The 57,671-nt window shown below is 44.0% G+C and carries 19 protein-coding genes (1 of these 19 running past the window's edge); 8 read left to right on the top strand and 11 right to left on the bottom strand.

The genetic code is table 11. The annotated features are described in order from the left end of the window. Window positions 1-5,034, top strand: the 3' portion of a protein-coding gene (locus WCM76_06235; GenBank protein MEI6765222.1) for an alpha-2-macroglobulin family protein. 1,173 nt of this gene lie to the left of the window's left edge; the window shows 5,034 of its 6,207 coding nt (coding positions 1,174-6,207); its start codon lies off the left edge, out of view; its stop codon occupies window positions 5,032-5,034. Window positions 5,035-5,737: 703 nt separating this feature from the next. On the opposite strand, the gene WCM76_06230 is transcribed toward WCM76_06235, so the two are convergent. Then, window positions 5,738-9,010: a PAS domain S-box protein gene (locus tag WCM76_06230; GenBank protein MEI6765221.1), complete on the bottom strand. Its 3,273-nt coding sequence runs from the start codon at window positions 9,008-9,010 to the stop codon at window positions 5,738-5,740. Window positions 9,011-9,272: 262 nt separating this feature from the next. On the opposite strand from WCM76_06230, the gene WCM76_06225 reads away from it, so the two are divergent. Further along, window positions 9,273-11,498, top strand: a complete 2,226-nt coding sequence (locus tag WCM76_06225; protein MEI6765220.1) for a tetratricopeptide repeat protein — start codon at window positions 9,273-9,275, stop codon at window positions 11,496-11,498. An 80-nt stretch (window positions 11,499-11,578) separates the two neighbouring features. Here the strand turns inward: WCM76_06225 and WCM76_06220 are convergent, their stop codons facing one another. Next, window positions 11,579-12,133 carry a DUF6580 family putative transport protein gene (locus tag WCM76_06220; GenBank protein ID MEI6765219.1) on the bottom strand — a complete coding sequence of 185 codons (555 nt, stop codon included), beginning with the start codon at window positions 12,131-12,133 and terminating at the stop codon, window positions 11,579-11,581. A 338-nt stretch (window positions 12,134-12,471) separates the two neighbouring features. Here WCM76_06220 and lepB point away from each other — a divergent pair, with 338 nt between their 5' ends. The 3 genes from lepB (at window position 12,472) to WCM76_06205 (ending at window position 15,640) form a co-directional block, all read left to right on the top strand. Next, window positions 12,472-13,986, top strand: coding sequence for a signal peptidase I (lepB, locus tag WCM76_06215; protein MEI6765218.1), 1,515 nt, complete (start codon window positions 12,472-12,474; stop codon window positions 13,984-13,986). A gap of 148 nt (window positions 13,987-14,134) precedes the next feature. Further along, window positions 14,135-15,124, top strand: coding sequence for an ATP-grasp domain-containing protein (locus tag WCM76_06210; protein ID MEI6765217.1), 990 nt, complete (start codon window positions 14,135-14,137; stop codon window positions 15,122-15,124). Window positions 15,125-15,151: 27 nt separating this feature from the next. After that, window positions 15,152-15,640 (top strand): GNAT family N-acetyltransferase, encoded by a 489-nt coding sequence (locus WCM76_06205; protein ID MEI6765216.1) that lies wholly within the window; start codon window positions 15,152-15,154, stop codon window positions 15,638-15,640. A gap of 29 nt (window positions 15,641-15,669) precedes the next feature. On the opposite strand, the gene WCM76_06200 is transcribed toward WCM76_06205, so the two are convergent. Next, window positions 15,670-16,395 carry an SAM-dependent methyltransferase gene (locus tag WCM76_06200; protein ID MEI6765215.1) on the bottom strand — a complete coding sequence of 242 codons (726 nt, stop codon included), beginning with the start codon at window positions 16,393-16,395 and terminating at the stop codon, window positions 15,670-15,672. A gap of 609 nt (window positions 16,396-17,004) precedes the next feature. Here WCM76_06200 and WCM76_06195 point away from each other — a divergent pair. Both WCM76_06195 and WCM76_06190 read left to right on the top strand, forming a co-directional pair. Then, on the top strand, window positions 17,005-19,545 hold the full coding sequence (locus WCM76_06195) for a cohesin domain-containing protein (GenBank protein MEI6765214.1): 2,541 nt from the start codon (window positions 17,005-17,007) through the stop codon (window positions 19,543-19,545). A gap of 154 nt (window positions 19,546-19,699) precedes the next feature. Further along, the gene (locus tag WCM76_06190) at window positions 19,700-21,280 is read left to right on the top strand and encodes a hypothetical protein (protein MEI6765213.1); all 1,581 of its coding nucleotides are present in this window, start codon (window positions 19,700-19,702) and stop codon (window positions 21,278-21,280) included. A gap of 63 nt (window positions 21,281-21,343) precedes the next feature. Here WCM76_06190 and WCM76_06185 read toward each other — a convergent pair whose 3' ends face one another. Further along, the gene (locus tag WCM76_06185; GenBank protein ID MEI6765212.1) at window positions 21,344-23,890 is read right to left on the bottom strand and encodes a M4 family metallopeptidase; all 2,547 of its coding nucleotides are present in this window, start codon (window positions 23,888-23,890) and stop codon (window positions 21,344-21,346) included. Between the two features lie 300 nt (window positions 23,891-24,190). On the opposite strand from WCM76_06185, the gene WCM76_06180 reads away from it, so the two are divergent. After that, window positions 24,191-24,631, top strand: a complete 441-nt coding sequence (locus WCM76_06180; protein ID MEI6765211.1) for a nucleoside deaminase — start codon at window positions 24,191-24,193, stop codon at window positions 24,629-24,631. Window positions 24,632-24,750: 119 nt separating this feature from the next. On the opposite strand, the gene WCM76_06175 is transcribed toward WCM76_06180, so the two are convergent. The 7 genes from WCM76_06175 to WCM76_06145 all read right to left on the bottom strand — a co-directional run bounded on the left by WCM76_06175 (window position 24,751) and on the right by WCM76_06145 (window position 57,318). After that, the gene (locus tag WCM76_06175; GenBank protein MEI6765210.1) at window positions 24,751-24,954 is read right to left on the bottom strand and encodes a hypothetical protein; all 204 of its coding nucleotides are present in this window, start codon (window positions 24,952-24,954) and stop codon (window positions 24,751-24,753) included. A gap of 290 nt (window positions 24,955-25,244) precedes the next feature. After that, window positions 25,245-27,866 carry a T9SS type A sorting domain-containing protein gene (locus WCM76_06170; protein ID MEI6765209.1) on the bottom strand — a complete coding sequence of 874 codons (2,622 nt, stop codon included), beginning with the start codon at window positions 27,864-27,866 and terminating at the stop codon, window positions 25,245-25,247. A 199-nt stretch (window positions 27,867-28,065) separates the two neighbouring features. Further along, window positions 28,066-43,188, bottom strand: coding sequence for a T9SS type A sorting domain-containing protein (locus WCM76_06165; GenBank protein ID MEI6765208.1), 15,123 nt, complete (start codon window positions 43,186-43,188; stop codon window positions 28,066-28,068). Window positions 43,189-43,572: 384 nt separating this feature from the next. After that, entirely contained in the window at window positions 43,573-46,611 is a 3,039-nt protein-coding gene (locus tag WCM76_06160) for a glycine-rich protein (GenBank protein MEI6765207.1), read from the bottom strand. A gap of 274 nt (window positions 46,612-46,885) precedes the next feature. Continuing rightward, window positions 46,886-51,232 carry a T9SS type A sorting domain-containing protein gene (locus WCM76_06155; protein MEI6765206.1) on the bottom strand — a complete coding sequence of 1,449 codons (4,347 nt, stop codon included), beginning with the start codon at window positions 51,230-51,232 and terminating at the stop codon, window positions 46,886-46,888. A gap of 717 nt (window positions 51,233-51,949) precedes the next feature. After that, window positions 51,950-56,836, bottom strand: a complete 4,887-nt coding sequence (locus WCM76_06150; protein ID MEI6765205.1) for a T9SS type A sorting domain-containing protein — start codon at window positions 56,834-56,836, stop codon at window positions 51,950-51,952. Next, on the bottom strand, window positions 56,833-57,318 hold the full coding sequence (locus WCM76_06145) for a hypothetical protein (protein ID MEI6765204.1): 486 nt from the start codon (window positions 57,316-57,318) through the stop codon (window positions 56,833-56,835). Before WCM76_06145 ends, WCM76_06150 begins: the two co-directional genes overlap by 4 nt. Window positions 57,319-57,671: the final 353 nt, after the last annotated feature.

The following is a 57,671-nucleotide window of genomic DNA, read 5'->3' as shown; positions in this document are numbered from 1 at the left end:
GCCCTGGCTGAACAAACCAATGTGCCCAATAAACCGTTCAGGGCATTGGTGACCTATAAAAATACGAATCAGGTTAGCATGCGTGTGTGCAAAACAAATCCTGAATGGTTTAAGAAAATAACACGAAAATACTACGGACAGGAGCTGATGGATCAACTTGCAAAGCTACGTGTACAAAAACAATGGGTCGTAAATGTGCCTGACGATGGCGATCACCACCCGCATTCGGCGGAGTTCAGAATGCCTGAACTTGAACCGGGTTTCTATACGCTTTTGCTTTCGCCCGACGGGAATTTTGATTGTGTAAAAGGTACAGTCTCTTACTTTAACGTTTGGATTTCTAATCTGGCATACACGAACCGTACGCTCAGCGATGGCGAAATTGAATTTGTGGTATTTAACCGCGTTACAGGTGAGCCTTTGAAAAACGTCGGTGCCCAGGTGTATCGCGAACATTATAGTTACGTAACACGCGATTATGAATACCGTCGGGGCGCTTATTACAATTCGGATGCTGACGGGCGTTTTATAGTTCCCGCTATAGAAGACAACTACGACAATTTCTTCATTGAACTGGAGAAGGGAAACGATGTGCTTCATACAGATTATTATTACCAGTACAAGCCGTATCAGGTTCCCATAGAATACAAGAACAAAACAATTTTCTTTACTGATCGTGCCATCTACAGACCCGGTCAAACTATTTATTTTAAAGGCATTTTCATGGAAACCGACGGCGAAAATTCAAGAATTAAGCCGGGGGCAAAAACAACAGTTACACTCTATGATGTGAATTCTCAAATAGTATCCAGTCTTGAGCTTACTGCTAATGAATACGGTACATTCGACGGTTCGTTTGTAGCTCCGTCGGGTGTGCTTAACGGACAAATGAGCATACGAAACGACTACGGAAATGTGTATTTCTCTGTGGAGGAATATAAACGCCCGAAATTCGAAGTGAAAATTGATCCGGTAAAAGGTAGCTACCGTTTGAACGATAACATTACGATTAAAGGCAATGCAATATCTTATGCCGGTTCCAACATTGACAATGCGAATGTGAAATACCGCATTGTGCGCACAGCTTCATTCGAGTACTGGTGGTGGCGCTGGTACGGCTACTACCCGAACTCACCTCAAATGGAAATTGCAAATGGTTCAACAACCACCAGCGAAACGGGAGAATTCACCATCAACTTCAAGGCACTTCCTGACCTCGCTGTAACGAAAGCTTCTGACCCAACCTTTACATATAATATATACGCCGACGTTACCGACCTTAATGGTGAAACCCGCTCGGGTAGTATCAGCTTCAGCGCAGGTTATAAAGCGCTCATGGTAAATGTGAACCTTCCCTCAGAAATTGAAAAAAGCAATAAAGACAAATTTGTTATCAATACCACCAACCGCAGTGGCATATATGAATATGCCTCGGGCAATATTTCTGTATATAGGATTAAAGAACCTTCACGCTTGCTGAGAAAACGTGCCTGGTCTAAACCCGATCAGTATGTTATAAATCGTCAAGATTACATGAAGGATTTTCCGCTTGACGTGTATGAAAATGAAGATAACATGGCGAAGCGCGAAAAGGCAGAAAGAGTTCTTGACCTGAATTTTGATACGAAAAAGGATTCGCTGCTGTCGCTTGAAAATATTGCTGACTGGGCAGAAGGTCAATATGTACTTGAAGTAAAATCTAAAGATAAATACGGTGCAGCTGTAGAATGGTTCACGTATTTCACGGTGTTTTCAAAAGATTCCAAAAACATTCCGGTGAATGAATTTGACTGGTTTACGGTGCTGAAAGCAAAAGGTGAACCGGGCGAAACTGCGTCTTTCCTGATAGGAACAAAAGATACGGCTGTAAAAGTGCTTTATGAAATTGAACATAAAGACAAGATTACCGAACGCAAATGGATTACGCTGAAAAATGAAATGAAGAAAATTGACATTCCCATTACCGAAGATATGCGCGGCAATTTTGCGGTACATTTCACTTTTATCAGACAAAATCGTGTGTATAACCATGATGTGCTGATTGAAGTACCTTATACAAACAAACAATTGGATATAGTATTTGAAACTTTCCGTAACAAGTTATTGCCGGGGCAGAAGGAAGAATGGAAATTGAAAATCAACGGCAGCAAAGGGGAGAAGGTAATGGCAGAAATGCTTGCCTCTATGTACGATGCTTCCCTCGATGCATTCAAAACTTCGGCGTGGCCATTTGATTTGTGGAAGCATTATTATATGTCTCGCTCATGGGAAGCATATCACGCTTTTTCTACCTCGCAGTCAACCTATAATTATTGCTATTACGATTACAACTATTTATTGTACCATTATTACGATGCGCTTAACTGGTTTGGCTTTGAAAATTACGGCTACCGGTATGATTACTACAGTTACAACGGTTACCTCGACGACAGCAAAGATCTTGATAATTATGTAATAGATGGTGAAGTCGCTGTGGCGCAAACAGTGGTTCGTGGTGCCCGTGCTACCGCCAAGGCTGAGGAAAAGGAGGGGCAGAAGAAAGAACGAAATTTTGAAGATCTTCCTATGGGCGGTGCAAGCGGCGGTAAACCCGATGAGACTCCCGGTAATATTGACCGCAGAGAAGCCGGTACAAATTCCCGTACCGGCGAAGGTTCCGGTGGCGGAGCCGGCGAAGGTGTGAAAACAAGAACAAATTTCAACGAAACGGCTTTTTTCTATCCGCATCTGGAAACCGATGCCAACGGCGAGATTATTATTTCATTTACAATTCCTGATGCACTTACGCGCTGGAAATTCAGAGGAATTGCGCATACAAAGGATTTGCAAACCGGTTATATCGAAAAAGAAATCATCACACAGAAAAACCTGATGGTAGTACCCAATCCGCCGCGCTTCTTCCGCGAAGGCGACAAAATTACGTTTGCTTCAAAAGTCACAAATTTATCTGAAGAAGTTATTTGCGGTGAAGCTCAATTGATGCTGTTTGATGCGCTCACAATGAAACCGCTCGATGTGCAGATGGGCAACCTGAAGCCAACGGTACAGTTCGACATTCCCCGAGGTCAGAGTAAAGCCGTTGAGTGGGATATTGTTATCCCCGAAGGACTCGAAGCTGTTATTTATAAAGTGGTGGCTAAGGCTGGAAATCACAGCGATGGTGAAGAAATGGCCATACCGGTGGTTACCAATCGTATGCTCGTTACCGAAACATTTCCGCTTCCTGTTCGCGGTAAGCAAATCAAAGAATTTATTTTTTCAAAACTCGCGAATTCGGGCGGTAGCAGCACATTGAAAAATCATAAACTAACATTCGAGTTTACCTCGAATCCTGCATGGTATGCCGTTCAGGCGCTTCCATACCTTATTGAATATCCTTACGAATGCGCCGAGCAGCTCTACAGCCGGTTCTATGCAAACGCCATTGCATCTTACATTGCAAACTCACACCCGCGCATTAAGTCCGTTTTCGAAAGCTGGAAAAATACAACCCCTGATGCGCTGTTATCAAATCTGGAAAAAAATCAGGAGTTGAAGTCCGCGCTGTTGCAGGAAACTCCATGGGTGCTCGATGCCAAAGACGAGTCGCAGAATAAGAGAAACGTGGGTATATTGTTCGATATGAACCGCATGTCGAATGAGCTGGAAACGGCGCTTTCAAAACTTGAAAAAATGCAGGTCTCAAATGGCGGATGGCCATGGTTTCCGGGAATGCCCGACGACAGGTACATCACACAATATATTATTACGGGTATGGGGCATCTTGATAAATTGGGCGTCAGGGATGTGAAGGACAATCAAAAAGTCTGGAAAATGTGCCGCCGTGGTGTGCTTTATCTCGACGATCGCATCCGCGAAGATTATGAATATCTGCTTAAATATTATCCGGATGAAATGGAACTGAATCACCTGTATGCTCTGCAAATTCAGTACTTGTATGCACGTTCCTATTTTATTGGCAGTATTAATGTTGAGAATAAAAACCAGAAAGCATTCAATTATTATAAAGGTCAGGCACACAAATATTGGTTACAGAATAATCATTACCTGCAGGGTATGATTGCACTCGCGCTGAACCGGCTTGATGATAAAGCTGCAGCTTCCGATATTACCAAATCACTGAAAGAAAATGCCATTTATTCTGAAGAAATGGGCATGTACTGGAAAGATATGGATGAAGGCTGGTACTGGTATCAGGCACCGATAGAAACTCAGGCATTGCTTATCGAGTGTTTTGATGAAGTTGCCAACGATCAGAAAACCGTAGAAGAACTCAAAGTATGGTTGCTTAAACAAAAGCAAACCCAAAACTGGAAAACCACCAAAGCTACTGCCGAAGCTTGCTATGCGCTGCTTCTGCGTGGTACCGACTGGCTCGCTAAAGAACCTGATGTGGAGATTATGATTGGTAACATGATTGTTGATCCGAAAAAAATGCCCGATGTAAAAGTGGAAGCCGGAACCGGATATTTTAAAACAGCCTGGTGGGGCGCTGACATCACTCCGCTGATGGGTAATATCAAGATTTCGAAGAAAGATGATGGTGTGTGCTGGGGTGCCCTGTACTGGCAGTACTTTGAGCAGCTCGATAAAATTACCCCTTCTGCTACTCCGCTTAACCTCGAGAAGAAATTATTTGTGGAACGGCCTTCGGCATACGGTCCGGTAATTGAACCAATAACCGAACAAATCAAACTCAAACTGGGCGATAAAATTAAAGTGCGGATCGAAATTCGCGTTGACCGCGACATGGAATACGTCCATATGAAGGATATGCGTGCATCGGGTTTTGAACCGGTCAACGTGATTTCTCGCTATAAATATCAGGGCGGATTGGGCTATTACGAATCAACCGGCGACCTCGCAACGAACTTCTTTATTTCGTGGCTTCCTAAAGGAACTTATGTGTTTGAATATCCGTTGCGCGTTGCACAAAAGGGCGATTTCTCTAATGGTATTACCAGCATTCAGTGCATGTACGCTCCCGAATATTCATCTCATACCGAAGGAATAAGGGTCAGGGTTACCGGATGATAGTGAACAGTGAACAGTGAAAATGCCTGTCCGCCTTTGGCGGAAAAAGTGAACAATGACAAGTCGAAAATATGTTGGAGCGAGTCGTTCTGTTCGTGTCATGAGCAGAAAATATGTTGCTAATCGGAGTAATTTTCCCGTTGCGAGGTGAAAAATTGACAAATCAGATAAAACTCATGCGAAGACGCAAAGATTTTTTGTTGACTCTTGACTCACGACTCACGACTGTTTCCGCCAAAGGCGGACAGGTACTCTTAGTTTTTAATACGTTACTTTTTTAAAGAGCGTTGGCCCGGCAAAACTGCGGGGCAGGCGCGGGCATGAATGTGATATTTCGTAGAATTCCGACAATGAAGTTTACTCGCATTGTCAGGAATTCAGAAATATCGCAGAGCGGGCGGAAGCATAGTTTTGCCATGTCCTTTTGGGTACTTTTGTGACTAGACAAAAGTACCAAAGAAAAAACAAGCGCCGTAATTGCAACCCTTGATGAGCAAAAAAAACCGGAAGAATAAATTCATTGCATTGCACCGCAAATTATAATTGTTCTCCGAATAACTTCACTGCTTGCGCCGCCGGGTTTGTGTGTTATCTCTGTTTCTAGAAATATCATTTCCCTGACGGGATAAGTTCAATTATCAATCATCAACTAAACTTGGTAAAATCGGTCAACGCTATTCAGGGATGGTCAACTATTCACTATTCACTGAATATACTGTGAAATCATGGCACGCAAGGCGTCTTTCTTGATAGGTTTGGCAAGGTAGTTATTGCAACCGGCATCAATGCACTTACCCTTATCTTCTTCAAAAGCATTGGCTGTTTGTGCGATGATGGGCAAATCAGGAAGCACTTTCCGTAATTGCCGGGCAACTTCATATCCATTAAAAATCGGAAGCTGAATGTCGAGCAAAAGCAGGTCTACCTGTGAGTTCTTATGCATAATATCCATGACTTCCTTGCCGTCGCGCGCATGCAAAATTGTAATGTTCGTCTTTTTTAAAAGTATGCTCAGGAACAGGAAGCTCGCGTCAACATCTTCAGCAATAAGTATAGTTTTTCCCGTCCAGTCAAATGCATCCGGTGTACTGGAAGGCCCTTTTTCAAGTGTTTTTTCTTGTCCGCTGGTTTGCAGATGAATCGTAAAATAAAAAGCAGATCCTTTGCTCGGTGAAGAATTAAACCATATGGTGCCGCCCATCAGCTCAACCAGTTCGCGGGTGATGGCAAGTCCTAATCCCGTGCCTCCGTATTTGCGGCCAATGCCTTCGTCTCCCTGTCTGAACCGTTCAAAAATAACATCAATTTGTTCGGCCGCAATTCCCAGTCCTGTATCTGTTACAAAAAACTCAAGCATATGGTCATCACGTACCTTATAGCCAAACTCTACGGTTCCGGTATTGGTGAATTTAATGGCATTGCCTATCAGATTGGTCAGGACCTGACGCAGCCGGTATTCATCTGAAATAATAAAACTTTTTGTATCGGGCAAACCGGCGTGCAGCTTTAGTTCCAGCTTGTTTTTTTTATTCGTGTCAATATAGCTTTCAAAGAAATTGTAAAGTTCGGCAAGCAGATAATTAAGCGGAAATTCTTTGTCCACAATCTGCAATTGTCCGGCTTCAATTTTTGAAATATCGATGATATCATTGATGAGTTTAAGTAACTGGTTTCCGCTTTCATCAATAATATCAAGATACGACCTGTTTTTGTCAGTAATCGTCTGATCCATTTTCAGGATAGAAGTGAATCCTAAAATACCGTTAAGCGGCGTACGAATTTCATGACTCATATTCGCCAGAAATGCCGATTTCAGTTTGTCGGCCTGCTCCGCTTTATCCCGTGCGGCAATAAGTTCTTTTTCAAAAAGTTTTCGCTCTGTAATATCGCGGAAAACGCTGAATGTGCCTATATATTCATTGTCTTTATTAAAACGGGGCGTGGCGGTTACAATCAGGGTGCGCGCACTGCCGTCCTTGCGCATTATTTCATGCTCATAGCTGCTGCTGATACCCATTTTGCGAATGGCTGTCTGCCCAAGCACAACTTCAAAAGCGCCCTTATTTGTATATTCCGATAAGGATTTGCCAAGGAGTTCGCGGGGCTTCACGCCGAAAATATTTTCGGCCGCGCTGTTTGCAAAAAAGATACATTCCTTATCATCCACAATACTCACACCTTCGCCTGTGTTTTCAACTACGGTGCGGTAACGTTCTTCACTTTCTTTAAGGGCTTCTTCTGTAACTTTACGTTCTGTAATATCATGGAATACTACCGCAAAGCGGTTTTTGCCTGCGTTATAAGCGCGGACATCAAAATATTTTTTAAGACTTGCCGTGTAACTCTCAAACTGAATATGTTCTCCGGCAATGGCCACTTTCGAATAATTCTCAAGCCAGAACGGTTCTAGGTCTGGCATTACTGTTTTTGCTCTTTTACCAATGATGTCGGCACTTTTCAATCCCGTGAGCTGCTCAAATGCAGGGTTCACTTCTAGAAAAATATAATCAACCGGGTCGCCGTCTGAATTAAAAACAATCTCGTGCAAGGCAAAAGCGCTCATCATTTCCGTGAAAAGTGAACGGTATTTTTCTTCACTTAAACGCAAGGTGTGCTCAACTTTTTTCTTTGCGGTGACATCACGCATTATAGTCACAATTCGAATCACCTTACCCGCTTCATCCAGCACAGGCCATTTATAGGTTTCGGTGGCAATTTCATTACCGGCAATGTTGGTAGTTTCCGATGTAATGATCAATTTTCCGGTTTCCAGAACCTGCCTGTAGCCATTCATAACTTCATCAGAAAGAAATGTGAAAACCTCTCTGATGTTTCTGCCTTCAATGTCCTGAGCCAGATTCAATTTCTTTGAAAAATCGCGCAACGCCTTATTCATGTAAAGGAATTCCAGCTTCATGTCAACAATATGAATCCAGTCGGTAATGGAGTTAATCGTAGAATTGAACAACACCTCCGATTGTGCCATCAAACTTTCCTGTTCCTGCATTTTCATAATCCGCCACAGCTCATTCATGAGCAAGGTCAGTTGCCGGATATCCGTTTCATCATAATCACCGGGTTTGTTGCCGACGCCAATAAGCATCACGATATGATTTCCGTCAAATATCGGGATGTTCATGTGATTCACCACCGGCACATGACCTTCCGGATATCCCTTTTTTAAAGGACTCGGCGCGGCGTAATTATTGGTGATAATCGGTTTTCGCTGTCTGACAGCTTCGCCCCACAATCCTGTTGCGTTTACAGGGTAAATAATAGGTTTGTCGCTGATGCGGCATTCTTCCATGGCCGTTTTTGACCATGAATACATCGTTAAAAAAGTTTCCTCTTCATTGGTAAATGCCAGATACCCGATGGTGCTGCCCGTTACTTCTACTGCTTTTTCGAGGACATAATCAGTGACTTTGTTCAGAGGTGCATCCTTGATTCGCGAGAGCTCCAGCATGGCCTCAAGGCGCAGCTCGTTCAGGTGTAATTTATGGTCGGCTTTTTTGTGAGCGGTCAGGTCGAGAACCATTCCCCACATTCGCTCTCCATCAATGAATGATGAAAAAGAAGCGTTTAAAATACAGCCATCGCGCCGCACCAAATCAACATCAAAATTTTTAATGCTGCCGGCTTCCTGTATCGTTTCAATCATGGCTTTCCGGGCCTCCGGATTATGATACATGGTGGAAGCCGTCAACGATTGCAATTCCTCAGGATGCTCATACCCCAGCATTTTTACCAGAGCGTTATTTGCAAATAATATCTTACCGGGTAAATCAGTAATATAAACCCCAATAAGGCTTTCGTCAACAATACGCTTATAAATAGGGTTGTCAATCTGAAAATCGTTCGGCAAGTCACCAGCCAGCTTAGCTGTCAATTCTCTATTTGTGTCCTCAAGTTGGGCAATGCGTTGTTTGAGTTCAGCTACAGATTCAGAAGGTGCTTTATCGGATTTATTCTCCATCTAAGAATATGATTTTCATAACAAATATAACATCAATTACAGTGTCAAATGCAAAATAAACGATATTAATTTAGTGAAATCGGATTTTTCCAAAATGGCATCGCTGTTTAATGACATTTTGACAGGGTTTGACCCAAAATATCAAATATTTCAAGTATTTAAGTAGTATTTGGTGCTTCAAAATCGAAATTCTCAGCCATTTTATTTCATGCACTATTTTTGATAGTTCAAATCCGATAGTTATATAATTTCTTATTCAGCCATGATAACACGAAATGAAATAGTTTCCGCACACAAACGCATTTGCACACTGGCAACGTCTAAAAATCTGAAAGAAGCCCTCGAATTGCTTGAAACGCTGGTTCGGCAGGCCTCTTTAGGAGAATACCGCGACCGGCTCACCGAATTCAATGAAACTTACAAAAATATTTTACTGTACACGGTTCGTGGAATTAATGATCCGCAAAGGGCACGCGTTTATCAGCATTTGCTTAAATCAGTACTTATGCTTACCGACGAAGTGAAGGAAACACTGCTGGAGCAGTCGGGAATTCAGATTTACCGTTTCAAAAAAAATGTAATCCGCCTCCCCGAACGTCTGCAAAAGCTGATTCCTGAATTACTTGACCATCACCAGTCAAATGCTGAAGTAAGTGATTTGCTCGGCGATATTCCTGTTGCAACCGACGATCCTGATGTGCATGAAAGTCTGGTGTTGGAAGAACTTTTCAGAAACCTTTGGCTGAAAGATAAATTTACCGGTCCCGATTGCAGCAGCATTATGGCGCTGATAAACGAACCGGAGTGTCCGTGGTACAATAAATCTGTTGTGGTGAGCGGTATTACCATGGGGCTGATGCATTGTTTTGATGAAGCCAAACTGCAGCTTTTACTAGATATTTATGATACGGAAATTATGCAGGTGAGTGAACGCGCCTTGCTGGGCGCCATCGTTTCAATGTATCTCTATGATAACCGGCTTTCATTGTATCCGGCCGTTGCCGCGCGATTGAAAACATACAGCGACAACAGTCTGATGGCCGAAGACTTTTTAACGGTTACAAAGCAATTGACACGCGCCAGAGATACCGAGAAAATATCAAAACGTCTGCGCGAAGAAATTATGCCTGACATTCTCAAACTGCAATCTAAACTCGAAGATAAACTCGATCTCAACAACATTATTTCCGATCAGGAAGCAACCGATAAAAATCCCGACTGGCAATCGTTTCTGGAAGATTCGCCCGAGTTGATGGGTAAACTGGAAGAGCTCTCGCGACTCCAGCTTGAAGGTACCGATGTTTTCATGACAACCTTTGCCATGCTGAAGCATTTCCCGTTTTTCAACGAGATTCACAACTGGTTTTTGCCATTCTTCGGAAACCATCCCGAAGTCGCCCGTGCACTGCGAGCCGAAGATGAAAAGTTCAGCAGCGTTTTTACTGAAGCACTTGCCTCATCTACGTATATCTGCAATTCCGACAAGTACTCATTTTGTCTGAACGTTGAAGCGCTTCCCGAAAATCAAAAAGAAATGCTGCTGACCATGTTCAATGCAGAACTCGAAAGCATGAATGAAGTCGGCAGCGAAGACGAAATTCTGAATAAGTCTTTGAAACATTATAGCGTTTTTACTCAGTATATTCAGGATATGTACCGCTTTTTTAAACTGCATCCGCTGCATTCCGAATTTGATGACCTCTTTGATAATATGTTTGATTTCCATAATAAATGGTTCTTCAAACAACTGGTGAATCCTGATGATATGCTGCAAAAATCCGGGAACTTCTATTTCGAGAATAATCATTTTGATGAAGCTCTTGAAGTATTTACCTTGCTTGCCGCCGATGGAAGAGCCGATGCAGAACTGTTTCAGAAAACAGGCTATTGCCACCAAAAAAATGACGATTACACCAAAGCACTGGAATTCTATCTGAAATCGGAGCTTTTCGAATCAGGACGTACCTGGCTCACGAAAAAAATTGCTTACTGCTACACGCGTACCGGAAATTTCAAAAAAGCGCTCGAGTACTATCGTGAAGCCGAAATGGCTGAACCTTCCAACATAAATCTGCAAATCAGTATCGCCAATTGCTTTCTGCATATGAAAGATTTCAAATCGGCCCTTAACTATTATTATAAAGTCGAATTGCAATCGCCCGGCAACAGCAAAGTACTCCGACCGATTGCTTGGTGTCTGTTTGTGAATGGAAAATTCGCCGAAGCAGAAAGCTACTACAATCGCCTGGCCGAAAACGAAACACCCAATCGCTATGATTTTATGAATATCGGCCATCTGAAATGGTGCAGCGGCAGTAAGGAAGAGGCCATCAACATGTATGTGAACAGCATCCGGGAAACGGATAACAGCCGTGAATCATTCCTGAAAGCCTTTGAAGATGATACCGAATACCTGCTGCGCAATGGCATCGACCCCGATGATATTCCCATCATGCTCGATTATCTGAAATACGCCTTGCACGAATAATCAATTACTGCAAAAAGCTGGAGTGTAAACAAAAAAAGCTGTCTCTTTACGAGACAGCTTTTTTTCGTAAGAATATGTTATTATGCTTTCGCCAGAACAGGAAACCTGAGTTTCGCAAGGTAGAAAACACCAAAGAACACAGTGTTGTAGAACAAATCGCCCACCAGACTGTTCACAAAGAATGAAATGCCCTGAGCGCCGTCGTTGAAAAATGCCAGACCTGCAACATACGATTGCATCAGACCGGTAAAATCTTTAGCGTACATCGGGTCGCTGAGCCATGAACCAAAATTGGTAATGAGGAAAAATATAACAGTTGACGCAAATGATGCAGCAACAATATTCAGCGCTTTAGGCTTCCGGGCAATCAACAGTCCTAACGATACGGTAATAGCAAAACCAATATAAACGGCAATCATTGTTGAGTGAAAGCCAAGGAATAAATCGCTTAACAGCATGGCTGCTATCGGAATAATAAAAGCAAGATGTTTACGTGTCATATAGGCGCCGCCAAATAAAGCAATAGCAGCAATAGGAGTGAAATTAGGCCAGTGGGGCACAAGGCGCATTGCTGCACCGGTTGCAATAATTGTGAGTACTAACCAAAAGCGTGAGGTGAAAACTTTCTTATTCATGTTTTTCTTTTTTATGTTCAAGCATTGCAAAAATATAAACATTTGGAAAAACAGCGGCATTTTTTTTACTAATTGTTATCATGTCAGCATTTCATGCTATCCCTCAAATGGTAATGAATCGCCTGAAATGCCGACGACAGCAGTTTTAAATGCAATATTGTAATTTTTGATGTCGCTTTCCGGCAATTTGTCCGGTTCGTGTCCTGGCCAAACTCGAATTTTTGACCACGGAAGCCTGAAATCTGTCTGTTTTTTACTACGTTTGCAATTATTTCCAAAAACGAACGTTTTATGTTCGGTTAAAATGCAGGCAATTCTATATTATTAAAGTAACCACTATGAGCGCATACGCAATTATCACACTAATTTTCACGGCACTGTTTATTGCCGGTTTATGGAAAGTATTTGAGAAATCCGGTCAGAAGGGCTGGTATGTACTCATTCCATTTTTCAATTTTTATATCTGGCTTCGCATTATCAAAAAACCAATGTGGTGGTTTATTTTCATCATCATTCCCTTTATCAATGTGTTCACGATTCTGCTCATGATTGTGGAAGTTGTGAAATGCTTCAATAAATTCGGATTGGGCGCTCATGCACTTGCCGTGATGTTTCCATTCTTCTATCTGCCATGGCTCGGCTTCATTGACAAAATGCCTTATCTCGATCCCGTTAAAAGAAAACCAATAAAAAAATCGGCTGTACGCGAATGGGCCGATGCCATTATTTTCGCGGTAATTGCCGCCACCATAATCCGTACTTTTTTTATCGAAGCTTACACCATTCCTACATCTTCAATGGAAAAAACACTGCTTGTGGGCGATTACCTGTTCGTGAGTAAAGTAAATTACGGTCCCCGCGTTCCCATGACCCCGCTGTCATTCCCGTTTGCACACCATACTATGCCGCTTACCAAAGATACACGCTCTTATCTCGAATGGATCAAACTGCCTTATTACCGCTTCCCTGGATTTCAGAATGTCAAAAATAACGACGTGGTGGTATTCAATTATCCCGACGGCGATACTGTGGCTCTCAACGTTCAGAATCGTAGCTATTATGCGCTGGTCCGCGAAAACGGACATAGCGAAGTATGGCGCAACAAGCGTGTTTATGGCGATATTATTGCGCGTCCCGTTGATAAAAGAGAAAACTATATCAAAAGATGTATCGGAATTCCGGGCGACAGCCTTCAAATCAAAAATCAGATTGTATATATCAATGGGAAAGAGTTGCCCAATGTCGGGAAAAAGGAATACAAGTATATTGTTACAACCAAAGACAGCAGCCGCATTTCTGCACGTTTTATCCAAACGTATGATATCACCGAAGAAATTTATCAGGTGGATGCAAACAAGTTTCTGGTTACCCTCACCGATGCTGCCGCTGCTCTTATCGGTCAGCAAATGAACGTTGCCAAAGTCGAAAAATTTGTAAGCCCGAAAGGGCAGTGGGCACCTTATATTTTCCCCTTCGACTCTGTGTATCCCTGGAATGAAGATAACTTCGGACCCATCTATTTGCCCGAAAAAGGCGTTACTATCTCCCTTAACAAAAAGAATATTTTACTCTACGACCGCATCATACGCATTTATGAAGGCAATGACCTGAAAGTGGAAGGCGACAAAATTATTATTAACGGAAGACCTACCGATAAATATACGTTTAAAATGGGCTATTACTGGATGATGGGCGATAACAGACACAACAGTGCCGACTCGCGTTTTTGGGGATTTGTACCCGAAGATCATATCGTGGGCAAAGCTGTTTTTGTATGGCTGAGTTTAGACCAGAATAAAGAACTCTTCAACGGCAAAATCAGGTGGGGCAATATGTTCAGGTTTATCAGGTAATTAGCTGATTCGATTAATGGTCGATGTGTCTGTTTCTTTAGGTTTTACAACATTTCGCAATTGGCTTTACACAATAGTGCAACCCTTCATTTTAATTTTTAGTTCTTAGTTATCATTATATGCCTTCATTTTTTCAACCCTCGTTGTAATGAATAATAAGGTAATCATTTTTCACAGCGAAATCCCGCCCGACGCTCCGGCCGATGAGCTGGACGTGCTCGACGAAGCCGAATTTTTCAGGAAAGAACTCGTGTTGTTGGGTTATTATCCCGTCGTAATGCCATTCACATTCAATATGAATGATAGCATTTCGCTGGTGAAAGAAATGCAGCCTGATTTCGTAGTGAATCTCGTTGAAACAGCCGGTGGTACAGGTCGCCTGGTGCATCTTGCACCCGACATTTTTGACGTCCTCAGGGTGAATTATACCGGCAGCCCGGCCGAAGCGATTTATCTTACTTCCAATAAAATTGTCTCAAAAAAGCTGATGGCATTTGCCGGTATTCCTACACCACGCTTTATTGCTCCCGGTCAAATACACAACCTGCCGAAAAACGATGGTACACGCTATATCATCAAATCCCTTTGGGAACATGCCTCTGTGGGTCTTGATGAGCATACCATGAAATTACTCACCTCCGTCGATGAAATAGCAGCGGAATTATTGCTTCGCAAAAACCGCGGCGAACTGTGCTTTGCAGAAGAATTTATTGACGGTCGCGAATTTAATATTTCTATGCTGGGCAGAAAAGATGGTTTTAACGTACTTCCGCAGGCAGAAATCCGCTTCGACGGATATACGGACGAAATGCTGAAGATTGTAGGATACCGCTCCAAATGGGACGAGTCATCATACGAATATCATCATTCCAACAGAAGTTTTGATTTTACACCGGCCGACGAACCCCTGCTGGCCGAATTGAGAAAAATCTGCGGCGACTGCTGGAATGCTTTTAATCTGAAAGGCTACGTGCGTGTCGACTTTAGAATTGATGCCGCCGGAAAACCCTATGTGCTTGAAATCAATGCCAACCCATGCATTTCGCCCGACAGTGGTTTTGTTGCCGCGGCAAGCCGGGCAGGTCTGTCCGGCGCTGAGGTCATAAGCCGCATTATCGACGATATGAATGTTTTCTAAATTATGTTGAAATAAATTTTGACTGCCATGACTGAACTTGATATTACCTTTCGTGATACTGTGCTGCCAGCCGATCCTGATGCTGTGCGCGAGATAACAGAGTCAACAGGCTTTTTTCATGATTATGAAATCGATGTTGCAGTGGAGCTTGTGGAAGAACGTCTCAGTAAAGGTGTTCAAAGCGGATACCATTTTATTTTTGCAGACCTTAACGGGAAAACCATTGCTTATGCCTGTTACGGACCCACTCCATGCACCAAAGACAGCTTCGACTTCTACTGGATGGCAGTTCTGAATGAATTTCGCGGAAAAGGAATTGGCAAAAAACTGATTCGTTTTACCGAAGACGGTTGCCGCAAACTTGGCGGGAAAAAATTATGGCTCGATACTTCATCCACCGACAAATACATCCCGACACGAACGCTGTATCTGATATGCGGTTATATTGAAGCTGCCAATCTTAAAGATTTCTATGACGATGGCGACGACAAAGTAATCTTCCTCCAGAAACTTTAACTTTTCTCTCTTGACTCACGACTCCCGACTCACGACTCCCGACTCTTTCCAATCACAAACACGCAGGGCTTTTTGTTCAGGTCGGGAACCGACAGTCGCCAATCGGCAATACTCATGGTTCGTATAAATTCATTCGGCATGCTGATGCAGGCTGCAATACATAACATCGTCTCACTTTTACAGATTTTCAGAATAGATTCCAGCATCTGGTTATTCCTGTAGGGCGTTTCCATAAAAATCTGCGTCTGCTTTCGCGTAAGCGCAAGTGCTTCCAGCTCACGAATTCTTTTTTCACGCACCGGCCTATCAATCGGAAGATAACCGTTAAATGAAAAATTCTGACCGTTGAAGCCTGCACTGATCAATGCAAGTATTATGGATGAAGGTCCGCTCAACGGAACAACTTTTATAAATAGTGCATGTGCACAAGCTACCACTGCAGCACCCGGGTCGGCAATGCATGGAAGCCCCGCCTCTGAAAGAATTCCTATATTCTTGCCATTCAAAACAGAAGCTAACATACCCGGGATTTCACTTGCGTTTGAATGTTCGTTGTATATATGAAAGACCACTTTGTCAATATCCCGGTTCCGGTCTAACTTTTTTAAAAAACGCCGGGCAGTTTTTTCTTCCTCTGCGATAAATTCGTCAAGTCCTGCAATAATATCAAGGCTTTGCTGCGGAAGTACGGCATAGCTGAATTCAGGGTCGAGCGGTGCAGGCAACAGGTATAACACTCCTTTTTTTTCTGACATGAACGCTTGTATTATAATTCAAATAAGTGCTTCAGATATTGAGGTTCTTAAAATTGATAATCCGAAACCTTCGTTTAATGCTGTAAATGTAATATGATTTATGCAGCTCGCCGAACTTCTTTATTTTTTCCGGAATGAATTTCCTTTGATTTATTTCGCGAAAACTAACTTGAATAAATATGATTAGTGTTTAAATATCAACTACATTAAAAATATTGTAATCCATCACATTTTATAAAATAAATTGTATTTTTGCACAATTAGGATTGGAACCCTGTCAGAATTTCTTCTTATCAGGACATTTTCTGTTGCCGCAATCAATCGAATGTGGGTGACTGATACACCCGGCTGAGTGAATTATTTAAGGTATTTGACTGAAAAACCTTGCCTTTTAATTCATCAGTGTTATGAAAGCCTGTATTACGGGTAATTCCCGATTATTCGACGAATTTACAATACTGCAGAGGCGCCGCGCTTTTCTGAGTAGTTATCCCGTTTATTTAATTCTGCAACACCACAATCAACCACTGTGGGCGCCAACTGCATTGAATGATGCTTCAATGGAATATACTTCACATTACAAGTATTAATAAATAAAAAAAAATACGCATGAGAATTCAGAAACCAAATGGCAACAGCCATAATCGATTGAAATTTGCAATTGCTGTGTTTATAGCAGCATTCAACTTTTACAATGCCTTTTCTCAGCCCTCAGAATGCACACTTACAGTTGGCTCCGCCACTGCATGCCCCGGTGATACGATTTCAATTCCGCTTTCCTTCTCGGGATTGAACCAGCCCAATGTTTCGGCTATTTCACTCATGCTCGAAGTGTCTGACACCAGTGTTCTTGAGTTCCTGGATATTTCAGATGTCCATGCATCTTTTCCATCACCTAATATTTTTTATTGGCCGGGCGACGATGATTTTCCTCCTTCAATCTGGTATAGTTGGACGAGCGGTGCATCTTATCCTGCAGTTACAGCAGGTACTTTGCTGAATCTTAGGTTTAAATACAAACGAAGTGCATCAGCCGGTTTGGTGTTTCCTGTCGGATGGAGCGACATTGTCGACGGTGTCTCAACACCCTATTCATTAATTCTAAATGCCGGGAATGTCGGCAGTGGAACTCTGCCATCGGCTGTTACCGTTGGTACCTCGGGAACTGCTCTGTGTGCCGGCAGCAATATTGATTTTTCGGGCAATGCAACCAACGGAACCGTTTGGAGCAAGATAGCCTGGAACTGGACCGGCCCGGATGGATTCGCCTCATCAAGCCAAAACCCTACAATTGCTTCGTTACTTCCTGCAAAATCAGGTCGGTACAGTCTGATAGCAAGCAATAATTGTGGGGATGCTGCTGCTGTAACCAGCGATTTTATTGCCGTTTCTCCCACGGGCGCATGGCAGGGCAGCAGCAATTCCGATTGGTTCAATTCCGCTAATTGGTGCCTGAGTGGGAACGTCCCTTCAGTAACCACCGATATTCAAATTTTGCAGGTTGGGAGCCCGTTTCATCCACTTATAAATTCTACTGGAGCGGTTTGCCGGAATATTACAATTAATAGTGGTACACTTGATATTTCAGGAACCAATAATCTCACTGTATACGGGAACTGGGACGATAATGGAACCTTCAATCCGGGTGCCGGAACTGTGGCGTTCGCCGGAAGTGCGGCGCAATCAATTTCCGGAAATTCTCATTTTTCGAATCTTGAAGTAAATAATAGCAGCGGACTTAGCATTATCGGTGCTCCTCAAATTTCTGATTCTCTCATTCTTAAACTTGGTGAAATTAGTGACGCTTCAGGTATCAGTCTGGCTGAAAATGCTACAATTACAAGGTATTTGGGCTCCTTTGACGAGGCTCCGTCATTTAATAATAAAGTCAATATTGTATACCGAAATCCGGTTACAACAGGTCCCGAAATACCGACCGCCGGCAATATTCTTCAATTGCTACAGGTAAATACGGGCGACAGAAATATTGTTGAACTGGGATCAGCGGCGTATATTAACGCTTCTGTTTCATTTATCTCAGGTGCGCTGCGCTCAAATAATATTTTTCCCCTGGTATTCAATGATGGGGCAACAGCATCCGGAATGTCTGCAACGAGCTTTGTTGACGGACCCGTTCAAAAAGTGGGCGATGATGCCTTTATGTTTCCAACAGGCGACATTCAGGGAACAGCTTTTATTTGGGCACCCATTGAAATGAGCGATCCGGGCAGCAATGTATCCGATGCATTTACAGCGGAATATTTTTATAAATCGTCGCCGGCCAACTGGGAACCTTCTGATATGTGTTATGGCCTTGACCACGCCAGCGGTGTTGAATACTGGGAGTTAATACGCAATATGGGAACAAACTTCCCCGATCTTACACTTTACTGGAAAGATGCAAATCGAAGTGGTATAAATAATCTTTCGGAACTGAGTGTTGCACATTACGAAGATTGTAGAGGTCATCTGGCTTGGTCGGCCATGCAAGGAACAGCTGTTGACGACGGTGGAGGTACCGGTCATATCACCGGAACCGGTTTCTCATCCTATAGTCCGGTAACCATTGGCGCAAAAAACGGGTTTTCAAATCCACTTCCGGTAGAATTAGTGGATTTCAACGCTCAGTGTACCGGAACAGAAATTGAATTAAACTGGACAACAGCCTCCGAAACAAACAACGATTTCTTTATTATTCAACGTTCAAACGATGCCCGCCACTGGACCGGCATTGACACACTGAAAGGCGCAGGAAACAGCGCTGCGCAAAAGGATTACAAATGGTTTGATAGGTCCCCTCTGCCCGGAATTTCATATTACAGACTTGTGCAGGTTGATTACAACGGGAATTCGAAAACGTTTGAACCGACCGCTGTTGGCTGCTTCGAAAATGAACAGACAATTATTAGTATTTCGCCAAATCCGTTCAGGGAAAATCTGTTTGTGAAATTCAATAGCCATCTGAAATCGCCGGCATTCATAACTATTTCAGATATGAGCGGTCGTAATGTGTACTCTGAGGTTGTGGCGCCTGCCGCGAATGAAAACACAACGACGCTCATTCTTGGAAAACTTAACCCCGGTTCTTACCTGCTGTACATTATTTCTGAAGAGTTCAACCAGCATTTTTCGATTGTCAAAGTTGAATAATATTTCAGATAATGAACAGGCATTCTGTCCATAGACTTGTTCAGGATTGTTATTATTGTGTCTGATAATCAGCTGTATGCGGAATTATTGGCGAACTTTTAGGTTTATTTAGTACAAAAGCGTAAAATTGTGCTTAAATCAAAAGCACTTCGTTATGAAAAAAATTCTGATTGCATGCATTTGCTTGTTTAGTATAGCAATGGCATCAGCACAGGTTGACCTGAAGCCAACTTCAGTAAACGTGTTTAAAAATGGCACTTACTTTATTACGAAAGAAGGTAGTGTGAAAGTCAGAGAAGGCATGGCAAAAGTTGAATTGCCCGCACATCCGCTGCTTAGCACATTTTGGTTTTCCTCCGCCAAAGATCTTAAAATCACAAAAGTTGTTTTCATTACCGATACCATTAAAAAAACAAAAAGTCCGCAAAGCATCTCCGATATTATTATGGCAAATGTTGGCCGTCAGGTGAGGCTTACAAGCGTTCTTGCCGATAAAAATATCAGGGAAATCAGCGGAAAACTTACCGATTATTATCCTGCAACCGGAATTGCACGCCTGCAGCTTGGAGATAAAAGAATTTCTTATGTACCCACATCTTCAGTAATAGATGTGACTATTGAAGATGCAATTTTCGGAAACCTGAAAGTGGATAGTCTGGCGCGTAATGCTCAACTATTTTTCGAAAAATCATCGGCCAACGCCGACATTAAACTTATTTACATGCAGCCCGGCATTCAATGGCTTCCTGCCTATAACATTAAAATCCTGAGTCCCGAAGAACTGCAGCTTGAGATGAAAGCAACCGTCGAAAATTATTCCGAAGATATTGACGAAGCTGATTTGACACTAACGGTGGGCAGCCCGCAATTCGCATTCAATAAAGACGAAGATCCGGTTGCTTCGAACTTTCTTTCGGCCCTTTTCAGTGCCCCCAACACCACTCCAAGCAGTTATGTAATGCAGGCAACGCAGTCGTACTATGAAAATGCTATTGTTGCCAATGACCGCAGTCCTGTTCAAACGCCTGTTTATAGCGACTATGGCGATTATGCTACAGAAGGCGAAAAAACCAACGACCTCTACATGTACAAGCTTGGAAAATCATCCCTGCCAAAGAACAGTAAAACTACGTTTCAGATTTTCTCGGTAAAAGTTCCTTATAAAGATATGTACGAAGTAAATATCAACGACGTGGTAAGCTATGCTTCATACAGCTACATCAGTAACGACCCGGAGCAACGCTTTGATGTCTATCATTCATTGCAGCTTACAAATACTACCGTGTACCCGTTTACCACTGCACCGGTATTTGTGCTGAACGAAAACCTGCAGCCGCTGGCGCAGGACAGAATAAAATATACACCAACAGGTTCTAATATTTCTGTCCAGTTGTCTAAAGCCGGCGATGTCATTATCAAGAACAAGGAAGAGGAAATAAAGAAAGAAGAAAATGTCCGGAAACTTGGGAAGATATCCTACAATAAAGTCACCATCAAAGGCACGGTGAATATTGAGAATATGCAGGAGAAAAAAATATTACTCAATATAAAAAAGGACATTCTTGCAAATATAACATCTGTAAGCGACGGAGGTAAATCTACTAAATCCGGTAAATACAGCTTCCTGAATCCATATTCAAAAATAGAGTGGGAGATAAGTATGGCAGGAAAGGAAAAGAAGACCATCACATACGAATACGAGGTGTTTGTGAATGCAAGCTTAGGTAGTTATTAATCTGTGAAGGAAAAAATGGCCGCATCATAGATTTCATGGTGCGGCTATTATATTGGGTCGTTTTTATTTTTTTATCAGTTTTTTTACTTCCCGTTCCCCCGAGCTTTGGGATTCCACAAAATACACTCCTGGATTTAGATCGGAAATATCAAAAACAAAATGCGACGAACTTCCGTTTGCCGTTTCTGTTCTGTGTTCCACTTCTTTGCCGGTGATATCAATTATTGAAGCGCTGAATGATTCTCCGGCTTTTGTCGCAATCACGATATTCAACACGTCTGTTGCCGGATTCGGGTAAAATGAAAGCTGCTGAATGGACGCTTTAGGCTCAGCAGTTCCTGTTGCCTGATTGCATTGCCAATTCATTTTAAAGCCGGCACTACTATTCCTTTCATTGGTTCTCTGTCGAAGCGTTATGGTACTTCCGCTTGATTGAATTGTTGTGGCGGTCAGCGAATTTCCTGTATATTTTCCGATTAAGGGACTGGCTGTGTTGGGTCCGTCATAAATAAACAAAACATCATTGGTGTCCGCAAAATCAAAAAGAGTGAAGGTTAACAGAACAGAAGTTGCTTGGGTCGGCGCAATGGTCACAGAGCCATTGGTGAAATCCTGGTAATTGCCCTGTCCTCCGCTGTCGTATAATGTGCCCTGACAACATGTGAGAGCCTGACTGACCCCACTTTGTGGCATCAGCGACTCGCTGGCATTGGAACCATAAATGCTGATGCAATTCATCACGGATAATGTGTCTGACCCGCATCCGCCGCCGTCAGCAATGAGTGTTACGGTATAACTTCCCGGCTGAGCATAACTCGTGGTAGGATTGACCAGGTTCGAGGTTGAGCCATCTCCGAAAATCCAGGTGAAGCTGCTCGCATTTACTGAATAGTTTGTAAAGGAAATAATCGCAGGAGGCGTGCAATAATGCGACTGCTGTGCCACAAAATCCGCTGTTACGCCACTTATATAGGTATCGCCTACACCGGCAGCATTCCACGCATTCGTAGTTTCTTTTACTTCGTTACTGCAGCTGCCATAGAGTTCATTGGCCGCCAGAATTGAATAATAGCGGGCATCACTGTAGCCCGATGAATGAATCAGGTAAACAGTCATGGTGCGGTATGCTATAGCCGCAGCTTTTTCCATTCCTATGCCGGTTATTGAAAAGCTGTTGCCGGACTCATTGATTCCTGAGTCGCCTGCACAAAGCATATAGAACCAATGGCTGAGTACGGTGCTGTTCTTGTGTACCTGCTGTGCCGCATCCCAGTAATGACCTTTATAGGTGTCCGGGCAATGCATACTTTTCGGATTGGAAATGTTTCGGATTGTTATCCCTGCATCTTCACCTATCAGCCAGTTTCCGTGCTGGGTGGGTGCTTTGGCGTAAAACTCGATGGCCGTGCCGAAGATATCGCTAAAGCCTTCAGCAAGCGCCCCCGATTCTCCATAATAGTCAAAATTGGCAGTGTAAGTTTCTACGCCATGGGTTAATTCGTGGCCGCAAATATCAAGGCTTGTGAAAGCGGTTAACGGTGAAAGGCCGTCGCCGTAGCATACTCGGTGCCCGTCCCAAAAAGCGTTCGAATAATCAGTACTGAAATGAACATAGCTAAATATGGGGCACTGGCTTGCATCAAGGCTTTTTCGACCGAATTCTGATAAAAAATAATCATATGTCATTTCGGCGCCCCAGTGCGCATCGGTGGCAGCTTCATCTTGTTGTGGGTTGATGTTTTCCCAAATAGTATCACTGTCTATAAATTCCGTTGCAGTGCCGGAAGAAATCCCATGATTCATGTTCAATGTTATAATACCGCTTCCGCGGATGGAATCTCTCAGGAAATACCCGTTCTGAGTCTTTATTGTATGGATGTTTCTCGTGCCGCTGTATTTTGTTTTTGCCTGCGCTGAGGCATTTGTTGTAGATATTTTATCAAGGCTTTGAAGGATTTCACCACTCTGAGCATCAACATAAACGGCTTGCCTGCTCATAGGTTTATGGGCATAGATATCGAAGGTGTAAGTGTAATGAAAGGTATTGTCCCGGAGAACAAACAGCAGTTCAATATTTCCTGTGGGGAAATACGATGCGGTACTGTCACCAAGTTGACTTTTCAGCATTGCCTCTTCTGCCGGAAGCTGCCAGATATACGTTGCCGCATTTACAGATGCCAGCGCTCTTTCCCGAGCTGCGTTGTTGGTTATTGAAATGATATTCGACGTTTCAGGCTCTGTAATGATGCAGCCGTTGACTGATTGGATGGTGTTATCTTTTGTGTGAACAATAAATACAGCATCATGAATAGGAATGCCTTTCCACGTTTGGCGGTATCGATAATGGATAAACCCGAGCTGGTCGGTAGTGGTGTTAAGAAGAACTGTGCCCATTTCTGCTGACACATGCAATTCCTTGCGCAACCAACTATCCGGGCCCGCAGGCAGAAACGGTGCGGCTTCTTTGATGGCATAGTATGTATTCTGTAATACATCCCCTGAGCCGGCCGATTTTTGATTAATGGGTGAATTCATCTGGCTGTGAGCCTCGGAAATGCTGCAGGCCGATAATGCCGCGGCAAATGCTGCAACAAGTAAATGATGTTTCATGTTTTCTGATTTTTTTCAAGCGTATTTTTTTTTACAAAGATAAATCATAAATAAAAAAAATGCAAAAAAAAGATAAAAATAAAAGTGTGCCAAAATAATGATAATTGTAAATCAGGTAGATAAAAATATTTAGACTGAATGTAAATCCCAATATGGGAAATGAGAATTATAGATAATACTCACCGAATAGGCAAGATAGTGTCCTGTCATGATTGAAAACTGATTGATGCACTTGTTGAAATTCCTTGTTGCAGATTATGAATACCGGATTTCCGTATCTTTAATCTCAAATTATGCAACATGACAACAGACCGTATAATCTATCTTGAGGCGCTGAAACAGGCGCAGAAAAGTCTGAGTGAAGGTGGTATTCCTATTGGTGCCGTTCTCTTTGATGGCGAAAAGGTAATTGGAGCCGGCCACAACCAGCGGGTTCAAAAAGACAATCCGATCTTGCACGGTGAAATGGATTGCCTGCAGAATGCAGGCCGCCATGCCTCTTATAAAGGAATGACTTTATATACCACGCTCAGCCCATGTATGATGTGCTCCGGCACAATTGTACAATTTAAAATCAAGCGGGTGGTAGTAGGAGAGAAGCTGAATTTTGAAGGTAACATTCCGTTTCTTCAGCAGCACGGAGTGGAGGTTATACTATTACATGATGAAGAAACTACGCTGATGATGAAGAATTTCATCGATCAGAACCCCGTTCTCTGGAACGAAGATATCACAGAATAATTAATAATTAAAAACGGTTTAACTGTTATCTGTTCACTGAAAAGAGTCATCCCCAATTCCGACGGCGGTTAAAGTATTATTTTTTTTATGCCGGAATCGGGGATGAGCTCTGGCAGGAATCAACACGCTCCAATCAGCCTGGTAACTAACACATAATGGCTGATCTCTGTAAGGAACGAGATTTGTTGACCATCAGGTCGCTTTTCTTTTAAGGTAATGCGGTAATTGTTGGTGTGCAATTCTTCAATCAGGGCAATAGATGATTTTGCTACAATTACCTCTCCTTCCTTTGTTTCAAATGTTGTAAAGATCTGCGTTTCCATGATTACTGCTTTTTTGATTTACTGTTTTTGTTCTGCTTGTGACCAAAATTATACCTGATAACAATGAAATCATTACATTCTTCGTGCCAAATATTTAAAGTATTAAAATACAGATTGTAAAGAAATAATATATTATAAAAAATATTCAAAATAGGATTCTTGTTTCCAAATTTAGGACATTTTAGAGCTGTCTGGAGTTTAGGTGAGCATTGATATCTTACCGTATATCCTAAAAAAGAGGCGGTTTTCTGCGCCGCCTCTTTTACCGGCTTTAAAGAACGCCTTTAATACTAATCTTTTTGCAGAATCATCTTTCCTGTGAACACTTCCTCGTTTGTTGTCATTCTGTAGATGTATATTCCTGAAGGAAGGGTGCTGCCGTCAAAGATTGTCGTGTATACCTGTCCGCCAGTTGATTCTCCATCAAACATTGTGCTGACGCGCTTCCCGGTTATATCATACACATCTATCTTCACATGGTTTGCATAAGGAAGTCTGAAGGTTATATTGGTTTTACCGTTGAAAGGGTTGGGGGTATTTTCTATTACGGCATTTTCTATGGTTTTGTTGTTGTTCTCTGCAGCTGCCTCCAATTCTCTGTTAGAAATACAGGAGAAGTTGCATGAGCCCAGACAATCCAGATGATTTGAAAAATGGGCCGGCAGCGCGTTTACGCTTATACTGATATCCGGGTTTGCACCTCCTTCACGATGACATATTGTATACTTAGTGCCCGGCTTTGTACCCGGCGTTTGCGGATTGATTACATTCACATCAACGGTTGCTGTGGCCTCATCTCCATATGAGTTTCTGACAATCAGTGTGAACCCGTATATGCCGCAACCGCCTTGTGCAATTACCGGAGTGAAAACGGGATTAGCAATAGTTGGATTATTCAAACCCGTTGCCGGATACCATGAATAGGTAAGCCCGTTAGTTGTACCGGAAACCGTTGGAAAGAATTGTACGGAATTCACAAGGCCGGAGACGATATTGGGATAGCCACCGTTAACAAAGGCACAGGTAGGATATTGCGTAAATGGTGCTAAAGCAGCAATTGTAACAGCCAATGATGTTTGCGGCACAATAGTTACACTTGCTGTTTTGGTATTCCCGCAAGCATCTTTCGCACATAATATATAGGTGCCCGGCGACAGTGTAAACGAATTGCTGTTAACCCAGATTACGCCGTCTATGCTGTATGCATAGGGTGGCATACTGCCGGATGCATTTACAGTGGCTGTGCTGCCACTCACTACCGCGGATACTGACAGTTCAACCGGCTGGTTTATTGTGATTGCGGCGGTTGCAGAGCATCCGTTTCCATCGGTTACAACCACCGTATGTACACCTGCAGTTACTGTGAAGATGTTTGTTGATGCTGCGATACCATCAATTGTATAAGTGTACATACCGTTGCCGCCTGTTGCTGTGGCAGTAACTGTTGCTGTTCCGCCATGACAGGCTATTGCAGAAGTTTCAGTTAATGTTAATCCAACAGCATCGTTCTGGTTTATGTTGATAGTGGCAGAAGCTGTTAATCCGTTTCCGTCGGTTACGATGACAGAATGAAATCCGGCCGAAGTTGTGAAAATATTTGTTGGTGCAGCAATTCCATCGATTGAATAAGTGTAAACGCCGTTGCCGCCTGTGGCAGCAGCTTCAACCGTTGCATTTCCGCCGTAACAGGCAATTGCGCTGACGAGTGTGAGATTGACAGCAACTGGCTGATCGAAGATCCAACCGGATACATTTCCATAATCCCAGGAACTATGCGCATAAAATTCCGCCCCGCCATTGGCGGCATTGTTCTTAATTGTTACATAGTTTACTGTAACAGTGCCGCTGGCCTTGCTGAAATAGGCTTTATCCGATGATGACGATATTGTAATCGGATTCTGAGCATCACCGTTTGCTGTAAATGTCCCGGCGGGACCAATGGTTTGTGTTTTGTAAGACTCAAGAGAATACCATTTCCCGGCTGAAAAGGTAAGACTTGTGTTGTAGATATTGTCACCGTAGATGTACCCATTTCCTGCGAAAAACACTTCGTTAAAAGTTACGATTGTACCGGTGTTGTTCTTTAATAGACCGCCTCCTGAGCCACTGGTCCATTCAACTTTGCCAACGCTGAAGCCGGATGCAATTGGATTCTCGATATTGAGGGACGTGTAGAAGCTTGAAGTGAACTTTACCGTAGCCGAACCGGCATCGGTAACGAAACCATAGCCAAGGTTGCAATAATATCCGGTAATTGTAACCGTTGAATTCCCAAGATATAATCCGCCCTGTGTGTATCCTGTTCCGGCAACAAAGTTCTGACAGGTCACATTTTTATTGTTTGTGTTTAGAACGGAAGAATATACATTGACCAGATTGGTACAAGTCAAATCATCAAGTAACATCCATCCCAGACCGTTGTTTCCCATGATACCGAAATATATTGGTCCGGATATGGAAACTCCATTTGTCGTTACGGTATTTACTCCGGTCTGTTTATCGTTTAAGTATAATGGCCCTGTGAAATTCCATATCATCCCGGATTCAAGTACTATCGAGCCATTGATGACAATACTTAAGGTTCCTTCCAGCACCGGGCTTTGCCCTGATGTCCAGATGAAGTCATTGCAATTGGAAAACTGATTAATAGTAACTGTTTGTCCGGAAGCACTGAAACTGTTGACATCAAAATACACGTTGTCGGGTGATGATGGCACTGCGTACCCACCGGAGCCTCCCGACACGATATCCCAATGAGCAGGGTCATTCCAGTTTCCGGAGCCTCCTACCCAGAAAAGATTTAGGGCCTTGGTATTTAGACTGAACAGGCACAACGCCAGAAGCATGGCCGAAATGAAGAAATTTTTCCTTTTAGGAAATGAATTTCTACGGATTGTGTGTGTTTTATTCATGATAAATAGATTTAGGTGTTAATTATAATTATCATTGATTGTGCCAATATCGTATTCAATTTAATTACAATTTATTAATGAATTTATCTTTAGTGTAATACTCTCTATATAGGAAAAAACTATCCCAAATTTGGATGATAATAATAAAAACAGAGGCCGCCATTTGGCAGCCTCTATCAGATAAATGTGAGATTCGGAATTATTCTCTCACAATTTTCAAATACCTGCTATTATTTGCTGTTTTAAGATCCAGATAATAGATGCCGAGCGTAAGATTGCTCAGGTCAATTGTGAAATTTTGATGTATGCCTGCAATCATTTCAGTTCTGTACACTTCGCGACCGGTAACATCAAGTACCACAACCGTAAATCCTTCGGGTGTATCGCTCAGGTATTCAATGTTAATTATTCCGCTGAACGGATTCGGATACACATTTACCAATGTTCCTTCAGTCCTGCAATGTACGCTTACCGGCCCGTACAATGTGGCGGCACCATCATAGTCAACTTGCTTCAACTGATAGTAATTGATTTCATTCAGAGGTTCATCATCAGTAAATTCATAATTTCGCCTTTCATTACTGTTGCCCGCCGCATTTATTGATGCAATCTCCTTCCACTGCAAAATATCTGTGCTGCGCTCAACAATAAAATGATTGCTGTTATTTTCAGAAGCTGTGCTCCACCTAAGCCATGTCATACCATTCACACAGCTCGCATCAAAAGAGATCAGGTTTACGGGTAGCGGATTGCTCAATCCTTTGCCGAAGGTCATTGGGCTATATGAAAGCATACCCATACTGCTAATGCTACCGTTATCTGAAGTCCCGGAAATGACTCCGGTCCGAGCCGTCCATTTGTTGCTGCCCGAAATATCTTCAAGGTGCCCGAACTCAAGTCCTGCTGTGCTGCTGATACCGCTGCGTGGGCCATTCTTCCAGTACAGCGTAACATTGGGATAAGCATTATCGCTTTCCAGATTCCACCATTCGTTGTTGCTTACGCCAATCATGCCGGTATTCATGTGCAACAGGCCTGTGTCGGGTGGAAGTGCAAAGAAATACTGAGCTGAAATTTCTGATGATGATGCCGGTGCTGCGATTCCCGCCGGCGCCCATATGGCGCTGTCGCCCGTTGGGAAGATAAATGCCGATGTTCCATGCTTAATTACACGACCGTCAATGTAGCTCAGATTGCTGCCTTCGTTGCATAAAGCACCGTCAGTAATTATAAAATCTGCACCTGACGCGCTTTGTATAACTCCCGTGTTAAGAGTGGCATCATGAGTTACACTGACATCATCGTAGAGAATGAAGTCATCAAAACCTGCGCCTTGCCTCGTATTGCTGAATTCCACATCGTACAGGCTGTCACCGTTCATCCGGATTTCTTGCTGCCCGTTGCCGTTAAACGTGATTTTTCCTTCATTCGGACTGAATTTTCCACCATTTAAAAAGTCGCCACCAATTTTAATTCCATAACCGGTATTCAGTGCGAGTCTGCTTCCTGCGTCAACACCAACATTGTAGAATTGCAGCGGATAAGAGCCATAAAGCGTACTGTTTCCTTTAAAGTTTACCGTACTGGTATTGCAGGTAAATGAGCCGTTTGCTACCCAGTCGCCATATACATCCAGGGTATTGCTTCCTAATATAGTCAGGCTTGTTCCCGGATCCAGAATCAGTGTATCGCAATACGCGCCTGCGTTAGAGATAACGGCATCGTGCAATCCGCAGCTGGTAAGCCGGACATTGGTTGTGATGTTGGGGATTGTCCCATTCAGATCCCAGTTATCCGACGTATTCCAGTCACTGCTGTTCCCAACCCAGGGTGAATCCAGCGTATCCAGCACCCAGCCGGGGCTGTTGCGGAGATAGCTGTGCGCAGGTACCCCTGCATAAAAGGTGGCACCTCCCATTACTTCAATATCATATACCTGAAGCCAGTCGGCCACAGCACAGTGATGAGGCTTGTAAATGCCAGCTATACTTCCGGAATCACTTGATTTCAAAATAATCTGGTTGCCGTTTGACGATGGCAGCGACCATGTGTTCCAGATAGTATCGGTGTAGGCACTTGTAAAGGTATTGGTACTACCGGCAGCCAGCAACAGATGATTGAAACTTAATGGGCCGGAAAAATATGCATCCGAATTAAATTTTACTGTGTCAAAAGATAAATTGGTTTCCCTCTGATTGAAAAATGAATAACTTTCTATAAAACCAGTCTGATGAAAATATACATCATTAAGCCGAATGGGTTTTACAGTTGTATCGACGAAATGATAGCCAAAAATGCCACAATTAGGTTTGGTGAAGACAATAACAGAAGAGTCGGCGTCGAGATTGAGGAACTCAGTATTAAACGAAACACCACTTCCTATCTTCAGCTGCGACGAACCGAGGTCAATCAGAGATAAGGGTGTTGTTGGGATGAAATTTAGGTTTTCAGCAGAAATGCTATGGTCATTCGTATTTAAACTGCCGTTTGTCAGTTGCATAGTATTTGCAGCTATTGAATCAAGCAAAGCCCACGCACCATTCCCCTGAAATCCAATAAAATTTGCTCTAGCCCCTGCAAAGGTGATCGTTCTTCCGGTTTCATCCGAACTGAATAGAATCAAGGCCAGTGTGTCAACGTCCATATCATTAATGAATCTCAAATCGCCATAAACATAAAGTGCCCTCCATACAAAATTGAAGGACGGATTATTCTGTGATCCGCTCCAGTCCATGCTTTTACATTCGGCATCCATATTCACTATGGTGACACTGTCGCCGGATGCGAAACCTGAGTACTGATCAAAATATACGTCAGTATTCCTTGTTGGAATACAACCTGACGGGTTGGGGAATCGGGGTGGCAGAGAATCAAATGACCAGTGCATATTATCGTCCCAGTTTCCACTTCCACCAATCCAGAACATCGTGCCTGGTATTACTATTGTAATTTGATTGGATGTTGCTGTTGATTGGCTGGCGCAGGAGTAGTTCGAAGTCAGCACACAAGATATAACATCATCATCAGATAACGTTGAACTGTTGAAAACTGTGCTGTCAACGCCCATGTCTGTTCCATTCACGAACCACCGGTAAACAGGATTTGTCCCTTCATTTGTTGGTGTTGCTGTAAATTTTACATCGGTACCGGCACAGATTGTTCCTGCCGGTGAAGCTGAAATAGAAACTAATGGCGCCACGGGCTGATTTACTGTCATGTAAATTGTATTTGACCAAACATCAGCCCTGATGATGCATGAAGCGCTTGATGTCATCAAGCATTCAATCCTATCTGAATTTTCTAATGAAGTACTTGACCATGTCGGGCTGTTCGTCCCTACATACACTCCATTATACATCCAATGAAATATCGGGTTGTCACCGCCATTGACAGGATGAGCCGTGAAAATAGCTTCAGCACCATCGCAAATATTTTCCCCGGGAGACGCGGAAATGCTGTCTGTAGGCAGCACAGGTGTATTAAAAGTCACTGTGATTGTGTTTGAAGAATATGAAAAAGTATTGTTACAAGCATCGGTAGTTATCATCACGCAAATGATAACATCACCATTAGATAACCAGTAGTCCCATGTCGGGAGTGGACTATAACAGTAAAGATGATTATTTACCCAGTACTTGTACATCGTATTTGTTCCTTGATTCAAAGGCGTTGCGGTCAAGAATACATGAGATTGTTGAGTTTGGACGCAAGTATCTCCGGGAGATGCGGCAATTGTTACCGACGGAATTTGTGTGGTGTCTTCAAAGCCCAGTGTGAGCATACCTCCTGTAAAGTTAGGATCGCTGATAAACTCGCTGCTGCTTACCAGACCTGTACCATCATTATTTGAGGTAGCGGTTCCGTGCTTGTTAACCCATGCATTTACCCCGTTGCAGTTTTGCCAGCTTGCGATGGAAGTATTGTTAAGGCTGGTAATACCGCTTCTAATAGAATCTTTCCAGTAGAGAGCAATATCAGGATATTCTGAGCCGGCGACGCGGTTAAAGTCCCAGTATTCGGTGGTGTCAATACCAATCAGCCCGCAGCGTATTGAAGCTGAGTCGCTGTTGGCGGGCTTTTCAAAATGATACTGCACTTTGAAAGTGTTTGAGGGATTTGTTGAAACCCCAGTCGAAATTGGTGCCCAAACATAGTTGGTCCCGTTCACATCGCCTGTAGGGAAAACAAAGGCAGCGACACCTGATTTAGCTACAGGTCCGTCAACAAAAGAACTATCGGAAGCGCCGCTTGTTGTTGCAGAGCCGGAAAGTGTCGGGAAATTGATGCTGTCAGATTTTATTATCCCACTAAGGAATACCAGCGATGAATCAATATATGCAAATGAAGCCAGTGTAACGATATTGGAGGGGCCTGCATCAATTGTAAGGTTTGCCAGCACTCCCGGGGCGGATGGTATCTCGGGTCCGGAAGTAACAGGTTTTTTATAAACAACATCCGCAGTACCACCAAAGTCAGGCTCTTTTTCTAATGAGCCATTGAACCTGACAATGGTTACACCGCTATTCAAATAAAGGCTGTCAGAGGAATACACTTCACCATAAACCAGCGTGAGTGAGTCAGAAACGCTTGGATTATCATTCACAACTATACCGTTACTGTTATTAACAAGCAGATTATTGAAATTTGAATTTCCAATAATGGTCTGCTGTTCTGTTCCTAAAAAGCCCACAGTGCCCGCGCCTGATTGAAAAGTGCCATTGTCAATCCAGTCGCCATAGACGCTGAGGCTGTTTTTTCCTGAAATGGAAAGACTGGTTCCGGGATTTAGTATCAGCGTATCGCAATAAGCGCCCGGGCCATTTATCACTGCATCGCGCAACCCGCATGTCGCAAGGCTTACATTGGTATTATAATTTGGAAGTGCTCCCTGTAAATTCCAGTTCGTAGGGTCATTCCAGTCATTGGAAATGCCTTTCCACGGGGAGTTTGAATGCAATGAGTCAAGTATCCAGCCGGGACTGTTCGTAACACTGCTGTGTGCAGGGGGGCCAGCGTAATAACTTGCACCTCCCGCGGCAACAATATCACTTACCTGAAGCCAGTCGCCGGGAACGCAATGATCCGGTTTATAAATACCTGCCTGGACTCCATATATTGATGAAATTAAGCGAATAGGATGACCTGGGGTTGAGGGCAGCGACCAGGTCTGCAAAATCGTATCTGTACAGCCACTCTTAAATTCATAAGTGCTGCCTGCTGATAACAGCAGGTGTGAAAAAGTATGATTCCCGTCGATAATGCCATCTGAATTGAAATGCACCGTGTCGAAATATAAACTGCCTGATTGTTTTTCGTAAATCAGGTACCCCATTTCAAAGTACAAATCCTTGAATCGAAAATCTTTTACTGAATTACTATTTGAAAATCCCTCAAAATATGCGTGATTGCTTAAATAGAATTTAGAAGAATCTGCATCAAGTGTAAGAAAGTCAGTTTCAAACTGGAAGTATTCGCCGACTTTTATCGTAGAGGTTCCAAGGTCAACTGTAGCGCCGGTTGGAGAGCTTGGCCAAAGGTGGATATTTTTTCCAATAATTGTTTGGCCATTTGTGTTAAGATAGCCCTGGTTTACTTGCAAAACATCTGAACAACTCAAAGAGTCAGCTAAAATCCACCCACCATTTCCTCTGAAATAGACATTATTAAATTGCTTTCCTGCAGTTGTAATAATTTGTCCGGAATCCGGCGATTTGAAGGTTACTGAACCAATCAAATTGCCTTGCATCTGATCAATAAACTTTAAACTTCCATAAACGGAAATATCACCACTTAGAATATCCAACATCGGATTATTTTGTGACCCCGTCCAGTCCATATTTCTGCAGGCGACAGAATCTGCTGTAATGCTCACGGTTTTACTTGTAGGAGTAAAACCCGAAAATTGATCAAAGTAAACATCCGTTGCAGGTCCGGGAATACATCCTGATGGATTTGGATTACGGGGTGGCAGTGAATCGTATGACCAGTGATTGTTGTCATTCCAATCACCGCTGCCGCTTATCCAGAACATGGTGTTCCCTATCCTTATAGTATCAGCATTAGAGATTGCAGTATCATGGGAAGTGCAGTATCCGCCCGGTATTAATGAGCAAGTTATTATATCGCCATCATTAAAAATACTGCTATAGCTTGGACTATTCTCATTCATATCCATGCCATTGACAAACCAATGATAAGATGGATTGCTACCCTCATTGAGTGGCGTTGCAGTGAACGCGACTGAGGTGCCTGAGCAAATCTTTCCAGTCGGTGATGCTGTTATTGTGACGGTTGCCGGCGCTTGGCTATTTCCTTTGAAACCTATAGCCAACGTGCCGCCAATAAACTCGGGATCACCATAAAACTCGCTGCTGGTTACCAGTCCTGTAACATCATTATTTGAGATAGCTGTTCCGTTCTTGTTCACCCATTTAACTGTACCGTTGCAGTTCTGCCAACTCGCGATGCAGGTGCTGGCAAGACTGGCAATGCCGCTGCGTACAGAGTCTTTCCAGTAAAGAGCAATGTCCGGATATTCCGAGCCGGCAACGCGGTCAAAGTCCCAGTATTCGGTGGTGTCAATCCCAATCAGCCCGCAACACATGAAGGCGGAGTCGCTGTTGGCGGGCTTTTCAAAATGATACTGCACTTTGAAAGTGTTTGAGGGATTTGTTGAAATCCCTGTCGAAATTGGTGCCCAAATATATTTGGTCCCGTTCACATCGCCTATAGGGAAGACAAATGCCGAGTCGCCTATTTTAGCAATCGGTCCATTAACAAATGAACTATCGGAAGCGCCACTTGCCATTGCCATTGATGAAAGCATTGGGAAATTGAAGTCGTCAGAATTAATAATCCCGCTGAAGAATACCAGCGATGAATCAATATATGCAATGGATGCAAGCGAAACGGCATTGGTGGCGCCTGCATCAATAGTAAGGTTTGACAACACTCCCGGGGAGCGTGGTATCTCCGGCCCTGTAGTTACGGGTTCTTTGTAAACAACATTTGCAGTACCAACAAAGTAAGGCTCAGTTTCTAATGAGCCATTGTACCTGATAATGGTTGAACCGCTTCTCAAATAAAGGCCGTCAGAAGAATACACTTCACCATTCACCAGCGTGAGTGAGTCAGAAACGCCCGGATTATCATTCACAATTAAACCATTGCTGTCATCAACAAGCAGATTATTGAAATTTGAATTACCAAAAATGGTCTGCTGTTCTGTTCCGAAAAAGCCGACAGTGCCTGCGCCTGATTGAAAAGTGCCATTGTCGACCCAGTCGCCATAGACATCCAGCGTATTACTACCCAACACTGTAAGACTGGTTCCCGGACCCAGTTTCAGTGTATCGCAAAAAGCTCCCGGGGCACTTATCAGGGCATTCCGCAATCCACAAGTAGAAAAGCTAACATTGGTTGAATAATTTGGCAGCGCTCCCTGTAAATTCCAGTTTAAAGGGTCGTTCCAGTCATTACTGATACCTTTCCAAGGGGAGTGCGTATCCATTGTATCAAGAATCCAGCCGGGGCTGTTGCGCAGATAGCTGTGCGCAGCCGGTCCGGCGTAAAAATTGGCTCCACCCATAACTTCAATATCATATACCATAAGCCAGTCGGCCACAGCACAATGATGAGGTTTATAAATACCTGCCATACTTCCAGAATCGCTAGATTGTAAAATAATCCGGTTGCCGTTTGATGATGGTAACGACCAGGTATTCCATATGGTATCGGTACAGCCACTTACAAAAGTGTAGGTCCGGCCACCGCTTAACAGCAGATTATTGAATGAAGAATTTCCCTCAAGATTACCATCTGACCGGAAAATAACCGTATCAAAAGAAAAACTGCCGAATTGCTTTGGATAACTTAAGCTGGCATTCTGAAATATCACATCGTTGAACCGGATATTCTTAATATAGCCACTGTCGCTCCATCCCAAAAATACGTTATCAGGTTCTGTAAAGTATATATAGGAGGAGTCGGCATCGAGATCAAGAAAATCAGGTCCGAATGTAAAATTTGCGCCAATATTCAACTTCGATGAACCTAAGTCAACCGTGGATAGCGTATTCTCCGGCCATAACGCCATTGTTTGAGCTGTTATTGTCTGATTATTTGTATTCAAGCTTCCATGTGTCAGTTGTAATGTCTTTGCAGAGATTGAATCAAGCATAGTCCACGCACCAATCCCCTGAAATCCAATAAAGTTTACGTTTGCGCCACCAACAGTGATTGTTCTTCCTGCCTCATCCGAGCTGAACCAAATGACGGCCATTGTGTCAACATCCATATCGTCAATGAATTTGAGATTGCCGAAAACGGACAGTGTTGACAAATTAAAATTGAAGGCAGGATGATTCTGTGATCCGCTCCAGTCCATACTTTTACATTTGGCAGGTATATTCGAAACAGTGACAGTGTCTTCGGGTGCAAAACCGGAGTACTGATCAAAATAAACATCAGTTGTCGAGTCGGGAATACATCCCGTTGGATTAGGATTACGGGGTGGCAATGAATCAAACGACCAGTGCATATTATCGTCCCAGCGGCCACTGCCGCTTATCCAGAACATGGTCTTGCCCATAGTAATCTGGATAGGATTACTGGTTGCTGTTGTCAGGGTGGCACATAACGCATTTGAATGCAAGGTGCATTTAACCTGATCGCCTGTTATCAGTGAACTGGAAGACCAAGTGTTGCTGTTTGAACCAACGGCTGCATTGTTAAGATACCATTGATAAACCGGGGTGCCGCCATTGACGGGCACTGCAGTGAAGACAACGTCTGTCCCTTGACATATCATCTGGCTCGGGAAGGATGTTATAGAAATACCTGCCGGTGCAGGAATATTGACCGTAAGCACCGCTGCACCTGAAACCGCGCTGCAATAGGCACCTGAAGTTTTACACCGAAACTGAAGGTTATTCATGCCGCCCGTTACAGTGTTTATGCTCATATTATTTGAATGCATTCCGGAGTATATCGCCGAGTTTTCCTGATTATTCCATGTGGTACCGCCATCAGTGCTGAGCTGCCACGAATAATTGATTTGAGTCTCACCCGATATCTGGCTTACACTATAACTCGCCGTAGCGCCCTCACACAAGGAGACCGGAATAGGATTAGTAATAGATACAGATTGTACTACACTGAGTTTTGCGATTGAGGAATTTACAGAACAGAATCCATTACTGACACAGCATCGGTATCTCAGGTCATGCATGCCTGCTGTGGCACCGGTAATCTGCATGGTAGCGGTTGTCATTCCTGTGTAAAAGCTGTTGTTTAGCTGATTCGACCAGTCTACCGAATTCGTGCTGATCTGCCACTGATAACTGAGGGGTGGTCCACCAATAGCATTTACTGCGAAAGTGGCATTGCTGCCGGCACAAATTGAACTGTTTGATGGGTCGCTTGCAATTATAGGCCGTTTGAGAACGGTAAGTCTGATGCCGTTTGATGTAGCAGTTACAATATTTGTACAGGTAGAGTTACTGATTAATCGACAATATATGCTGTCACCATCCTGAGGGTAATACAAATAGTAAACGTGAGATGTTGCACCGTTGATCGGCACTCCTTTGTTGTACCATTGATAGGGAGGATAATATCCCGCATAATCATTGTGAGCCCTGAAAAAAACAGGTGTTGCATCGCAAACAGGACCTGGGTCGGGAAATTCCTGAATAATAGAAATTACGGGCTGTGAATAAGGGGGGCTCACCGTCATCGTTATTTTATTCGAGGTTGCTGTTGTAACACTTGCGCAGCCGGTATTTGTGGTAAGTACGCATGTTATCTGATCGTTATTGGAAAATGAAGAAAGGGCTGACCATACCGGCGGGTAGGAATAGCCTGAAAAGGAAGTTCCGTTACGATACCAGGTGAACGTCGGAAGAGATGTTCCACCATAGTCAAAAGTTGCATAGAATTCTTTGATTTCGGAACTACAAACGTGAGTCCCCTCGGGCGACTGGACTATCTGTATTGCAGGGGGCTTGTTATGAACCTGCACATTCACATTATAGACTGCTGGCACCGTTGCCGGGATGGCGCAGGTGGCATTGGATATCATCATACAACTCACTATATCATCATCAGATAAGGCGGCAGTAATATAAGTACCAATGCTGTTGCCAACAACAACTCCATTTTTTTCCCAGATGAATGAAGGCGCGGTTCCCGCATTCTGTAAGTTAGCAAAGAAGGTAACACTGGTATTCGGGCATATTCGAATGGTGTCTTTCAAACATTCCGGACTTGTATAAATTCTCAGGATGGGAGCAACCGAAGATGTGACTGACATAGTGATTGTATTGGATACCGCTACCGGAGTACTTGCGCAAGGCAGTGACGATACCATAATACATTTTACAAGCTTCCCGTTCGTTAGTGTGTTTGCAATATAAGTTGAGCCTGTACCTACAGTATCTGCCCCAACCATCCATTTGAAAACCGGCGACGTGCCTCCTGTTGCTGTTGAAGCGGTAAATGTGACCGGTGTGGAATAACAGATTGTGCCTGCCGGTGAGGCGCTTATTGTGACAGCCGGAGCGACTGTTGTTTGCACAACATTCATTATGATTGTGTTTGATAAGGTAGTAGTCGGTACCCCGCATCCCAGATTAGGTACCATACTGCATTGAACAACCGCATTATTTGTGATGCCTGTCGGTACAAAGGTGCTGCTGTTCACATTTTGATCAATGCCATTGATGAACCAGCTGAAAGCAGGGTTCGTTCCACCGTTCGAATAGTTTGCTGTAAAACTAACCACATCACCCTGACAAATAATATTTGATGGTACTGCCACAACACTCACCGTGCTGTTCATTGGAGTTGTCCAGCCTGAGCTTACGCCACTGACTGTTGAATAGTTTGCTGAGAACGGAAGCGACCCGCCCGCAACAATGTCTTTAATTGTTGCCCACCATATTGTCAGCGGACCCACACTTTTTGAAAGCGTAGCAGCAGAGCCCGCAACCGATGACGCAAGCGATGTTATAGTGTTGCAATAGCCATTGCTGACAATACCACCGGCGGATCCAAATGTCTGTGTCTTGCCCGATTGAAATGTGTAAGTTTTTCCTCCGGCAAGTGTCAAATTGCCATTGAACGTATTACTGCCGTTAGTAGCACCATTACCTGCAAAGCTGACATTATTGAAGCTTAGCTGATAACCGCTTTGATTGTCGATAATACCTTTGCACAAAGAGCTGGTCCATTCAATATTGTTGAAATTCGGGCAATTTGCGGCATGTCCATAGAAGAAGCTGGCGCTGTCAGCCGCTGTAAATCGAATCGTACTCGTATTCACTCCAAGTGTGAAGGTAGAGCCGCCATAATTCACAATACTTAATGCCGGACCGCTTCCGGTAATAATAAAAGTTGAACTTCCGGGATTAAGAACCCGTGGAGGTGCTGCATTGGAAACAAACATGGAGCACGTCACTGTTTTATCGTTGGTGTTAAGCGTACCTCTCAGATCAATGCGTGCTGTGGAACTGAGGTCATCAAGCAGATTCCACCCTCCACCGGCAGCGTTGCCAAATATTAGCTGACCTTTGAATTGAAATCCATTTGTTGTAATTGTTTTTCCGGTTGTTGTTGCCGCGAGCGTAATAAGGTTGGTAAAATTATTTGTCATTCCCGCCGCAAGCTGAAGGTTGCCATAAATGCTGAGTGTATTAGCGCCTGTCGATTTCAAAACCGGTTGACTTGTTGTATTCCAAATCATGTTGTCGCAGTTTGCATTTACATCGATAGTAACAGTATCATTGTTTGTGTGGAAGCCTGTATCGTCAAAGATGGCCTTGATGACATGGGTTGGTATCAATCCGCATGTATTTGCCGGCCCTCCGCTCGTACATGACCAGTTCGCCGGATTATTCCAGTTTCCGTTTCCGCCTATCCAGTATAGTTCTGTTACCGGAATGACCAGTGGAATATTCCATCCGGTTACATTACCGTTATTGAAGGAATTGATTGCTGAAAAAGTTGAGCCTCCGACTGCGGTATTATCTTCCAAGGCAACATTATATATGGTGATGTTACTACCACTGCTTTTACTGAAAATCGCAGCCGAACCTGCAGTTGAAGCATTTATGGTTACAAGACTCGAACAGGTCCCATTTGAAACGATTGTACCCAGACTCCCAAAGGTTTGCGTTTTTCCTGAAGTGAATGTGTAGGTTTTACCAGCAGCCAAAGACATGATGCCATTAAACGTATTTGTACCGGTTACATTGCCATTACCGCTCCAGGTTACGTTATTCGCTGTAAAGGTATAAGCACTCTGATTATCAATTGCCCCCAAACACGATGCATTTACCCACTCTAAATTATTAAACTGAACCGCTGAAGTGGTGTTTGAACTAATAAGTATTCTGGCGCTGTCGGCAGCAGTGAACCGGAATGTTGATGTTCCCGGGTTAACAATGCAGTTTGCATTAAGAACCCAAAAAGGCAGGACTGTGCTTGAAAGAGTGAGAATAGAGCTACCCAAATTAAGCACACGCGTGAATGTGCCACTCTCTCCAAATCGTGTGCAGGAGATTTTATTATTGTTTGTGTTCAGCGTGCCTCCCGAGTGGTCAATCCGGTTGATTGAGGTCACACTGTCCTGTAAAGTCCATTCTCCACCGTTGGCATTTCCAAAATATAATCGACCATTTAAAACAATACCGTTTGTTGTTACTGTTTTACCCGTGGTTGTTGCCGATAAGGTTATATCACCCGAGTAGGTCAGGTTCATGGCATTTATAAATTTCAAAGATCCGGCAATGCTCAGTGCTGAAGTACCTGCAAGTGTTGGCAAATATTGAGAGCCACTCCAGTTCATATCCTTGCAGCTCGCAGCAACATTAATGGTGACTGTTTGCCCGGTATTTGTAAAACTGTTTGCATCAAAAAATACTGGAGAATCCGGACTGGGTATACCGGCTGTACCGTTTGAACTTACTCCAGAGCACAATGACCAGTGTGCAGGATCGCTCCAGTTACCACTACCACCAACCCAGTACAAGCCTGAATTTGGAATATCCCAACCGGTAACAATTCCGCTACCAACAGAATTAGTGGCCGTAAATATGGCTCCACCGGTAGCCGTAATATCTTTTATCGAACAATATCCTAAAGTAATATTGCCGCTACTTTTACTGAATACGGCTGCTGAGCCGGCAGTTGCCGCAGTAATCAAGACCGGTGCAGTACAGCTGCTGACGGCAACAATAGTTCCGTTAATTCCAAATGTCTGTGTCTTGCCTGATTGAAATGTATAGTTTTTACCGCCGGCAAGAGTCAGACTGCCCTTAAACGTATTATTTCCGTTAATAATGCCGTTACCCGCTAAGCTGACTTTATTGAAGCTTAGCTGATAACCGCTTTGATTGTCGATACTTCCTTTGCACAAAGGGTTGGTCCATTCAATATTGTTGAAATTCGGGCAATTTGCGGCATGCCCATAGTAAAAGCGAGCGCTGTCGGCCGCTGTAAACAGAACAGTACTCGTATTCGTTCCAATTGTGAATGTAGAACCGCCATAATTCACAATACTTAATGCCGGACCGCTTCCGGTAATAATAAAAGTTGAACTTCCGGGATTTAGAACACGAGGAGGTGCCGCATTGGAAACAAACATGGAGCACGTAACTGTTTTATCGTTGGTGTTCAGCGTTCCTTTCAGATCAATGCGTGCTGTAGAACTCAGGTCATCAAGCAGATTCCATCCTCCACCGGCTGCGCTGCCAAATATGAGCTGGCCCTTGAATTGAATTCCATTGGTCGAAATTGTTTTTCCGGTTGATGTAGCAGTTAATGTAGTTATTCCGCTATACGTCAGGCTCATCGCATTGATAAAGGTTAATGAGCCTGCAATACTCAGTGTCGAATTTCCTGCCAAGATGGGAGAAAATAATGCTCCTGTCCAGTCCATACTAAGACACACAGCAGCAACATTAATTGTAACTATTTGCCCGGATCCGGTGAAACTGTTTGCATCAAAATATACGTCAACACCGGCCGAAGGTAAAAAACCACACGCCATTCCACCGGAACTCGTTGACCAGTGCCCAGAGGCATTCCAGTTCCCACTGCCATTTACCCAATATAAGGACGTAATGGGTGAGATAAAAGACCATCCGCTGACGTTGCCGCTATTCATTGAACTATTGGCATTGAATGTTGCTCCGCCGGACGCTGTGTTATCCTTCAAAATTGCCGAATTGAGTGTAATCGTTCCTGATAATTTTCTTATAATTGCTGCCGAACCTGCTGTTGAAGCATTGATAGTTACCGGATTTCCACAAGTTCCATTTGAAATCATTGTTCCGGAACTTCCAAAAGTTTGCGTTTTTCCTGAAGTGAAGGTGTAGGTTTTTCCTGCAGCCATAGACATGGAGCCATTAAATGTATTTGTACCGGTCACACGACCATTACCACCCCAGGTTATGTTATTTGCCGTGAAGGAAAATGTACTCTGGTTATCAATGGTTCCATAGCAGGAAGCATTGACCCATTCTATATTATTTAGCTGAACCGCCAAATTAATAGTTGAAGATATCTGTATCCTGGCGCTGTCGGCAGCTGTGAAGCGAAATGTTGATGTGCCCGGATTAATAGAAAAGTTTGCATTATTAACCCAAAAAACCAGTCCTGAATATGAAAGAGTAATTATGGAACTCCCTAAATTGAGTACACGCGTAAAAGTGCCACCTTCTCCAAAACGTAAACACGTTATTTTTTTGTTGTTTGTGTTCAGTGTGCCGCCTGTGTGATCAATTCGGTTTATTGAAGTCACGCTGTCCTGCAAAGTCCATTCTCCACCGTTGGCATTCCCAAAATATAATCGACCTTTTAATACAATACCGTTTGTTGTTACCGTTTTACCCGTGGTCGTAGCCGACAAGGTCATATCCCCCGAGTAGGTCAGTTTCATGCTACTTATAAATGTTAATGAACCTGCTATACTCAGTGCTAAAGTACCCGCCAGTGTGGGCGTATATTGCGCGCCACTCCAGTTCATATCATTACATGTCGCTCCAACATTAATTGTCACAGTTTGCCCGGTTGCCGAAAAACTGTTCCCATCAAAAAACACATTATCCGCTGCTGTAGGAATTGCTGCAACAATAGTTCCTCCTGAAGCAGTGCGCCAGTGATTTGCATTGTCATTCCAGTTGCCAGTTCCACCTACCCAGTAAAGATTGGCAGCAAAAGAAGTAACAGTTGTATTCAGAAGTAAGAGCATTATAACCGCCAGCAATTTGGGAAAAGTAATAAGCGGCGTTTTTTGTGTAATAACCTGTGCTTTTTTCATAATTATTTGCTTTATTTCAAAGCAAATAATACATTACACGTGCCAATAATTTATACCATTGAAAAACAAATAAATATATTTTTTTCGTGTAATGAAAAAGCCTAAAAATGGAAATCATTGTCCCTTTTTTAGACTTTTTTAGAGGTTTTGGAATATCTGCCAATCATTTGATGACTCCATAATCATCGGCAAATTTTTACGCTACGCACGGTGGCTGCTTTCTTTGTGCTTTCCGGATATATTGAAAATATCCATGAAGAAAATTATCATATACGGCAGGTAAAATCCGTAGCTTAGTCTTGACCTTGATATTTTTACATTTTGCTTTTTCATTGCGGTATTTTTTATTTATAACGCTCCGATTTATTCAATATTATCTGATTATTAATTTTTTATGACATTCATCGCCTTTTTTCCCTGACCCGAGATAAAATCGACAGTGTATACCCCGGGAATCATATCTGATACATTAAGTATGGCGATTCCATTTTGCATCTCGGTTTCCGTTAGTACTTTTACCATAACTACCTTGCCTCCCGCGTCATAAATCATTACATTGGCGGTTTTATCAATGTCTTTGGTAAATGCCACCATAAGTTCGTTTCGGCATGGATTCGGATAATAGTTGACAATAAGCTCTGTTCTGCTGTCGCAATTCGCCGGGACCGGAGTGGTATAAGTAGTGCGCCCGTCGAATCCGGTTTGAAGAAGCCTGTAGTAAACCGTGCCCTTGGTTCCCGATTCATCAATAACTGAATATTTTTGGACTGTGCTGCTGTTGCCTGCGCTTTCTACTACAGTTACTTCAACCCAGTTGTTCAGGTCGTTTGAGCTTTCAACAGCAAAGTTTTTAGTGCCATTCTCGTTAGTTGTTACCCAGTTTACTACTGCCATTCCGTTCTTGCAACTTGCTTCAAACGATAGTATGGTAGTAGGAGGGAGCACTTCAACTGTTTTTCCCTGAATATAAAACGTGGTTGATATTCGTGCACCAACTTCCAGAGAATAAATTCCCGGGGAGGGATCGTTTTCGGTCAGTATCACATTTTCAACCTTTTGCGTCTGCTTCCAGGTTTGGGTGTCTGCAACCATGGTAACTGCCAGATCCCAGGCTGATAATACTGTTGGTACCGCCGTCATCAGTGCATCCAGATCCTCTTGAGTGAAATATAACTTAACCCTTGACGATTTGCCCTGAATTGTTTCAAGCCTCAGGTGGCGTTGCATATATGCTTCATGATTATTCGGCTCGTAGTTTATCTGAGGGTCGATGGTGAGATATGCCGATGTACTTCCCGGTTCCCAATTTCCGCTTGAATCACACACGGATGCCAGCATTTTGTTTGAGCTGTTTATCAGGATTCTCCAGTTATCAGGTTTAGGAATTGCGCATTCGACTGACCTACCGCTGCGCATAGCAATACCATTTGCCGATGGTATGCTTACTACGGCATAGGATGATTCCATAGCAGGGCAGGAGCCGCTTTTTACGATGGCTCTGTACCAGTAAACACCGCCGTCTGTAATTGTTGGTAGGTAATACGGTTGAGTGTTTGCAATGGATGTCCATGTATTACCGCTGTCGGACGACACTTCCCAGCGTATTATTGAGCCTGCATAGGATGTTAACCGAAGGGTATCGGCGGCAACGCCCGGGCATGATGTTCCGCCTCCGCTTACGCCACCGGGTTCGGTGTATATTGATGATGGCACATACACCGGTGTTCTTGATAAGCTCACACAAGTGGGCGATTCCCATGTAATATCGAGCTGACCGTCACCTGTTCTGTTATCCTGTAGGTAAAGAGTATTGAATGATATCATTGGATCAGTCCAGCTGCTTCCTCCGCCACCGCCTGCACCCGAAAGGTCAGTTTGTGCACAGGTGTCGCACCCGGTGCAACCTGCTCCGCCACCACCAAAATAGCCTCCACCACCGGCACCGCCGCCTCCCGGTTGGCCGCTTCCTTCTCCTGAAGCTCCGTTTCCACCGATGCCTAAATTTCCACTTGTTCCGGTGAAAATACAACCGCATCCTGAAACAGCGCCGCCATTTCCACCTGTAATTTGTGTGGCACCAAGACCTGCATTCGATCCAACGCAACTGTGAACGATGCCAAAACCGTCGGAGCCATACTCGCCTCCGCCATTGCCTCCGTTGCCGGAAGACGGATTCGTGCTGCTCGCTCCGCCCTTTCCTCCGCCACCGGCTGCGACCAGTAGACGGTTTGTAAGAGAATTTCCGCCTAAGCGGATATCTGTTGCGCCACCGCCACCACCGCCGTAATATGCACCGCCGGAAACAGATCCACCGATTCCGCCGCCATTCCATCCTGCGTCAGGAGTGCCGCCTTGCGATCCAACATTAATATATAGGACGGAGCCGGGAATTACACTCAGCCTGCTTTTTACTTTTGCACCCAATCCACCCTGGTTTCCGCCCTGAGCGCCCCATGCCACCACATCAACAACCGTCACTCCTGCAGGTACTGTCCATGTTTGCGTGGCACCCGTATAACTGAATGATGCAGAACTGCTGTTTGAAAAGTAGGATTCTGCGTACAAGGTAGTATCGTTGTAAACTGTGATATTGAAACTTGAGCCGCTTGATGTAGTGCCAAGAAAGTTTCCGCCATAATTGGCATCATACCAGTTTATGGAATAACCTGATGAAAAGGCTGTAAGATCTGTTGTTGAGCCGTAGCATACACTAGCCGGGTAAGCCGAAACAGGGGACGGCTCCGGTGCCGCATTTACGGTTACCACCACGGGACTGCGTGAAGTACTCACGCAGGCACCGGCAGCTTCGGCATAATAGGTGGTAGTTGTCTGGGGCGAAACCGGCAGGTTGAATCCGCTGGCTGAGCTGCCGACAAAAGTTCCTCCTGAAGAAGCATTGTACCAGTGAATCATGTTTCCGTCTGAAGTGGCACTTAATTCGGTGTATTCCCCACAATTGATAACAGCATTACTTACTGACGCATTGGTGGGTGCTGCTGGTGGGTTTACAATCAGAGTAACCGCAACACGGTTAGTATTGGTGCAGTTTGAATTATATGCTTCGGCATAGTAAACTGTGGTTATTACAGGATTCACGGGAAAGGCAAGACCACTTAACGTATTTCCAAGTTCGGTGCCGCCGGTAGGAGTGGTGAACCATTTAATTCTGTTTCCTGCCGAAGTAGCCGTAAGATAAGCCGTTTCACCACAGGTAATGACTGAAGGAGATGCCAGCACATCTGTTGGAAGAGCCGGCTCAGGGCAGGTTTGCGGTGATAACGCTATTGTGTTAACATCGAAATAATCACCGCATATCTCAGTACCAACCCTGTTTCCTGACCATAATGCTCTTGTCGCTGATGGCCATGCCAGTGTTAATACTAAGCAGATGATTGCGAGTTTAATAGCGTATTTATTGTTCATGCCGAACCTTTTATTTCATTTATCTCACAAATCTACAATATACTCTACCCTTCTTTCAATAGATGAAAACCCTGAAACGTACGCGTCTTTTGACCTGTTTATTTTAAAAAAAGATTAGTCAATTAGTTAATTTGAAAATTTGTCAAATAAACAATTCAACGACCCAACATTTCAGCCATTCAACATTTTGAAAATGATATAATGATTAAAGAGGCTGCTTTCTGAGACAGCCTCTTTAATCATTACTTTATTGTTGCTTTTTAGTGATATTCATTTACTTCGTTTTAATAACCGTTGCAGCATTTTTTGTTTTACCGGTAATAAATTCAACGGTATACACACCCGGAATAACATCCGTTACATTGATAATGGCTACACCACGCTGCATTTCTGTTTCACTAAGAGGTCTTGCCAGAATAACCTTTGCGCTTGCATCGTACATCATCACGCTTGCAGTCTGAGTCAGGTCTTTATTAAAGGCGACCATCAGTTCGTCCCTGCATGGGTTCGGATAATAATTTACGTTCACTTCCAGATTATCCTTACAGTTTGAAGGTATAGCTGGTGATATCGTTGATTGTCCGTCGTAGTCTGTCTGGCGCAGGCGGTAATATACAATACCATCGTGCGATGTTTCATCAATAGTGGAGTAACTCAGGGTGTGATTGCTGTTACCGGCGCCGCCTATTCTGGCTACATTCGTCCAGTTTTCCATATCCGTTGTGCTCTCGATTGTAAAGTACTCATTATTGTTCTCGGTAGCTGTAACCCAACTGAGCGCAGTCTTACCATTCTGACACTGGGCGTCGAAAGAAATCAATTCTATGGGTAGAGGACCGTCACCACCTTTTCCGTGGATGAAGAATTCTGAGAACTCTGATACTTCAACCTGCACAGAGAAAATTCCCGGGAACGGATCATTTTGTGTTATGATTGGGTCAGGGAAATACTTGGCACTTGACCAACTCTGCATATCCGAAACCTTGGTTACCGCCAGATCATTTGCTGACTGAATATACGGCGCTACTGCCATAAGTGCTGCCAAATCTTCTGTTGTAAAATATAGTTTCACTGTGGCAGGTCCCTGATTGGTAACCTCAACATGTACATGCCTCTGCATGTATGGTTCTCCTGTTACCGGATGATAATTAACCGTAGGGTCGATGGTCAGGGTTGCCATTGTTGCACCTAAACTGTTATGTCCTGTTGTATCAAACAGCGACACTATCAGGTTGTTCTGAGCATCTACAACGTCAACCCAATTATTCGGACTAAGGATGTTGCATGTTATTGAGTTTTCTGTAACCTCTGCAATACCTTGTACTGAGGGCACGGTAACTTCAGCATATCCCGATTTCTCGGAAGGACAAGCACCATTTCCCACATCTGCCCTGAAATAATATGTGCCACCAAGGTCAAGAATTGTTGCATAATCAGGAGATGTATTGGTAATGGGCGACCAACTGCTGCCGTTATCTGTTGAAACTTCCCATTTGTTGATAGTTCCGGAATATCCTGATAACACCATTGGATTGCAGAGGTTACCTGGACAAATGGGTCCGCCACCTGTTACATTGCCTGCCACGGGATTGGTTGATGTTGTTACCGAAACCGGAGTTCTGGTGGCACTCAGACAGGTTTCTGAAAGGTAAGCTTCTGCATAAAATATTGTATCGCTGTTTGCCGTAATGTTGAATGCTTCTCCGCTGTCTGTTGAACCAATCAGGTTGCCCTCCGTGGCGGCGTCGTACCATTTAATGTTAAACCCGTTGGAGGTTGCACTCAGGTCGGTTGCTGATCCAATACACACTAAAGCCGGACTTGCAATAACGGGTGTCGGAGCTGCCGGGGCATTCACCGTAAGGGTAACTGCTGTGCGGGTAGCACTGTTGCAGGTACCGGCGGCTTCTGCATAATAGGTAGTGGTTGCAGCGGGGCCAACACTCAAGGTTGCACCGCTCACGGTATTAGCTATGGCAATGCCACCAACTGCTGATAAATACCAGTTAATTGTATTTCCGGTTGAAACGGCACTCAAATCTGCACTTTGACCGCAAATAATTGCAGAAGGTGTTGCTGTTACCGATACCGGTGCTGCCGGAGGTGTAACGGTTACCACAACGGCTGTTCTTGTTGAGTTGGTGCAGCTGCTGTTGTATGCTTCTGCATAATAAGTGGTGGTTGATGCCGGTGTTACGCCATAGTTAGCTCCACTCGCCGATGTACCTATTTCAATTCCTCCTGACGCAACAGTATACCATTTAATATTGCTTCCTGCTGAAGTTGCATTTAATTGTGATGTTGAACCGCATACTACTGAAGCCGGTGTTGCCGATACCGATGCCGGTGCTGCCGGAGGTGTTACGGTTACCACAACGGCTGTCCTTGTTGAGTTGGTGCAACTGCTGTTGTATGCTTCAGCATAATAAGTGGTGGTTGATGCAGGAGTTACGCCATAGTTAGCTCCACTCGCCGATGCACCTATTTCAATTCCACCCGAAGAAACCGTGTACCATTTAATATTGTTTCCGGCTGAAGTTGCATTTAATTGTGATGTTGAACCGCATACGACTGATGCCGGTGTTGCCGATACCGATGCCGGTGTTGCAGGTGGTGTAACGGTTACTACAACTGCTGTTCTTGTTGAATTGGTGCAAGTGCTGTTGTATGCTTCTGCATAATAAGTGGTGGTTGATGCAGGAGTTACCGCAAAGCCGGAACCGCTTGAAGAAGTGCCTATCTGTGTCCCTCCCGTAGAAACGGTATACCATTTAATATTATTTCCGGCTGAAGTTGCATTTAATTGTGATGTTGAACCGCATACGACTGAAGCCGGTGTTGCCGATACCGATGTCGGTGTTGCGGGAGGCGTTACCGTTACCACTACTGCTGTTCTGCTTGAGTTGGTGCAGCTGCTGTTGTACGCTTCTGCATAATAAGTAGTGGTTGATGCCGGTGTTACGGAAAAGTTGGCAGCACTTGCCGATGTGCCTATTTCAGTTCCACCCGAAGAAACGGTGTACCATTTGATACTGTTTCCGGCGGAGGTTGCATTTAATTGTGATGTTGAACCGCATACAACAGAAGCCGGTGTTGCCGATACCGATGTCGGTATTGCAGGAGGTGTAACTGTTACCACTACTGCAGTTCTTGTTGAATTGGTGCAGGTGCTGTTGTATGCTTCTGCATAATACGTAGTGGTTGATGCCGGTGTTACGGCATAGTTGGCTCCACTTGTTGAAGTGCCAATTTGAGCTCCTCCTGAAGAAACGGTGTACCATTTGATACTGTTTCCGGCGGAGGTTGCATTTAATTGTGATGTTGAACTGCACACAACAGAAGCCGGTGTTGCCGATACCGAAGTCGGTGTTGCGGGAGGTGTAACTGTTACCACTACCGCAGTTCTTGTTGAGTTGGTGCAGGTGCTGTTGTATGCTTCTGCATAATAGGTGGTGGTTGATGCCGGTGTTACGGCAAAGTTAGCTGCACTTGTCGAAGTACCTATTTCAGTTCCTCCCGAAGAAACGGTATACCATTTAATACTGTTTCCGGCGGAGGTCGCATTTAATTGTGATGTTGAACCGCATACAACAGAAGCCGGTGTTGCACTTACCGAAGTCGGTGTTGCGGGAGGTGTAACTGTTACCACAACGGCAGTTCTGGTCGAATTGATGCAGGTTCCGTTGATTGCTTCTGCATAATACGTGGTGGTTGATGCCGGTGTTACCGAATAAGTGCCGCCGCTGGCCATACTGTTCAGCAAGGTGCCTCCTGATGAAGCTGTGTACCAATCGATATTATTTCCCGTTGATGTTGCAGTCAGTGAGCTTGCACTTCCGCATACTACACTTGCAGGTGTTGCAGTTACGGCTGAAGGTGTTGCAACATTTGGTGTTGTAAATGCCGCAGATGTTCCATAGGCTGATGATGTGGAGTTACAGCCTGTTTGTGCATAAACACGCAGGTAGTAAGTAGTATTGCAGCTTAAACCCGTTGCTGTTGCTGTTGTGCCGGTGGTGCTGCTTTGAGCCACACCTGATCCGTAGGTAACGCTGCTGCTTGTTCCCACTACCCAGTAATAAGTAATAGTGCCGCCGCCTAAGGGTGTGCCTGCCGCCCACGAAAGATTTGCAGTTGTGATGTTGCTCGCCGTGCCCGTAATACTTACCGGTGTTCCGGGCGTAGTACAGGAGGTATATTTATACGCCAGTATCTGGTTATTCGTAAGTACCACACAGGGGTAATGGCATAAATGAATATAATAGGTTCCTGTGGTTGGGCAGGTCCAGTCCATGGATGAATTCAACGAAGAGCAGTAAGGACCATAATCGTCCACTGCAGCAACCTGGACGTTCGAAGAATTGTAAATCCTTAAATAGGTATCCTCGCTGGGACCGCCGCAGGTGCTGAAATTGTAAATGTTTCCGGCTATTGCCGAAAATGACCAATAAATCCATTTACTCTTTCCGGTTGATGCAGTATTTTGCCAACTCGTTGTTGGGGTAAGGGAACCCATACTCGTATTTGTGGTCCCGCACATCTGCGCCGATGAGTCAAAAGACAATGCCAGTAAAAGAGACACTATGGCAATTAGTAATTTGTGGGTAAAGGTTGCTTTCATACTACGAACAATTATGTTACTTTTTCTTTTCTTACCAATCTTGTTTTTTTGTGATTCTGAATACAGTTTTTATTCATTCCTCTCTGATGAACTTTTAACTTTGTCAAAACTACGACAGGACACATGTTCGTTTCAATAGATGAATGTCCTGAATTGGAATAGGTCATTTGACTTGTTTAGGTTCAGGGCATTATACAGGTAGATGTTGCTGAAAACACTAGATAATCAGGGGTTATAATGATTAAAGACTTGTTGGCGTCACTATTTCAAAAAAGTTCAGTTATTAGAAAGTGATGATAAAATAATTTGAAAATTCGTTAATTAGTCTATTTGAAAATGAAATAATAACTAAGAACTAAAAACGAATAATAAAGAATGAACCTTTGCGTCTTTGCGCCTTCGCGTGAAATTTTATCAATTAGCTAATTTGGCAATTCAACAAATAGACAATTCAACACCTCAACAATTCAACACCTCAACAAAAAGCAGCTCTTATCAAGCTGCCATTAATATTGTGATTTAACCTAAGCCTATTCGACCGTTTACTTAAACCCCTGTGTGTTTTTATGATTCTGGAACACGCTTATCAGTTGCATGAATAAAATCATGAAATACGGCAGGAAGAAACCCGAATAAAACTTTGTTTTCCGTGATTCATTTTGCTGGTTCATCATAATTGTATGTTTATTTATTAATGTTGCTTGTTGATTCCGGTAATTATTTTGTTTTTACGATGGTCATTGCTTTTTTTGTTTTCCCACAAACAAATTCAACCGTATAAATGCCCGGAATTACTTCCGAAACATTTAATACAGTAACGCCTCGTTCAATCTCTGTATCTGAAAGCACTTTTGCCATGATTACTTTGGCGCTGGCGTCATACATCATCACATTGGCCGATTTTGATATCTCGTTGCTGAACGATATAAGGAGTTCGTCCCGACAGGGATTCGGATAAGCATTTACCTCCAGCTTCTGACTTCCCTGGCAGTTTGCCGGGATTGCGGGAGATGTGCTTGTCTTACCGTCATAGTCGGTTTGCTTTAAGCGATAATATACCATGTCGCCGGATGAGAATTCGTCGACCGCCGAATAGTTTAACAAATGGTTGCTGTTACCGGCACCTTCAACTCTTGCTGCTTCGGTCCAGTTTTGCATATCGGTGGTGCGTTCTATCGTAAAATACTGATTATTCAATTCGGTGGCTGTTGACCATGTGAGCACTGCGCTGCCATTTTTGCAACCGGCCTCAAAGGATACGAGTTCAATGGGCAACGGTCCCTGACCAGCCTTGCCGTGGATGAAAAATTCTGAAAACTCGCTAACCCCGACCTGAAGTGAATACACTCCCGGGAAAGGATCATTTACCGTAAGAATGGGGTCCTGAAAGTACTTCGGGTTTGACCAGGTTTCCATATCAGAAACTTTGGTTACTGCAAGGTCTGATGCCGAAGTTATAGACGGTGCCACAGCCATCAGCGAATATAATTCCTCCTGTGTGAAATACAGTTTCACAAAAGCACCGCCCTGCGACGATACATTGACTTTAACATGTCGCTGCAGGTACGGTTCGCCTGTGGTGGGATGGAAATTCACCATTGGGTCAATGGTAAGATAGGCCATAGTAGCTCCCAGATTATTGTTGCCTGTTGAGTCGAATAAGGAAACGATGAGGTTATTCTGTGCATCCACCAAGTCTACCCAGTTGTTGGGGCTGGCGATATTGCAGCTGATGGAAGTTTGAGTGCCCATAGCGATGCCCTGTACTGTGGGCACAATTACTTCAGCGTATCCCGATTTCTCAACCGGACAGTTTCCGTTACTCACTTCGGCTCTGAACCAATACGTTCCGCCAATACCTAAATTCGTTGCGTATACATTATTCGTATCTGCCAGCGGCATCCACGAACTTCCAAAGTCACTTGAAATTTCCCATTTATTAATTTTACCGGAGTATCCGCTCAGCGTCATTGGTTCGGTCATATTTCCCGGACAAATTTGCCCGCCACCGCTTACGGTTCCACCAACGGGATTCGGTATAACCGATACGGTAATCGGTGTTCTGTCATTACTCAGACAGGTTCCCGAAAAGCTTGTTTCAGCATAAACCGTGGTATTGGAATCAACGGTAATCGTGTAAACGGAATCACTGGCTGAGGTCCCCAGCAGGTTTCCACCGCTTGCTGCATCATACCAGTTTATAGAATATCCTGTCGCGGTAGATGATAGATTGGCAACAGAACCTACGCAAACATTCAGTGGTTCTGCAGTTACATGCGAAGGCGCTGCAGGGGCATTGACCGTTACCACTACGGGTGTGCGGCCCGCACTGTTGCAGGCAACTCCAACTGCTTCGGCATAATAGGTTGTTGTGCCTGCAGGTGTAACACTAAAACTCGCGCCGCTTGCCGATGTCCCCAATGGGCTTCCACCGGATGCTGCGTTATACCATTCAATACTGTTTCCATAAGAAAGCGCACTCAAATCAGTGCTTTGTCCGCAGGAAACGGAAGGTGGGTCGGCTGTGGCTGATGTGGGTTCCTGCAACGGAACTATATGAACTACAATAGCTGTTCTGGATGAGTTAGAGCAAGAACCGGTGATGGCTTCAGCATAGTATGTTGTTGTTGTTGCCGGTGAAACATCAAAGTCACCGCCACTTGCCGAAGTTCCGAGTGATGTGCCGCCCGTGGGAACGGTGTACCAGCTTATAGAATTTCCGTCGGAAACTGCGTTTAATGTTACCTGTGAATTACATATGGCGGTATCGGGTGTAGCCATTATTTCCGATGGCGCGGCAGGAGGGATAACCGTTACTGTTATTGACGGACGTGTGGGATTAGGACAACTGCCATTATTGGCTTCCGCATAATAGATTGTAGTAGATGAAGGTGTAACTGAAATGTCGGAACCACTTACGGCAGATCCAATGGATGTCCCACCTGTGGGAACAGTATACCATTTTATCGTGTTGCCCGGTGACGTTGCATAGAGCGATGAACTTGCTCCGCAGACTACTGAATCGGGTGAAGCAAGCAGATTCAGCGGCGATGCGGGAAGTGAAACCGTAACAACCACCTGTGTTCTTGTTGAGTTAACACAGCTGCCATTATTTGCTTCTGCCCAGTAAGTAGTTGTAGAAACAGGAGAAACTGCAAATACGGCGCCGCTCAATGAGGTACCTATTTCAGCTCCACCCGTAGATACCGTGTACCACTTTATAGTATTACCCGACGAGGTGGCAATAAGCTGTGACGATGAGCCGCATACAAGCAAAGCAGGTGTTGCCGAAACTGCTGAAGGTGCCGCAGGCGGTGTAATTGTAACTACTGTGCTTATCCGGTTCAGGTTCGGGCAGCTTCCATTATTGGCTTCAGCATAATAAGTGGTTGTTGAAGCCGGGGTTACCGCAAAGTTTACTCCACTTGCAGTACTTCCAATGGATGTTCCTCCTGAAGAAACAGTGTACCATTTTATAGTATTTCCCGATGAAACCGCATTCAACTGAACCTGAGAAGAACAATACAACGATGATGGCGAAGCCGTAACATTTGAAGGTAAGGCAGGTGCCGCTACTGTTATTAATACTGCTGTTCGCGTCGGGTTATAACAAACGCCGTTGTGCGATTCAGCATAATACGTTGTGGTTACGGTCGGGCTCACACTGAAGCTGGCTCCGCTGGCAGAGCTTCCCAGACTGCTTCCTCCGCTTGATACGGTATACCAGTTAATCGTGCTTCCTGCCGAAGTGGCTTTTAGCTGAGACGTTGATCCACAGCTTAAGGAAGACGGGGTGGCTGAAGCGCTTGAAGGTACCGGTGGGGGAGTCATACTTACTACAACGGCTACCCTGGTTGGATTGGGACAACTGCTGCTGTTTGCTTCCGCATAATACGTTGTTGTGGCTAATGGAGTAACAGAAAAATTTACACCGCTGGCTGAAGTCCCGATTTGTGTTCCACCGCTTGAAACGGTGAACCATTTAATCGTGTTTCCTGCTGAGGTTGCGTTCAATTGCGATGATGAACCGCATGTAACGGAAGCAGGTGTGGCTGTAACTGAAGTTGGTGTTGTTGGCAATGTCACTGTTACAACTACAGCTGTGCGGGTTGGATTACTGCATGTTCCATTCGTTGCTTCTGCATAATACGTTGTTGTTGTCTGTGGTGAAACAGTGAAATTTGCTGCACTTGCCGAAGTCCCAATCGATGTTCCTCCTGTTGATACTGTGTACCAGGTGATGGTATAACCTGTTGAAGTAGCTTTTATCTGCGATGTTGCGCCACATGCAATAGTTGATGGCGTGGCTGACAGACTCGATGGTAACGGTGGAAGTGATACCGTTGTTACCACAGCTGTTCGGGTTGGGTTGGTGCAGGTTGTATTGCTCGCCTGAGCATAATACGTTGTAGTGGATGCCGGCGAAACAGCAAAATTGGCTGCGCTTGCCGATGATCCCAGTGAAGTGCCTCCGGTTGAGACAGTGTACCAGTCAATGGTACTGCCGGTCGATGTAGCTTTTAGCTGTGTTGTTGAACCGCAAACAAGCGATGATGGTGTGGCGGTTACACTTGAGGGCGTTGGAGGAAGTGTGGTTGTTACCACAACCGCAACCCGGGTGGAATAGACACATGTACCTCTGTTGGCTTCAGCATAATAGGTTGTAGTAGTTGAAGGAGCGACAGTAAAATATGCTGCACTGGCCGAGGAACCTATGGATGTTCCGCCGGTTGCCACCGTATACCATTTTATGGTTGCACCCGATGAGGTTGCTTTTAACTGGGATGTTCCACCGCAAACAACCGAAGTGGGGTTGGCCGTAACGTAGGTTGGCGCTGCCGGTTGCGAAACAGTCACTTTTACTCCTTTTCTGGTCGTATTGGTACATGCTGAGGTAAAGGACTCAGCATAGTACGTTGTCGTTGTTAACGGGCTCACCGAGAAGCTTCCACCACTGGCCATTGTTCCTATAGCTGTTCCCCCGGTAGATACGGTGTACCATCTGATAGATGCACCCGCAGAGGTTGCAGTTAATGAAGAACTTTCCCCGCAAAGAATGGTGGTTGGACTGGCTGCATATCCTGAAGGCGTTGTGGGTACCGTTACTGTTACTAGTACAGATTTTCGTGTTGTGCCAACACAAGTGCCATTAACCGCTTCGGCGTAATAGGTAGTGGTGGCTGCCGGAGTCACGGCAAAGTTTACACCACTGGCAGTGGTTCCAATGGATGTCCCACCTGTTGAAACGGTGTACCATTTTATAATGTTACCGGCTGAAACAGCGTTTATCTGTGAAGTTGAACCGCAAATTACCGATGCAGGAGTGGCCGTTGCAGTGGGTGTTGCAGGCAATGCCGTAGAAAATGCCGATGAAGTTTTATAGGCCGATGAAATTCCGTTGCAGCTTGATTGAGCGTACACTCTCAAATAATAGGTCGTTCCACAGGTTAATCCTGTAGCGGTGGCGGATAATCCTGTAGTGAATCCCTGGGCAATGCCGCTGCCATAAGTAACCGACGAACTTGTTCCCACAACCCAATAATAGGTAACGGTAGCACTTCCAACCGGTGAACCTGCCGTCCATGAAACCGTTGCCGTTGTCATTCCGGTATTAACCCCGACAGCAGTTGCCGGTGTTCCGGGAGTAGAACAGGCACTATATTTATATGATAAGATTTGGTTATTGTTAAGTTTCGCACAACCGTATGTACCAATTGCACATAATAAGTCCCTGTGGTTGGGCAGGTCCAGTCGATAGATGCATTTGAAGTGGCACAGTAAGGACCATTGCCTGCGTTGGCGGCAACGTTCGTTAACGAGGAGTTATGTATATTAATGGTAGTTTCTTCTGAAACTCCGTTGCAATTGCTGAAACTGTAAACATTTCCTGCCGTTGCGGCAAAGGACCAGTAAATACGGTCGCCTGAACCCGTTGACGCGTTATTCTGCCAGCTTGTTGTTAGGGTAAGTGCGCCTTTATTGACACTCGAACCACTACCGCACAATTGTGCTTGCGCTGCGCCTGAAAAGCCCAGGGCGATTATAATAATGGCGGCAATCCTTAGTATTGTAATTCCTGACTTCATAACATCCTTCTTTGTTAGTACTTCTTAATATTCCTGTTCACCACTTCGTTTACATTTTAATATTATGGAGAATTACTTTTTTAATGGGCAGACTTCTCCACGGTTTTTCATTTTCCAAAATTAGGCTTACAGATATAGTCTTATCAACAGGCTTTCATCCTGAAATATACAGGCTATTTGACGTATTTGAAAGAAAGAGAAAAGACGGGCTGTATTATGATAAGATGCAGTTTATGAGTAATATGAGCTCAAGCGGAATTTTACGTATAAATTATTTTAACATGCGTTTTTTTAATTAAATATCACTATTGTCCGATAAAAATACAGAATATTATTTTGCAAACCGCAACAAA

It is taken from the genome of Bacteroidota bacterium, from assembly GCA_037133915.1.
Lineage (GTDB): Bacteria > Bacteroidota > Bacteroidia > Bacteroidales > CAIWKO01 > JBAXND01.
This window is presented reverse-complemented; position numbering and strand designations above follow the sequence as displayed.

What these genes read in the sequence shown, in the direction of transcription:
- WCM76_06230 (MEI6765221.1), bottom strand. Translation starts at nt 9,010, where the DNA reads ATGGAGAATAAATCCGATAAAGCACCTTCTGAATCTGTAGCTGAACTC.
- WCM76_06225 (MEI6765220.1), top strand. Translation starts at nt 9,273, where the DNA reads ATGATAACACGAAATGAAATAGTTTCCGCACACAAACGCATTTGCACA.
- WCM76_06220 (MEI6765219.1), bottom strand. Translation starts at nt 12,133, where the DNA reads ATGAATAAGAAAGTTTTCACCTCACGCTTTTGGTTAGTACTCACAATT.
- lepB (MEI6765218.1), top strand. Translation starts at nt 12,472, where the DNA reads ATGAGCGCATACGCAATTATCACACTAATTTTCACGGCACTGTTTATT.
- WCM76_06210 (MEI6765217.1), top strand. Translation starts at nt 14,135, where the DNA reads ATGAATAATAAGGTAATCATTTTTCACAGCGAAATCCCGCCCGACGCT.
- WCM76_06205 (MEI6765216.1), top strand. Translation starts at nt 15,152, where the DNA reads ATGACTGAACTTGATATTACCTTTCGTGATACTGTGCTGCCAGCCGAT.
- WCM76_06200 (MEI6765215.1), bottom strand. Translation starts at nt 16,395, where the DNA reads ATGTCAGAAAAAAAAGGAGTGTTATACCTGTTGCCTGCACCGCTCGAC.
- WCM76_06195 (MEI6765214.1), top strand. Translation starts at nt 17,005, where the DNA reads ATGAGAATTCAGAAACCAAATGGCAACAGCCATAATCGATTGAAATTT.
- WCM76_06190 (MEI6765213.1), top strand. Translation starts at nt 19,700, where the DNA reads ATGAAAAAAATTCTGATTGCATGCATTTGCTTGTTTAGTATAGCAATG.
- WCM76_06185 (MEI6765212.1), bottom strand. Translation starts at nt 23,890, where the DNA reads ATGAAACATCATTTACTTGTTGCAGCATTTGCCGCGGCATTATCGGCC.
- WCM76_06180 (MEI6765211.1), top strand. Translation starts at nt 24,191, where the DNA reads ATGACAACAGACCGTATAATCTATCTTGAGGCGCTGAAACAGGCGCAG.
- WCM76_06175 (MEI6765210.1), bottom strand. Translation starts at nt 24,954, where the DNA reads ATGGAAACGCAGATCTTTACAACATTTGAAACAAAGGAAGGAGAGGTA.
- WCM76_06170 (MEI6765209.1), bottom strand. Translation starts at nt 27,866, where the DNA reads ATGAATAAAACACACACAATCCGTAGAAATTCATTTCCTAAAAGGAAA.
- WCM76_06165 (MEI6765208.1), bottom strand. Translation starts at nt 43,188, where the DNA reads ATGAAAAAAGCACAGGTTATTACACAAAAAACGCCGCTTATTACTTTT.
- WCM76_06160 (MEI6765207.1), bottom strand. Translation starts at nt 46,611, where the DNA reads ATGAACAATAAATACGCTATTAAACTCGCAATCATCTGCTTAGTATTA.
- WCM76_06155 (MEI6765206.1), bottom strand. Translation starts at nt 51,232, where the DNA reads ATGAAAGCAACCTTTACCCACAAATTACTAATTGCCATAGTGTCTCTT.
- WCM76_06150 (MEI6765205.1), bottom strand. Translation starts at nt 56,836, where the DNA reads ATGACAACGGCAACGGTTTCATGGACGGCAGGTTCACCGGTTGGAAGT.
- WCM76_06145 (MEI6765204.1), bottom strand. Translation starts at nt 57,318, where the DNA reads ATGAAGTCAGGAATTACAATACTAAGGATTGCCGCCATTATTATAATC.